At 47.7% G+C, this 57,671-nt stretch carries 44 protein-coding genes and 2 tRNA genes (2 of these 46 running past the window's edge); 39 read left to right on the plus strand and 7 right to left on the minus strand.

Features of this window, described 5'->3' with window-relative positions; genetic code table 11:
• Both G6R27_RS00595 and G6R27_RS00600 read left to right on the plus strand, forming a co-directional pair.
• On the plus strand, positions 1-539 hold the 3' portion of the coding sequence (locus tag G6R27_RS00595) for a fructosamine kinase family protein (RefSeq protein ID WP_213819152.1). Its footprint begins 325 nt before the window's first position; the window shows 539 of its 864 coding nt (coding positions 326-864); its start codon lies beyond the left edge, outside the window; its stop codon occupies positions 537-539.
• A gap of 88 nt (positions 540-627) precedes the next feature.
• Positions 628-1,227 (plus strand): ECF transporter S component, encoded by a 600-nt coding sequence (locus tag G6R27_RS00600; protein ID WP_213819153.1) that lies wholly within the window; start codon positions 628-630, stop codon positions 1,225-1,227.
• 83 nt (positions 1,228-1,310) lie between these two features.
• Here G6R27_RS00600 and G6R27_RS00605 read toward each other — a convergent pair.
• Positions 1,311-1,383 (minus strand) — tRNA-Arg (locus tag G6R27_RS00605).
• Positions 1,384-1,535: 152 nt separating this feature from the next.
• Here G6R27_RS00605 and upp point away from each other — a divergent pair.
• Both upp and G6R27_RS00615 read left to right on the plus strand, forming a co-directional pair.
• Positions 1,536-2,165, plus strand: a complete 630-nt coding sequence (gene upp, locus G6R27_RS00610) for a uracil phosphoribosyltransferase (RefSeq protein ID WP_213819154.1) — start codon at positions 1,536-1,538, stop codon at positions 2,163-2,165.
• Between the two features lie 23 nt (positions 2,166-2,188).
• Positions 2,189-3,616, plus strand: coding sequence for a D-alanyl-D-alanine carboxypeptidase family protein (locus G6R27_RS00615; protein WP_213819155.1), 1,428 nt, complete (start codon positions 2,189-2,191; stop codon positions 3,614-3,616).
• A gap of 98 nt (positions 3,617-3,714) precedes the next feature.
• On the opposite strand, the gene G6R27_RS00620 is transcribed toward G6R27_RS00615, so the two are convergent.
• Positions 3,715-4,041, minus strand: coding sequence for a hypothetical protein (locus tag G6R27_RS00620; RefSeq protein ID WP_213819156.1), 327 nt, complete (start codon positions 4,039-4,041; stop codon positions 3,715-3,717).
• Between the two features lie 165 nt (positions 4,042-4,206).
• Between G6R27_RS00620 and map the strand changes: the two genes are divergently transcribed.
• The 8 genes from map to G6R27_RS00660 all read left to right on the plus strand — a co-directional run bounded on the left by map (position 4,207) and on the right by G6R27_RS00660 (position 12,961).
• The gene (map, locus tag G6R27_RS00625; RefSeq protein WP_213819157.1) at positions 4,207-4,995 is read left to right on the plus strand and encodes a type I methionyl aminopeptidase; all 789 of its coding nucleotides are present in this window, start codon (positions 4,207-4,209) and stop codon (positions 4,993-4,995) included.
• 29 nt (positions 4,996-5,024) lie between these two features.
• Positions 5,025-6,386: an RsmF rRNA methyltransferase first C-terminal domain-containing protein gene (locus G6R27_RS00630; RefSeq protein ID WP_213819158.1), complete on the plus strand. Its 1,362-nt coding sequence runs from the start codon at positions 5,025-5,027 to the stop codon at positions 6,384-6,386.
• Positions 6,387-6,421: 35 nt separating this feature from the next.
• A complete protein-coding gene (locus G6R27_RS00635; RefSeq protein WP_213819159.1) occupies positions 6,422-6,760 on the plus strand; it encodes a cysteine desulfurase in 339 nt (112 codons plus the stop codon).
• Positions 6,757-7,413 (plus strand): histidine phosphatase family protein, encoded by a 657-nt coding sequence (locus G6R27_RS00640; protein WP_213819160.1) that lies wholly within the window; start codon positions 6,757-6,759, stop codon positions 7,411-7,413. The genes G6R27_RS00635 and G6R27_RS00640 overlap by 4 nt, the downstream gene beginning before the upstream one ends.
• 53 nt (positions 7,414-7,466) lie before the next feature.
• Entirely contained in the window at positions 7,467-9,983 is a 2,517-nt protein-coding gene (gene recD2 / locus G6R27_RS00645) for an SF1B family DNA helicase RecD2 (RefSeq protein WP_213819161.1), read from the plus strand.
• Between the two features lie 77 nt (positions 9,984-10,060).
• Positions 10,061-11,023, plus strand: a complete 963-nt coding sequence (locus G6R27_RS00650; RefSeq protein ID WP_213819162.1) for a ribose-phosphate diphosphokinase — start codon at positions 10,061-10,063, stop codon at positions 11,021-11,023.
• Positions 11,024-11,026: 3 nt separating this feature from the next.
• Positions 11,027-11,956 (plus strand): GDSL-type esterase/lipase family protein, encoded by a 930-nt coding sequence (locus tag G6R27_RS00655; RefSeq protein ID WP_213819163.1) that lies wholly within the window; start codon positions 11,027-11,029, stop codon positions 11,954-11,956.
• A 12-nt stretch (positions 11,957-11,968) separates the two neighbouring features.
• Positions 11,969-12,961 carry an aldo/keto reductase gene (locus tag G6R27_RS00660; RefSeq protein ID WP_213819164.1) on the plus strand — a complete coding sequence of 331 codons (993 nt, stop codon included), beginning with the start codon at positions 11,969-11,971 and terminating at the stop codon, positions 12,959-12,961.
• Between the two features lie 42 nt (positions 12,962-13,003).
• Here the strand turns inward: G6R27_RS00660 and G6R27_RS00665 are convergent, their stop codons facing one another.
• Positions 13,004-13,192 carry a hypothetical protein gene (locus tag G6R27_RS00665; RefSeq protein WP_213819165.1) on the minus strand — a complete coding sequence of 63 codons (189 nt, stop codon included), beginning with the start codon at positions 13,190-13,192 and terminating at the stop codon, positions 13,004-13,006.
• A gap of 385 nt (positions 13,193-13,577) precedes the next feature.
• Here G6R27_RS00665 and brnQ point away from each other — a divergent pair, with 385 nt between their 5' ends.
• Positions 13,578-14,963 carry a branched-chain amino acid transport system II carrier protein gene (brnQ, locus tag G6R27_RS00670; protein ID WP_213819166.1) on the plus strand — a complete coding sequence of 462 codons (1,386 nt, stop codon included), beginning with the start codon at positions 13,578-13,580 and terminating at the stop codon, positions 14,961-14,963.
• A gap of 54 nt (positions 14,964-15,017) precedes the next feature.
• Here the strand turns inward: brnQ and G6R27_RS00675 are convergent, their stop codons facing one another.
• The gene (locus G6R27_RS00675) at positions 15,018-15,968 is read right to left on the minus strand and encodes a sugar-binding transcriptional regulator (protein WP_213819167.1); all 951 of its coding nucleotides are present in this window, start codon (positions 15,966-15,968) and stop codon (positions 15,018-15,020) included.
• A 287-nt stretch (positions 15,969-16,255) separates the two neighbouring features.
• On the opposite strand from G6R27_RS00675, the gene G6R27_RS00680 reads away from it, so the two are divergent.
• From G6R27_RS00680 to G6R27_RS00755, 16 genes are all read left to right on the plus strand, one after another.
• Positions 16,256-17,410 carry an NAD(P)-dependent malic enzyme gene (locus G6R27_RS00680; RefSeq protein WP_213819168.1) on the plus strand — a complete coding sequence of 385 codons (1,155 nt, stop codon included), beginning with the start codon at positions 16,256-16,258 and terminating at the stop codon, positions 17,408-17,410.
• Complete coding sequence (gene citC / locus G6R27_RS00685; protein WP_213819169.1) at positions 17,407-18,471, plus strand: [citrate (pro-3S)-lyase] ligase; 1,065 nt, start codon at positions 17,407-17,409, stop codon at positions 18,469-18,471. The genes G6R27_RS00680 and citC overlap by 4 nt, the downstream gene beginning before the upstream one ends.
• Complete coding sequence (gene citD / locus G6R27_RS00690; protein WP_213819170.1) at positions 18,461-18,754, plus strand: citrate lyase acyl carrier protein; 294 nt, start codon at positions 18,461-18,463, stop codon at positions 18,752-18,754. The genes citC and citD overlap by 11 nt, the downstream gene beginning before the upstream one ends.
• On the plus strand, positions 18,754-19,665 hold the full coding sequence (citE, locus tag G6R27_RS00695; protein WP_213819171.1) for a citrate (pro-3S)-lyase subunit beta: 912 nt from the start codon (positions 18,754-18,756) through the stop codon (positions 19,663-19,665). Before citD ends, citE begins: the two co-directional genes overlap by 1 nt.
• On the plus strand, positions 19,655-21,193 hold the full coding sequence (gene citF, locus G6R27_RS00700) for a citrate lyase subunit alpha (RefSeq protein ID WP_213819172.1): 1,539 nt from the start codon (positions 19,655-19,657) through the stop codon (positions 21,191-21,193). The genes citE and citF overlap by 11 nt, the downstream gene beginning before the upstream one ends.
• A gap of 182 nt (positions 21,194-21,375) precedes the next feature.
• Positions 21,376-22,845, plus strand: coding sequence for a citrate lyase holo-[acyl-carrier protein] synthase (citX, locus tag G6R27_RS00705; RefSeq protein WP_213819173.1), 1,470 nt, complete (start codon positions 21,376-21,378; stop codon positions 22,843-22,845).
• Positions 22,846-22,922: 77 nt separating this feature from the next.
• On the plus strand, positions 22,923-23,720 hold the full coding sequence (locus G6R27_RS00710) for an alpha/beta fold hydrolase (protein WP_213819174.1): 798 nt from the start codon (positions 22,923-22,925) through the stop codon (positions 23,718-23,720).
• 52 nt (positions 23,721-23,772) lie between these two features.
• Positions 23,773-25,095: a 2-hydroxycarboxylate transporter family protein gene (locus G6R27_RS00715; RefSeq protein WP_230791116.1), complete on the plus strand. Its 1,323-nt coding sequence runs from the start codon at positions 23,773-23,775 to the stop codon at positions 25,093-25,095.
• 189 nt (positions 25,096-25,284) lie between these two features.
• Positions 25,285-26,592, plus strand: a complete 1,308-nt coding sequence (locus G6R27_RS00720; RefSeq protein WP_213819176.1) for a 2-hydroxycarboxylate transporter family protein — start codon at positions 25,285-25,287, stop codon at positions 26,590-26,592.
• Positions 26,593-26,816: 224 nt separating this feature from the next.
• A complete protein-coding gene (locus G6R27_RS00725) occupies positions 26,817-34,949 on the plus strand; it encodes a DUF1542 domain-containing protein (RefSeq protein WP_213819177.1) in 8,133 nt (2,710 codons plus the stop codon).
• A 190-nt stretch (positions 34,950-35,139) separates the two neighbouring features.
• Positions 35,140-36,615, plus strand: a complete 1,476-nt coding sequence (locus G6R27_RS00730) for an ABC transporter substrate-binding protein/permease (protein ID WP_213819178.1) — start codon at positions 35,140-35,142, stop codon at positions 36,613-36,615.
• 217 nt (positions 36,616-36,832) lie between these two features.
• The gene (locus G6R27_RS00735; RefSeq protein WP_213819179.1) at positions 36,833-37,255 is read left to right on the plus strand and encodes a hypothetical protein; all 423 of its coding nucleotides are present in this window, start codon (positions 36,833-36,835) and stop codon (positions 37,253-37,255) included.
• Between the two features lie 3 nt (positions 37,256-37,258).
• Positions 37,259-37,687, plus strand: coding sequence for a hypothetical protein (locus G6R27_RS00740; RefSeq protein WP_213819180.1), 429 nt, complete (start codon positions 37,259-37,261; stop codon positions 37,685-37,687).
• Complete coding sequence (locus tag G6R27_RS00745; protein WP_213819181.1) at positions 37,684-38,952, plus strand: lipase; 1,269 nt, start codon at positions 37,684-37,686, stop codon at positions 38,950-38,952. The genes G6R27_RS00740 and G6R27_RS00745 overlap by 4 nt, the downstream gene beginning before the upstream one ends.
• Before the next feature lie 9 nt (positions 38,953-38,961).
• On the plus strand, positions 38,962-39,267 hold the full coding sequence (locus G6R27_RS00750; protein WP_213819182.1) for a hypothetical protein: 306 nt from the start codon (positions 38,962-38,964) through the stop codon (positions 39,265-39,267).
• Between the two features lie 10 nt (positions 39,268-39,277).
• On the plus strand, positions 39,278-39,547 hold the full coding sequence (locus tag G6R27_RS00755) for a hypothetical protein (protein ID WP_213819183.1): 270 nt from the start codon (positions 39,278-39,280) through the stop codon (positions 39,545-39,547).
• Between the two features lie 126 nt (positions 39,548-39,673).
• Here the strand turns inward: G6R27_RS00755 and G6R27_RS00760 are convergent, their stop codons facing one another.
• Entirely contained in the window at positions 39,674-40,705 is a 1,032-nt protein-coding gene (locus G6R27_RS00760; RefSeq protein WP_213819184.1) for a lactonase family protein, read from the minus strand.
• Between the two features lie 128 nt (positions 40,706-40,833).
• On the opposite strand from G6R27_RS00760, the gene G6R27_RS00765 reads away from it, so the two are divergent.
• The 4 genes from G6R27_RS00765 (at position 40,834) to G6R27_RS00780 (ending at position 45,358) form a co-directional block, all read left to right on the plus strand.
• Positions 40,834-41,352 carry a tRNA (cytidine(34)-2'-O)-methyltransferase gene (locus G6R27_RS00765; protein WP_213819185.1) on the plus strand — a complete coding sequence of 173 codons (519 nt, stop codon included), beginning with the start codon at positions 40,834-40,836 and terminating at the stop codon, positions 41,350-41,352.
• Between the two features lie 97 nt (positions 41,353-41,449).
• A tRNA-Glu gene (locus G6R27_RS00770) sits at positions 41,450-41,521 on the plus strand.
• 114 nt (positions 41,522-41,635) lie between these two features.
• A complete protein-coding gene (locus tag G6R27_RS00775) occupies positions 41,636-44,032 on the plus strand; it encodes a DNA translocase FtsK (RefSeq protein ID WP_213819186.1) in 2,397 nt (798 codons plus the stop codon).
• Positions 44,033-44,350: 318 nt separating this feature from the next.
• Positions 44,351-45,358, plus strand: a complete 1,008-nt coding sequence (locus tag G6R27_RS00780) for a trypsin-like serine peptidase (protein WP_213819187.1) — start codon at positions 44,351-44,353, stop codon at positions 45,356-45,358.
• Positions 45,359-45,455: 97 nt separating this feature from the next.
• On the opposite strand, the gene G6R27_RS00785 is transcribed toward G6R27_RS00780, so the two are convergent.
• Both G6R27_RS00785 and ade read right to left on the minus strand, forming a co-directional pair.
• Positions 45,456-45,953: a hypothetical protein gene (locus tag G6R27_RS00785; RefSeq protein ID WP_213819188.1), complete on the minus strand. Its 498-nt coding sequence runs from the start codon at positions 45,951-45,953 to the stop codon at positions 45,456-45,458.
• A gap of 10 nt (positions 45,954-45,963) precedes the next feature.
• The gene (gene ade, locus G6R27_RS00790) at positions 45,964-47,622 is read right to left on the minus strand and encodes an adenine deaminase (RefSeq protein ID WP_213819189.1); all 1,659 of its coding nucleotides are present in this window, start codon (positions 47,620-47,622) and stop codon (positions 45,964-45,966) included.
• Positions 47,623-47,867: 245 nt separating this feature from the next.
• On the opposite strand from ade, the gene glmS reads away from it, so the two are divergent.
• The 6 genes from glmS to G6R27_RS00820 all read left to right on the plus strand — a co-directional run.
• A complete protein-coding gene (glmS, locus tag G6R27_RS00795; protein ID WP_213819190.1) occupies positions 47,868-49,670 on the plus strand; it encodes a glutamine--fructose-6-phosphate transaminase (isomerizing) in 1,803 nt (600 codons plus the stop codon).
• Positions 49,671-49,818: 148 nt separating this feature from the next.
• Complete coding sequence (locus G6R27_RS00800; protein WP_213819191.1) at positions 49,819-50,610, plus strand: isoprenyl transferase; 792 nt, start codon at positions 49,819-49,821, stop codon at positions 50,608-50,610.
• A gap of 20 nt (positions 50,611-50,630) precedes the next feature.
• On the plus strand, positions 50,631-51,434 hold the full coding sequence (locus G6R27_RS00805; RefSeq protein WP_213819192.1) for a phosphatidate cytidylyltransferase: 804 nt from the start codon (positions 50,631-50,633) through the stop codon (positions 51,432-51,434).
• Positions 51,435-51,515: 81 nt separating this feature from the next.
• Positions 51,516-52,772, plus strand: coding sequence for an RIP metalloprotease RseP (rseP, locus tag G6R27_RS00810; RefSeq protein WP_213819193.1), 1,257 nt, complete (start codon positions 51,516-51,518; stop codon positions 52,770-52,772).
• A 52-nt stretch (positions 52,773-52,824) separates the two neighbouring features.
• Positions 52,825-54,540 carry a proline--tRNA ligase gene (locus G6R27_RS00815; protein ID WP_213819194.1) on the plus strand — a complete coding sequence of 572 codons (1,716 nt, stop codon included), beginning with the start codon at positions 52,825-52,827 and terminating at the stop codon, positions 54,538-54,540.
• A gap of 53 nt (positions 54,541-54,593) precedes the next feature.
• Positions 54,594-57,671 carry the 5' portion of a PolC-type DNA polymerase III gene (locus G6R27_RS00820; protein ID WP_213819195.1) on the plus strand. Its footprint extends 1,236 nt past the window's final position, so the window shows 3,078 of its 4,314 coding nt (coding positions 1-3,078); its start codon is at positions 54,594-54,596; its stop codon lies off the right edge, out of view.

Consider the following 57,671-nt stretch of genomic DNA (forward strand, 5'->3'; position numbering starts at 1 on the left):
CCCTTGCTGTCCTGCATCAAACAAAGGGCAGCCAATTTGGCTTTAATCTGTCAAATGATTATGATTTTGTGCCAAAGGACAATACATGGTCAGATTCTTGGGGCGAATTCTTTGTTCATCAACGATTAGAACCTCTGATGAAACAAGCGATCAAGAAGGGCTTTTGGCTTTCGCAACGAGGGGATCACTTTGAACATTTGAAGCAGGCTATTTTGTCTGATGCGCACGTTCAAAACGTCAAGCCTTCCTTACTGCACGGTGATCTTTGGGCGGGCAACTTCATGTTTGACGAAAAGGGGCAACCGGTTTTTATTGATCCAAACGCTTTTTATGGAGATCGAGAATATGATTTAGCGGTTTCTGCTGTCTTTCCTGGTTTTAGCCAAGACTTTTATGAGGCTTATCAGAAAGCCTATCCATTGGATGAGGGCTACCAGGAACGATTCAAGTGGTACGAATTTTACTATATTTTGATGCATTTTGTACGCTTTGGGGACATCTATGCCCCTCGCTTAAACCGCTTACTTCTCCAATTCTAATGACGGCTGTCAACTTGTGTAAAGCGCTGGTTGACAGCTTTTTTGCTAACGACTATACTCGTAGCATTGACCTTAGGGAGAAGAAAGCATGAATAAGAAGCAAAAAAATCAACAATTTGTGTTAACCACCATGTTTGTCGCCATTATTTTGTTGCAGTCGATCGTGCCGTTTTTGGGCTATGTGCCACTTGGCGCAGTTGTTGTTGGGGCATCAGCAGTTATTCTGCCAGCTACAGTGGCTCTTTCAGCTGTGCTGTTGGGCGTGCGTTCAGGCTTTATTGTTGCTTTCTTCTGGGCCTTTTATTCCTGGATTCGGGCGCTATTGCATCCGGGTACCTTTGGTTCTGTTCTTTTTTCGAACCCGCTTGTGGCCTTTGTTCCTCGTTTGCTGGTGGGGCTTATGATTGGTTATTTGGCCAAACGCTTCTTTTCGGGCCGAAATAAGCCAACCTTGTTCTTGTTTTGTATGGGCGGCCTGTCTGCTTTCATTAACACAGCCATGGTTATTTTGTTGACCTTTTTGTCGCTTTCTTTTTTGCCCCTTTCCGGGTATGGCATTCCAAAAGAAAACCTGCTTTTTTGGTTGATCTCAGTCTTAGCTTTTAATTTTATCTTTGAGTTCTTCGTGAACGGTTTCTTAGTTGCTGCAATTGGCTCAGTATTGCAAAAGCACTTACCAAAATTTTAGTACTAAAAAAGTCGCCAGGTGGGCGACTTTTTTATTGACTGTATCATAATGCGTATAAACGTTGATATGCCAGTTTTGTTTCATGCACCCGCCCAGACTCGAACTGGGAGCAAAGACTTAGGAGGTCCCCGTTTTATCCCGTTAAACTACGGGTGCGAATTACTTCTTATTATAGCGGAGAAGTTAAAAGAAGACAATTCTCGATCAGTGGAAAGATTCAACGATTCTTAAGCCTTTTTTAAAGCAATTGACATCGTTTTATTAAAAATATCTGCTACACTAAATAAAAATGCGCGTTGGAGGCAAAAATGGCAGATGTAATTGAAGTAAAGCACCCACTCGTTCAACACAAGTTGACGATGATTCGAAATGAAGCGGTAGGTACGAAAGACTTTCGGGCCCTTGTTGACGAATTGGCCATGCTTTTGACCTATGAGTCGTCTGCCGATTTTTCACTTGAGACTGTTTCAGTGAAGACGCCTGTGGAAGAGACAAAAGCCCAGTCATTAGCTGGAAAGAAAGTGGCGGTTGTTCCAATTTTGCGTGCGGGACTCGGCATGGTGGATGGCATTTTGCAGCTAATCCCTGCGGCCAAAGTCGGCCACATTGGCATGTATCGAGACGAAGAGACGTTGGCACCAGTTGAATATTTTGTGAAGTTGCCAGAAGACATTGCACAGCGAGAAGTCCTTTTGGTTGACCCTATGCTTGCCACCGGTGGCTCTGCCAAAGATGCGATTCATGCTTTAAAGAGTCGTGGGGCCAAGCAGATTAAGCTGATTACGTTGGTTTCGGCACCAGAAGGAATTCAGGCGGTTCAAGAAGCTCATCCAGATGTGACCATTGTCACGGCTTCAATTGATCGTGGCTTAAACGCCGAAGGCTATATCGTTCCTGGCCTTGGGGATGCCGGTGACCGCCTCTTTGGAACGCATTAGACAAGATTAAGTTGGATCAGCACATGTATTTAAAAAATCCATTTCGACGAGAAAAGAAAATGGGGATGACTTTTCGCCCCGCTTATACCTCGCAAAAAGAAAAGAAGCCACTCCCACGCTTTTTAAAAATCGTGATCATTCTCTTTCTTTCCATCCTTATTCTTGGTAGTTTGGGGTATGTGGGCACGGCTTATGTTGAAAATCGTGATCAAATAAAAGCTTCGTCAAAAAAATTAGATGGCGAAGCCATGAAGCTCCATGTTAAAGCGCGCAACGCCTTTGTCATCGATGCCAATACTGGTCAGATTCTGGGACAAAAAAATCCAGATCAGGTCATCGGCATTGCCTCGCAAAGTAAAATGTTAACGGCCTATGCTGTTTTGCAAGCAATTGACGATGGGGATTACCAATGGGATACGCCGGTTAAGTTTACTAAGTCATCGGATTGGTCAGACAAAGATGCGGCCATGTATGCCCATTTGGATGTCAAAGAAGGGGAGACGTTGACAGTTAAGGAACTCTTTACGGCCATGTTTACGACATCGGCTAACGATGCTTCCTTAGCCTTGGCGGACTTTGCTAAAAAGAAGTCTGAAAGCCAGCAGGAATTTTTGGAGCGTTGGGCAAAAAAGCTCGGCCTAAAGGATACGGTCTGGTATAACGCAGCTGGTCAGGTTAATGACGATGCCTTTTCGTACAAGGTGAAGTCGGCGAAAAAGACGGCAGAAAACAAGGCGACGCCTCGTGATTTGGCTATGTTAGCTTATCAAATCGTTAAAGACTACCCAGATATCAAGGACTTCTACAAAAAGCGTGGTTTGGTTTATACGCCAAATGGAGAGGAAAGTAACTTAAAGATCAAACTGACTGAAGGTGGTAAGTTTGAACAAGAAATCGCAAGTCAGCTGAATAATCCTAAAAATCTGACAGTTGAAGGATTAAAGACTGGTTCGACGCCTGAAACTGGTGGCGCATTGACTGGTTTGATTAAAGACCAATCCGGGCATGAATTTATCACAGTGGTTTCTGGCGCTGGTCGCTATACTGACTCTAAGGAGCGTTATCAAGCAACCCTTGACGCCGTTTCAGAGGTGCTTGATCACTATCAGAATCAGTCGATTGATGCTGGTCAGTCCATTCCTGGTCAAAAGACGACTAAAAACGCCTGGGCCAAGGGTGGCCAAGTGCAACTGGTGACAAAAGAAAAGCGGACGTATTGGATAAAGAAATCGGAAACGGGAAAGCTTTCGTTTGCCAGAGTTAAACGTTACAATAGCCAATCTTTGAGTGATGACGACACGGTTTTGTCGGTTCCGGCTAATATTAAAGCTAGTTATTTGACAGGCGTGAGTGAAAACGAACGCAACCTGCCGCTAACGAATAAAGAAATGGTGGAACAGCTAGACGAAGGTGGCTATCGCAGCAACTGGTTGCGTTTCTACCAATCATAAGAAACAAAAGGCCTGACGAATCGAAGCGTCAGGCCTTTTTGATTTCGTGAAGTGAAAGAAAAAAAGCGAAACCATCGGGTTTCGCTTTTTTTGACTATTTATTTGTCCGAAACGCCAGCGCGTTCCTTCAATTGAGCCAATTGGTCATCCAATGATGCGCTCATGTCATCCTTCTTTGCTGCAGCTTGTCCCTTAACTTCATGGAACTTGTTCTTTGCTTGATTGGCCTTGTCCTTACCGGCATCAGTCAAATCAGCAGCTTTTTGCTTTCCGTAAGCAAGGGCTTCTTGGCCCTTTGCCTTACCAGTTTCGACAGCGTCTTGAGCCTTTTCTTTCCAGTCGACGACGCGGTCGTCATCCTTTAACAACATGTAGGCCAAGGCTGCGTTACCAAACAGTGATACACCAAGTAAAAAGTTCTTCATAGCAGAAACTCCTTTTCTCTTCTTTCCTTTATTATGGCGATCGGTTCTAAAAAAGTCAAATGTTACAAGAATGAAAAGACATGAAAAAAAGCGTTGATTGGTCCGTGTGATTAAAGGTGAAAATGTTATAATGAAAGTAATTTGGAAGATAGGAAAGGGACATTCATGATTAGTTTAAAATCACCACGTGAAATTGAAGCGATGCGCAAGTCTGGTGCGATTATTGCCGGCATGCACCACATGCTTCGCGATTTGATTAAGCCAGGACTCGATACTTGGGAAATTGAGACTAAGTGTAAGGCATACATCGAGGATCACGGTGGGGTTCCTTTGCAAATTGGGTTTGAAGGCTTCAAGTACGCCGTCACGGTTTCAGTGAATAGTGAAGTGGCCCACGGCTTGCCTCGCAAGGGGCTAAAGTTGAAGAACGGCGATTTGGTCAAAGTCGATACGGTTGTTGGCTTGGATGGGGCTGTTTCTGACTCTGCTTGGTCTTATGCCGTCGGTGAAGTGTCACCAGAAGTCAAGAAGTTGATGGAAGTGGCCAAGAAGTCGTTATATTTGGGAATCGATCAAGCCGTTGTCGGAAATCGTGTTGGGGATATTGGTGCCGCTATCCAACGGTACGCTGAAGACGAAATGGGCTATGGTGACGTGCGCCAATACATTGGTCACGGGGTTGGCCCAACGATGCACGAAGACCCACAGATTCCACACTTTGGAAAAGCCGGACACGGTCTTCGTTTGAAGGAAGGAATGACCATTACCATCGAGCCCATGATTAACATGGGCGGATGGGAAGTTGAAACCGACGAAACACCAGAAGATGGTTGGACGGTTCGGACCTTAGATGGATCGTGGTCTGCACAATATGAACACACTTTGGCGATCACAAAGGATGGCCCAAAGATCTTGACTTCACAGGATCCAGAAGAAGACGCCAAGTATTTGTAAGAGACTGAATGTTCAGTGACGAGGTTAGCATGGCATTACCAGACGCTTTCATCGCAAAATATCAAGACCTGCTCAAAGAACAAAGCGGGCCTTTTTTTGCGGCTTTAAGGGGACCAGTTGACAAGGGATTTCGTTTGAATCCCTTAAAAGCCAATCAAGTTCCCGTCGACCTTTCTTTAGGACAACCGGTGCCTTGGTCGAAAAACGGTTACTTTGGTCAAGTCGATGGCAAAGGCATTGACCACACAACTGGCTTGGTTTACTCACAGGAACCGTCGGCCCAGTTCGTGGCTGAAGTGGTCGACGCCCAGCCTGGCGAAAAAGTCTTAGATTTGGCAGCTGCACCCGGTGGAAAATCGACGCAGTTAGCCGGTCAGATGCAGGGTTCGGGATTGCTTTGGACGAACGAGATTTTCTTCTCTCGGGCCAAGATTTTGTCCGAAAACATTGAGCGCTTTGGGGTGTCAAATGCTATCGTGTCTTCTTCTGATTCCAAGGATCTAGCCAAGGCGTTGCCCGCATTCTTTGACCGTGTCTTACTGGACACGCCCTGCTCTGGTGAGGGGATGTTCCGTAAGGATCCAGACGCCATTTCTTACTGGTCGGAAGACTATCCGAAAGAATGTGCGGAGCGGTCGGAAGGAATTCTTTCCAACGCTGTGCAGATGGTCAAGCCAGGTGGTACTTTAGTTTACTCAACTTGTACTTTTGCACCGGAAGAAGACGAGCAGACGATTGCCTGGCTGCTTAAAAACTACCCGGAATTTTCGCTCGTTGATATCGACAAAGTGCCGGGCTCGGGCATTCAAGATGCCCGTCCGGACTGGGCGGATGGTAATCCGGATTTGAAAAAGGCCGCCCGCCTTTGGCCACAGGACCTGCCTGGCGAAGGGCACTTTGTCGCCAAGCTGGTGAAGGCAGCAGATGCTGAGCCGGTAAAAACGATTAAAACCCAGAAGGGCGATCGAATTTCTGCTGAAGAAGAAACCTTGCTGCAAAACTTTTTGAAGGAAACGGTGCCCGGCTTAGACGTCGACTTTTCGCGTCTGGTTCGCTTTGGCGACCGAGTCTTTATGATCCCTTCCGACTGCCCAGCCTTTCAAAAGATTAAGATCTTACGGGCCGGCCTTTGTCTTGGAACTTTTAAGAAGAAACGGTTTGAACCCGACCATGCTTTGGCGCTAGCCATTCAACCGGATCAGGCGGCTCAGGTCTTTGCCATCGATGATGCTGCCGCTTTTCAGGCCTACATTCACGGAGAAGCTCTGAACACCAAAGCTGATCTGCAGAAGGGCTTTGTTTTGATGACGGCCGGAGGAAACGGGGTCGGTTGGGCCAAGTTTGTGAACGGGCAACTCAAGAACTTTTATCCAAAGGGACTACGCCACTAAGAACGTGGTGGCAGCCAATGCAAAGGAGAAATGATATGGCTTTTCAAGAACAATTTTCAATCAACGATTTGGGCACTTTCAAGATTAGCCCATCGATTAAGAAATTCACGCTGATGGATCTTGGCTTTGTCGTCAACAACGCAGGTGCCTTCGTCATGAAACGGTCCTTGCAACCGGAAAAGCCGGTGGATCAGGCCATCAGCCTGAAGGTTGTGGTCAAAAAAGATTTGTCCTCCTTAAAGGTGGACGTTGTCGGTGCTGCTGGTGGATCAGTCGATATCAAAAAACGTGATGACAGAGCGGAAATGACCGAACTCGTTTCGTTCTTCTTGAAAGAACTCGTTGATCGCCAAGTTTTGGAGCAAGTAGCATGACAACTTTTTACTTTGTCCGTCATGGCCAAACAGAATGGAATTTGGAGAAGCGCTTTCAGGGGGCCCAGGGCGATTCGCCTTTGTTGGCTTCCTCCTATGAGGATATGGGAAAAGTCGGTACTTTCTTGAAAGATAAAGGCATTAGCCGTGCCTTTTCATCGCCTTTGCCCCGTGCAAACAAAACTGCCCAGACGATCGTTTCTCATTTGCCAAAGCAGCCGAAGTTGTCCTTGCACTCAAACATCGTCGAGGTTGGCCTTGGGGACTGGGAAGGGCAGAAAAAAGAAGATGTGGCGAAGAACTATCCGAAAGCCTATGACATTTACCAAAATCACTTAGAAGAATTTGAAGGGCAGGGCTTTCACGGCGAAGGGTACACTAAAGCCGTGCGACGCTTCCGACGTTTTATCGAGCAAGTCGCCAAGGATTATCCAGATGAATCCGTTTTGATCGTGGCCCACGGCCTGATTTTGACCTTTGGCATGACCAATCTTTTGGAAGTGCCACGAGAAGAAATTCGTTTTCGCCTGGGTGGTTTGTCCAACACATCGACAACGACCATCCAATCGACCGACGGGAAGCACTTCAAGCTCATTCAGTGGAACCAAACGGACTATCTGGGCAAGGAACAGGACGCGTCAACAACGATTTAAAGAACAAATGGTACTTTTTTGTACCGTACATAGCAAAAACAGAGTAGGACGAGATGGTAAGAACGATTTCTGAGGACAATCAAGTACAGGGCATTCTGCAAAACGTGATTTTTGCGGCCAATGATTCCTACTTTAAGATTCTCTCCATCCAGGTTGCAGACAACGATTTCGACTGGGGTGAAGACGAAATCATCGTGACCGGAACCTTTGCTTCGGTAAAACCTGGCTCGAGCTACGCCTTCTTTGGCCAGCTGACCAACCACCCACGATACGGCCAGCAGTTCCAGGCGGCTCGTTATGAAAACCAGGTAGCGACCGATGAAAAAGGGCTGATTGCTTTCTTTTCGTCTGGCGACTTTGCCGGAATCGGGAAGAAAACGGCCGAAAAGATCGTTGATGCTTTGGGCGAAGACGCCTTGGACAAGATTTTGGCAGACCCTTCGGTTTTGACCGGTTTGTTGAAGCCAAAGGTAGCTGACAACTTGGTCGAGACCTTAAAGAACAATATGGGATTGGAACGTCTCTTTGCATTCGGACACAAGGTTGGGCTGTCGGCGGATCTCGCTGGCCGGCTCTTCGATCAATATGGCGAAGAAGCTCAGAAAATCATTGCGGAGCAGCCTTACCAGTTGGTCTACGATGTCGATGGTCTGCCTTTCAAAAAAGTCGACGAAATCGCCCGTAAGGCCGGGTTCGACGAAATTAGCCCCGAGCGGTTGAAGGCCGGTGTCTTTTCGGCCATAAAAAACGCCTGTTTTTCAAACGGCCACACTTATTTGACCGTTGAGCAAAGTCGCCAAGCAGCTTGGACGATGTTGGGAAATGCCTTGGTCGACCCGGAAAGAAACATCGATGCCGCTTTGGGCGCCTTGGTGGCGGAACACCACTTGGCTTATTTCGAAGGGGCTTATCAACCGCGCGATTTAGCCGTGGCAGAAGAAACGGTCGCAGACAAAGTGATCGAATTGTCCGAGAAAAAATCAGCAATTTTGACAAATGAGGAAGTGGTTAACGCTGCTTTTGTCGTGCCAGACCAACTCCAGCTGGACGAGATTCAAGAAGAAGCAGTCAAAAAAGCCCTGGCCAGTCAACTTTTTGTCTTGACGGGTGGCCCTGGAACGGGAAAAACCACCGTTACTAAGACCCTGATCAAAACCTGGGAGGCCTTGGTTAAGAAGCAGGCGCGAGAAGAGAAAAAAGATCAGGACTGGCTGAAAGAGCAGCGCGTTCGGCTCGCGTCACCAACGGGCCGTGCTGCTAAGCGCATGACGGAAATTACGGGTTATGAGGCGACGACGATTCACCGATTACTTGGTATTTCGGATGGGGATGATGCTGAATTTGATGCGGATCATCCACTTTCCGGTGGCCTTTTGGTGATCGACGAGGCGTCGATGCTAGATAGTGATTTAGCGGCGGCCCTTTTTACGGCTATTCCAAAGACAATGCACGTCGTTTTGGTCGGCGATGCTGACCAATTACCATCGGTTGGGCCAGGAAACATACTGGCGGATTTGATTAAAAGCCCAATGGTCGATCACGTCGCTTTGCAGCGAATTTACCGTCAGGGGAAGGGCTCGTCCATTTCGGAACTGGCCGCGGCTATTAATGACGGAAAACTGCCCGCTGATTTTTTGGAAAAGAAAAAGGACCGGTCAACTTTTTTGACAAAAACGCCACAGGTTCCTTCAGCAGTTGGTCAGGTTTTGTCTTCTGCCATCAAAAAAGGCTTTTCGGCTGATCAAGTTCAAGTTTTGGCACCGATGTACAAAACGCAAGCCGGTGTAAATGCTTTAAATCAGCTTGCACAGGATCTTTTCAATCCGGTTGAGGCAGGCCAAAAGACCTTGCAGTATGGGGACACCTTTTTTCGCCTTGGCGACAAGGTGTTGCAGCTTGAAAACGATAGCGAACGTGACATTTACAATGGTGACATGGGAGAGGTTGTGGCGGTATATAACCAATCGGATAAGGGGGTTTCTTCCGATGCTTTGGTTGTTGATTTTGCCGGCCAAGAAGTCTGGTATACACCAAAAACATTGAACCAGTTAACATTGGCCTATGCAACGACGATTCATAAGGCCCAAGGAAACGAATTCAAACTGGTTCTTCTTGTTTTGAGTTCACAATTTAAAATCATGCTCAATCAAAATCTGGTGTATACGGCCATTACAAGAGCTAAAGAAGCGTTGGTCATGGTGGGGGACTATGATGCCTTTTTGTATGCGGCAGAACACGAAGTGCCCGCTCGGCAAACTAAGCTCGGCTTACTACTTTCAGGAAAGAGTAAACCTTCTGGTCAGGCAATCAAGAAAAGAAAAAAAGCGCTTAAGGAGACAAAGACGCAACAGTCCGAAAAAATGCCTCCCCTTCAATCGAACCAGTCGTCTCCTGACACTTTTAAGAGTCAGACAACAGCAAAAAAGGGGCAAAAAGAACCTGACACTGCTCAACCTGATTTGCTGCCAAACGCCCTGACGGCCAGTCATTTAGCAGCAAACATCGACCCCATGATCGGGATGGCTGACCTTTGTCCTGCTGATTTTATGCCCGAACAATCAGAAATTTAGTATAATGAAGAAAGTAAGCGCCCCCTTTGATGATTGTGGGCCGCACAAAAGTTTGAAAGAATCCATTTGGAGCCATTATGACTGTTAATCCAAAATTTCGCCTTTTTGATTTAGGCATTAACGAAGACTTTTCAAAAAAAGTTGCTGAAAAAATTGGCGTGCCCCTGTCGCCCGTTGACATTCGCACCTTTGCCGACCGTGAAATTTATGAACGCATTGTTGAGTCCGTTCGCGGGATTGACGTTTACGTCATTGCCCCAATCGCGGACCCAGTGAACGAGAACTTCATGAAGTTGATGATTTTTATCGATGCGGCCAAACGAACGTCGGCGAAATCCATTAATGTCATCATTCCCTATATGGGCTATGCCCGTTCTGATCGTAAGACTCGGTCCCGTGAACCGATCGCAGCCCGGTTGTTGGCTGATATGCTGCAGGATCAAGGAATTAAGCGTGTTATGACTATGGATTTGCACACGGCGCAACTCCAAGGCTTTTTCGATATACCGGTTGACCATTTGTTGGCTTTGCCAGCCCAAGTTGACTATTTGGAAAAGTCGGGGTTGACGGGGCAAGACGTGGTCTGCGTGGCTTCTGGTCCATCAACGTTGAAATTAGTACAACGGTTGGCCTCCGCAATCAATAGTCAGTGGGCCATCATCGATCAGGATCGTGATCCGAACCAAGAAGCCCGTGTAACAGGGCAAGTTGCTTTAAAGCATGCCATTATTGTGGCTGATATGGTGGATACGGGGCAGACGATGATGAAGGCTGCTTCTGCTTTGAAACAAGCTGGAGCGGCTGAAATCAATGGCTTGGCCACCCACGGCGTTTTCTCGGACCAGGCCTCTGAAAAATTGCAGGCGTCTGATTTGGATCGACTGATGGTTTCGGATACGGTGGCCATTCCAGCGCACAAACAGTTTGCCAAATTGGAAGTCATCTCAGTGGCTCACCTGTTTGCGGAAGCCTTGCAGCAGGTCATTGAGCAAAAGTCTTTGGCAAATGTGCTCTTGCCAGCAGACGAGCGGAAGGATTAATTCATGAAGCAAGTAGACTTAATTAAGTTAGCTTCGCCTGAATGGTCTCCCCTTCTTGAAGAAGCGGGCATTCGCTGCTCGCAGTACGGCGCTTATTTGGCCTTTTCAGCCGACGGAAAGGGGCAATTTTCGCTCTTTTTCGACGATGATTATCCAGTGATGACCTGGACATTGTCCGTTGATGGGCAAGATAAAGAAGATCTCGAAGTGACGGGTCGCGAATTAACTTTCTTTTTGGAAGCCGGCCGGCATGATTATCAATTGACCCTGAACCAATGGGCAACGGGCCAAGTCGCTTTTTGGCAGACGGGCTTGACCATCATGGAAGCGCGCTACATGGGGGAAGGAGACCTTACGGCTAGCCTGCCAAATGAAAAACAGCAGGCAGCCAACCCTTATTTGACTTTTGTTGGGGATTCGATTGTGGCTGGTGAAGCGATGGCGGGACTTAACCACGATCGCCACCGTCCCACGCAATCCTTTCCGGCATTGGTGGCAAGGGCGCGCAATAAGCCGTTGAATCGCATCGCCTATGGGGGAACCGGCCTGACAACATCAGCGCCGTTCCAAGAGCCAAAGGCCATTGATGCACTTTGGCGGGTAGGAGAAGATTTACCACGTCGTCGTGTCCAAAGTGATCAAGTCGTCGTGGCCTATGGGTTGAACGACGCCAACTATGGTGCTTCAGAAGACGACTTTGCCTTTGGCTTACGGGTTTATCTACTCGAGTTGGTGAAGCGTTTCCATCAGGCACACTTTTATGTGTTGACGCCATGGAATGGTAAGTTTTCAGCCATTTTTAAGAAAGAAGCCGCGCGTTTTGACTGCTTTACCATCGTTGATACGACGGATTGGGGCATTCAAACCCGGCCGCACCATCCAGGTATCGAAGATCACGAAAAGATCGCAAAGAAATTAATCAGTATTTTATAGGAGGAAGTAGAAATGGTTTACCAAGCAGCAGAAGATCGTTACGAGAAGTTGCCTTATCGGCGCGTGTCGGACTCCGGTTTGATTGTGCCGGCCGTTTCCTTTGGCCTTTGGCGGAACTTGGGGGACACGATGCCCCTTGAAAACTCGCGTAATGTCATCTTAAAGGCATTTGATTCCGGAATTTTCTCGTTTGATAATGCTTTTAATTACGGCCCAAACAATGGGACGGCCGAAGAAACCTTCGGACAGGTGTACAAGTCCGACTTGAAGCCTTACCGTAACGAATTGGTTATCACGACAAAGGCCGGCTACCACATGTGGCCCGGACCTTTGGGCGAGTTTTCTGGTCGAAAGACCTTGATCAATGCCCTGGACACATCTTTAACAAAGATGAACTTGGACTATGTCGACATTTTCTACGCCCACCGTTATGACCCGAACACGAATTTGGAGGAAACGGCTCGCGCCTTGGATCACTTGGTCAAGCAAGGAAAGGCGCTTTACGTCGGCGTTTCTAACTACACGGCCGAACAAACCAAGGCGATTGCCGAAATCTTCAAAGATTTGGGCACGCCCTTCATTGGCAACCAAGTGTCTTATAACATGTTAAACCAGCAGGAAAAGGAATCTGGTTTGCTCGACATTTTGGACGAGCACCACGCTGGACTCTTTGCCTACGGTCCTTTGGCGGAAGGACTCTTGACCGACCGTTACCTGAAGGGCATTCCGGACAACTTCCCAATCCACAAGACGAACGGTTTCCTCTTTGACGACGGTCGTGACGCTTTAGTAAGCAAGTTGAATGCTTTAAATGACATGGCTTCGAACCGAAATCAGACGCTTTCTCAGATGTCTTTGGCCTGGCTTTTGCAAGATCGGCGTGTGGCTTCCGTTGTTATCGGAACGTCCAACGCGGATCATCTGGCAGATAACCTGGCCTTTACCAAGAATCTCGACTTTACGGCAGATGAATTGGCGCAGATCGAAAAGATTATTAAGGGTTAAGCGACTTGCCAAATAAAAAACTGGCCATTTCGGCCAGCTTTTTTATTTGCTTAATGGCGCTAGATTACTGGAAGTGATCAGCGCGTTTGGCGATTCGCCTTTGTCTTGAGTCGGCAAGGGCTGACCAATCTGTTCTCGGGCACGCGCGATGACTGTCTCAGCCGCCTGCACCCCAGCTGTTACCCGATAAAAGTCGGCTAAAAAGCCGTGTTCAGATCGAAATTCTGACAAAGAACGTTCGATAACGCCTCGTTCAGCTGTGGCTTCGATGACCGAGAGGTCAGCAGCCGTTTCAGTTTCTGGTTCAGCAATAATTGCGACGTGAACGTCACTCGTTTTTTAAAGATTTGTGGTGCTTTTGTCGATTGCCTGCTCTAGATCTTTTTTGCGTGGCCGTACAAAGGCTAAATCGGCGGTTTTCAGATTTTTGGGAACGCGTGTTTTCTTCATGGTAGCTCCTTTGTATGAATAGGATAACAGAGGGGGACGTGACACCGTAACCTTTTTCTTGTGAGCTTTCCTACCGGAACGCATGGCGGGAAATCGGAAAAACGAGTACAATGAATATTTGTGAGAAAGAGTTGACGAAGGTTAACTTGAAATTGGAGTATCGTAAATGGAAAAGAAATTAACTTGGCGCCAGAATCTACTGATGGTGTCCTTGATTTTCGGCATGTTTTTTGGAGCGGGAAACTTAATCTTCCCGGTTCATTTGGGGCAGTTGGCCGGAGCCGCATGGGGGCAGGCCACCTTTGGCTTCATCCTGTCAGCGGTTTTGCTGCCATTGTTGGCCCTAGTGGCCTTGGGAGTAACCCGGTCGAGTTCAGTTTTTGATCTAATTAAGCCGCTTGGTCCAAAAGTTTCAATCATCTTCGTGGTGGTCTTGCATTTTTGCTTGGGACCGCTTGTGGTCGCGCCTCGAACGGCGACGGTGGCTTATTCCTTCTCGATCGAGAGTTGGTTGCCAGCCGCCTATCAAGAAATTGGCTTAGTCATCTTTTCATTGATTTATTTTTTCTTAGTTTACTGGGCCTGCCTACGTGCTGACTCGATTACGTCAGTGATTGGTAAATACCTCAACCCTGCTTTCTTAATTTTGCTTGGCGTGGTCTTCGTTTTGGCCCTCGTTTGGCCAATGGGCGATCTACACCAGCACGTGACCTCTGCGTATCAGTCCGCGCCCGTCTTGTCTGCTGCAATTGAGGGTTATAACACAGTCGATGCATTAGCATCGCTTGTTCTTGGTGTCGCCATCGTGCACGCCATTGAGGGGATGGGCTACCACAAGCCCGCCCACGTGGCTAAAATTATTGTTAAAACCGGAACCTGGGCGTTGATTGGTTTGTCTCTGGTTTACGTTGGCTTGATTCTGTTGGGTACGACCTCTCTTGGAAAAGAGAACGTTTCGGTCAACGGGGCGATTGCCTTAACGCAAATTATGACCAATTACTTCGGTTCCTTTGGCCAGGTTTTCTTGGCCGTCATGGGACCGGTTGCGGTCTTTACCACCGCAATGGGTGAATCATCATCCTTTGCTCATGACTTTCACCGGGCCTTTCCAAAGGTGTCTTACGAACGCTGGCTTGGTTTGGCCGTTGTGATTGCCTTCTTGGTGGCCTTGCTTGGTTTGGATAAGATCATCGAATGGGCGGTGCCGGTTCTTTTGATGATGTATCCCGTGGCCATCGTATTGGTCTTCTTGAACCTGGTTTCACCATGGTTGGGCCGCACCAAGGCGCTCTTCAATTGGTCGATTGGACTGACCTTGATTGGGTCGATCGGGGATGGCTTGACGCACGTCCCATTTGCCAAGGCGCTTGGTGGTTTTGTCAGCTATACGCAAAATGGTGTGGCGCACACCGGTTGGTACCAGGCGCATGTCTTTTTGGCTTCCGAAGGCTTCTCCTGGTTGCTCTTTTCTGCCGTTGGTCTGATTATCGGGCTTTTGGTGCAGTTCATGAGGCAATCGCCATCGGTTGATCAACCACCCTTTGCGGATTAATCAAAAAACAAAAAAGCGGTCCTTGTTTGAAACAAGGATCGCTTTTCGTATGGCTTATTTTTCTTCTGCTTCATTCAAAATCCGGTAGGCGAGTGATTCGGACATGATCAAGTCGGTTAGCATATGCCCACGTAATGCCCCGATGGCTGCCTTTGTTTTGGCCTTTGAACGGACAACACCGATACGCTTTTTCACGCTCATAATCGTGTTCAGTGCCAAGCCAACTGTCTTATCTGTGTCTTCGTTCAAGAAGTGCCCGTTGATATCGTATGGCCGGCCGTAAATCATTCCGGCCACTTCGCCCAAACGAACGTCTGGGAAGAGACGGTTGAGGTTTTGATTCCAAATGGCAATGGATTCCAAGGAAGCGATCGTGCCAAGACCGGTCAACACCGTGTCCATTTTCTTGGCAACATCCATCGTCCGCTTAATGGAGACCGCATCGTAAAGGCCGTTTCGCACCATGTTATCGGAAAGGTAGAGTGGGGCAGGCAAGGTCAGGAATTCGCCAGCAACCTTCTTGGCTGCATGTTCGACGATGCGAACACAACCGGCAGTCGAATTGTACTTCATGTTTTCGCCGATAAATTGAGTGAATTTGACTTGCTCGAGTGGGTTAGTGGTAATGGCGTCGATGACAGAATACATCGTTTCACCCCAGCTGACCCCGACGACATGTGGTCCCTTTTCCAAATGGCTAACCACAAAGTTAGCGGAATAATTGGAAAGCAGCTCTTCAGTTGCCGTTTCCGTGGCGTCATCCTGAATAATGTAGCAGGCGGTTTCTGGGAACTTTTCCTTGAAGATTTGTTCTAACTGCGAGTTGCGGGAAGCAGTGGTGGCCACTTCAATTTTCACAATTCCCGTCTTAACAGCTTCGTTCAAATATTTGTTAATCAGGTAACGGGAAATATGATATTTTTCAGAAATCTCTCCGAACGCTAACTTATTCAAGTAGTAATCTTCTGAAATCTGTGCGAGTAGACCTGGATCCGTTGTTGGCATACAAAAATTTCTCTTCTCTTTCAAATTTTAATCGGTTTCCCCTAAAATTTGGGTGAGGGACCGAAGCGGTTAAGCTTATTTTACACTATTATTCCTTATTTTTACAAAAAATGGCTATAATTTTACTTATTTGTGCTCTTTAAAAATATTGAACCATTTTAAAAATTGAAAATAAAATAAAAAATCGTGATATTTCAAAAAATATTAACAAATTTTCTTTACTTCGGCCAATCGGCGATTTAAAATGACTTTATAGAAGTCTACACCATCCACTTTGAGGGGGAAACATGGCGGATTTAAACGAAGTCAAAGCGTTACACGCAGCCCACACGGGCGTTTTAGAAGTCCAGGGGACCTTTTCCATTAAGGATCCAGCCGATCTGGCAAAGGCCTACACGCCAGGCGTTGCTGGGTTAGCCAAGGATATTGAAGCGAATCCGAAAGACCAGGGCAAATACACGGTGTCTGGAAAGTTGATCCCAGTGATTACCGATGGTTCAGCCGTTCTTGGGTTGGGCAACATTGGCCCTGGCGCCGGTTTGCCAATTGTTGAAGGCAAGGCCTTGATATATAAGTCATTTGCCGGTGTGGATGCCATTCCGATGGCCCTAAAGCAGGAGTCGATCGATGATATCGTGATGACGATTAAGACGATGGCGCCATCTTTTGCTGGTATCCATTTGGAAGATATCGCCGCACCGCGGGTTTTTGAGATTGAAAAGCGTCTATCGGACGAGTTGGACATTCCAGTTTATCATGACGACCAGACGGGAACCGCCATTGTTGTTTTGGCCGGCTTGATCAATGCAGCCAAGGTTGTCGGCAAGAAGTTGGTTGATTTGAAGGTCGTCGTTAACGGGATTGGCGCTTCAGGTTTGGCGACTGCCAAATTGCTCTTGCAAGCTGGCATTAAGCAACAAACTTTGGTTGATATTCACGGCGTTGTTCGAGTTGATGATGACCGTTACAACCATTTTCAAAGGGATCTGGCCGGTCAAGTTAATCAAGAAGAAGGCCAACAGTTAGACGATGTGATCGACGAGGCGGACGTTTTCATTGGCTTGTCTGACCAAAACGTCCTTTCACAAGAGCAAGTGGCGCGGATGGCCGATCAAGCGATCGTTTTTGCTTTGGCTAATCCGGTGCCAGAGATCAATCCCGCAGATGCCAAAGAAGCCGGCGCAGCCGTGATTGCGACCGGTTCTTCCCAGTGGGCCAACCAGGTGAATAACATCTTGGTTTTCCCTGGGTTATTCAAGGGCTTGCTAGTTTCTGGTTTGAAGCATGTTGACCTTTCTTTGCAAATCCAGGTGGCTCAAGGATTGGCGAACTTAGTCGATGATCTAAGAGCCGACAAGATCGTACCAGGTGTCTTTGATGATGGCGTGGTCGATGCAGTGGAAAAGGCTGTCGTCGATTATGCAACGAAAGGTCAAAAATGACCGATAAAGTGGCAGAACTTTACCTTTTTAATCCGCGGGTCAAAAAGACTTGGCAAACTTTTTTGACTAAGAAAGGCATTCCCGTTTTTTCCGATCAAGAAGTTGACCAGATTGACCAAACCATTGGCCTCTTTGATGAAAAAAATCGATTGGTCGGTACCGGCTCAATTGCAGGGGAAACGATCAAATATATCGCAGTCGAGGATGAACCCAACGGTCCGGCAGGCGCGCGTTTCAATCAACTTGTTTCTTCTTTAGAAGCTAGTCTGGCACAGTCTGGCCATTTTCACCTCTTTGTTTTTACCAAACCAACTTATGAGCATTCGTTTGCGCACGTTGGCTTCAACACCTTGGCCAAGACAAAGCAGGGGTTGATCTTAGAGAAGGGGACGCCAAACATTCAAAGCTTCCGCGAACAGTTACCCAAAAAACCAAATACGGCCAAGCGTGTCGCTGCGGTTGTCTTAAATGCCAATCCCTTTACTAAGGGACACCGGTATTTGGTCGAGCAGGCGGCAAAGGAAAATGATTGGGTCTATGTGTTTGTGGTTAACCAAGACGTGTCCCTTTTTACGACAAAGGAACGGCTGGCCTTGGTCGAAAGGGGACTTTCTGATGTAAAGAACGTTTGCGTGGCAAACGGCGGCGACTACATGGTTTCCTATCTGTCCTTTCCTGCTTATTTTATAAAGGATCACGATCGGGCCATTTCTTACCAAACGACCTTAGATGCTGAATTGTTCAAAGAACAGATTGCAGGGCCACTTGGTATTCAGGTGCGCTATGTCGGAACGGAGCCGGATTCGCCTACGACAAAGCGTTATAACGAGGCTTTGCAGGCAGTATTGCCAAAGGAGGTGCTGGTCAAAGAAGTGCCACGATTGACGCAGGCGGATGGTAAACAAGCCGTTTCGGCCTCAAGTGTCAGACAGGCAATTAAAGACAATCAATTTTCTTCTATCGTGGCATTAGTGCCGAAAACGACCGCGCATTTTATTAACGAACATTGGCAGACCCTTCGGGGCAAAATGATGAAAGGACAAAATCAGCATGCAGATTAAACAAACGGCCATGGCTGGTACTTTGGAATCGTCTGATATCCAAATTATGTTGAGCCAAGGAGAAAAGGGGATCACCTTTGATTTGACCTCCGACGTCAAAAAACAATTTGGCGATGCGATTAAAAAGACGATTCAAGACGTTTTGGCGAGTTATCAGATTGATGACGTCATGGTAAAAGTGGTGGATAAGGGCGCTTTGACACCCGTGATTAAGGCGCGGGCAATCACCGTTGTTCAGCGAGCTATGGATCAAAAAGATCAACCAAATTGGGAGGTGCTTTAATGGCTTCAGATGAACGGTTGCGGCGAACCATGATGTTTGTTCCTGGTAATAACCCTGGCTTGATTAAAGACGCTGGAATCTTTGGTGTCGATTCGATCATGTTTGACCTGGAAGATGCCGTCAATATGAATGAAAAGGATGCGGCCCGTTATTTGGTTTATGAGGCTTTGCAAACCTATGATTACAATGGTGCCGAGTTGGTCGTTCGAATCAACGGTTTGGACACGCCTTTTTATGAAAACGATATTAAGGCCATGGTTAAGGCCGGCATCGATGTGATTCGCTTACCTAAAACGGAATCAGCCGACATGATTCATGAATTGGAAAACTTGGTGGAAGAAGCTGAAAAGGAATTCGGCCGAAAGGTTGGTTCGACGCATTTGATGGCGGCCATTGAATCGGCAATGGGTGTGGTGAACGCTTATCAGATTGCCTCGGCGTCGGATCGCATGATCGGGATTGCTTTGTCAGCCGAAGACTACACGACCGACATGAAGACGCATCGGTATCCAGATGGACAAGAGCTGCTTTATGCCCGTAACGTGATTTTACATGCGGCACGTGCCGCAAAGATTGCCGCCTTTGATACGGTCTTTACCGACTTGGATGATGAAGAAGGCCTAGTTCGGGAAACGAAGCTGATCCACCAGCTTGGATTTGACGGTAAGTCGATCATCAACCCGCGCCAGGTTGCACCAGTGAACGCCGTCTTCACACCGACCGAAAAGGAGATCTTCAATGCGCAAAACGTCATGGCAGCCATCGAGGAGGCCAAGAGGAAAGGCTCTGGTGTGATTGCCATGAATGGGCAGATGGTCGACCGTCCCGTTGTGCTGCGAGCCGAGCGCGTGATGAAGTTAGCCAAGGCCAACAACCTTGTTGATGCGGAGGGGAACTACCTTGAAAAATAATGTGAACCGGGAAATTCCGGATAAGATTTTAAATGAGTACCATTACGAAGATTTTCAATCGACCGACTTTTTAAATCCAGTGATTCAGCGCGTTGCACCAAAAGTGACGGCACAAGCTGGGCCATCCAAAGTGGTGGATTCGATCAAACAAGTCGTTCATGATACGGTCAAAGACGGCATGACGATCTCTTTCCACCACCATTTCCGTGAGGGTGACGACGTCTTTAATCGGGTGATGCGAGAAATTATTGATGCCGGTTATCAGAACCTCACATTGGCGCCTTCTTCTTTGACCAACGTGATGAATGACATTGTGGTAGAAGCCATCCAAAAGAAAACGGTGACCAATATCACGTCATCGGGGATGCGCGGATCATTGGGGGATGCTGTCTCCCACGGCGCTTTAAAAAATCCGGTGATCTTCCGCTCCCACGGAAACCGCGCCCGAGCCATTGAAGCAGGCGATATTAAGATCGACGTTGCCTTTCTTGGTGTGCCAAATGCCGATGAGATGGGCAATGCGAACGGGATGAACGGGGCGGCTGCCTTTGGTTCTTTGGGCTATGCCCTAATGGATGCCCAATATGCCAACCAATTGGTTTTGATAACAGATGATCTGCGCCCCTATCCCAACACGCCTGCTTCGATCAAACAGACTCAAGTGGATTATGTCGTTAAGGTGGATAAGGTCGGGGATCCTGACAAGATTGGCTCCGGGGCCACTCGCTTTACCAAAGATCCAAAGGAATTAAAGATTGCCAAGATGGTTAACGATGTGATCACACATTCGGCTTACTTTAAAGATGGTTTCTCTTTCCAAACGGGGTCTGGTGGCGCCGCTTTGGCCGTTACGCGTTTCTTGCGGCAAGCGATGATTGACAATCAAGTGAAGGCATCCTTTGCCCTTGGTGGGATCACCAAGCCAACCGTTGATTTGTTAAATGAAGGACTGGTCGACAAGGTGATGGACGTCCAGGACTTTGACAAAGGCGCGGCCTCATCGATGAAAAGTTCGCCTAACCAGCAAGAAATCGATGCTTCCTGGTATGCCGATCCAGCCAACAAGGGGGCCATGGTCGATAAGTTGGACGTGGCAATTTTGTCTGCTTTAGAAATCGATACCGACTTTAACGTCAATGTTATGTCAGGCTCCGATGGCGTGATCCGAGGAGCGATCGGTGGTCACCAGGATGCGGCCATGGCTAATTTGACGATTATCTCGGCACCTTTGGTTCGTGGGCGGATTGCCACCATTGTGCCCAAGGTAACGACGGTGATCACACCCGGTGATTCGATTGATGTGGTCGTGACCGAACTTGGCATTGCCATCAATCCAAAGCGACAAGACTTAATCGGGCAGTTAGATAAGGTACCTGGCCTACCAGTCTTGACCATTGACGAATTGCAGCAGAAAGCCGAAAAGTTGGTAGGGACGCCAAAACCGCTTGAATTTACGGATCGTGTCGTGGCTTTGGCCGAATACCGGGACGGTACGTTGATTGATGTGATTAAAGAAGTAAAAGACTAATAAGTGTCAGATAGTCTAAAAGTCGGGCAAATGGCCCGGCTTTTTGATTAGAATAACGAACAAAAAATGCTTGATTGTTTAATAAAATGATCGTCGGTATACCGATTATTCAGGTTTCTATCGACCATTGGCTATTCTTTTGCTATATTAGAATATATCGAGCGAGACAGAGGGATAGGACAATGGAAATAGTTGATATTTTTGCAGAAGGTTGCCCGGTTCAACTTGAAGACGTGTTGAAAAACCGCGATTGGCGGGTGGCCGTGCAAGATCACTTGATGCAACATTTTTCCACTAGTACAGTGGTTGCCGTGAAATTAAATGTACCAGGCGAGGTGAAGAATAGTCCTTCAATCAAGCAGCTCTTCTTTGCCGGCTGGCGATTGTTGTTGTCGAAAATGTCTTCGATGGCGGTCCAAAAAGTAACGGTTGAAGCTGATCGATTGACGGGCCCTGAAGGCTTTTTTGTCATTAACCGCGAGCTAGAGGAGGTCAAAAAAGAGGCGATTCGCTTTGAAGAGCACTTTTTCTTGGGGCGGCTTTTTGACATCGACGTGATGACTTTGCATGCGCCTGCTTACCAATTATCACGGCAGGAACTTGGCTTTGCGCCACGAACTTGCCTAATTTGTTCGGAAAATGCCAAGGAATGTGCGCGTTCGGGCAAGCATGATATATCGGCATTACGGGATAATATTAACCAGATTTATACGGATTACTTTGTGATCGATCCGGTCATCCCTGCCTGGGATCAAGAAACGGTTGCAAAGGCTGCGACCTTTGCCTGCCTGGCCGAAGCCGTGACTTGGCCAAAGCCTGGTCTGGTCGATCCCGTTTCAAACGGGGCGCATCAGGATATGGACATTTATTCCTTTTTGGATTCCTCGCTCTCTTTAGAAAATTACTTCAAAAAGTGTTTCGAAGCGGGGCGCACGTTTCGGGGCGACCAATTGACCGCTTTGCTGTCGACCATTCGTCCTTCTGGTCGTTTTGCCGAAGGGCGGATGTTTCAGGTGACTGATGGGGTGAACACGCATAAAGGCACCATTTTTAGTTTGGGCATTCTGATTGCGGCCTATGGCTATGCTAGCCGTAACGAGCAAAGCCCGTCGCTTTCCTTTGTTCAAACGGTTGTGTCACGGATGGGCGCGCAGCTGGTCGAAAACGATTTGAAAGAAAAGTTTTCACCTTCTGGGTTAACCGATTCGAAAGGCGACGCTGATAAAAAAGTCTTTAAGGGCAATGCTAATCGGCCCTCAACTGCTGGTGAACAGCAGTATCAAGACTACCAACTGACTGGTGTTCGTGGCGAAATTGCGGGTGGCTTGCGCCCGCTTTCGACAGTGGGGTTGAAGACGTTGCGAGAAAGTCGTGGAACGACTCGCGTCCGTTTATTGAACACGTTGATGGCCCTTGCAACATCCATTACGGATTCAACCATGATCAAGCGTTACGGGGATCCTAAGATTAGTCAGCAGCTGAACCAGTGGGTTCAGGAATTTGAAGCAAGGGGCGGTGCTGAAAGTAAAGGTGGTCAAGATTACTTGGCTAGCCTGGACCAGGCGTTTATCGAAAAGAACCTATCGATGGGGGGCGCCGCAGATTATCTCATCTTGACGATTTTTATTGGTCGGTTAACTGGCTTGCTTTAACTAGTCAATTCGTTAGAATAAGGCAAAAGGTTTCCTTTTCGTGGAAGCCTTTTTGATTGTCCAAAAGGAGAACGTGAATGGCTTTTTTTAAGACGAGTGATGGGGTATCCATCAACTATCAAGTACATCAAGGAAATGATCAAGGAAAAACGGCCCTTTTGCTGGCTGGCTTTTCTGGTATTCAGGCCGAGTGGCAGTATCAGATTGAAACGCTAAAAGCGCAAGGGTTTTGTGTGGTCACAATGGATTGGCGGAGTCATGGCCGATCAGCACGTACAAGTAAAAACTTGCGTATTAGTCGCTTGGCCGCTGATTTGAAGGAGCTGATTGACCGATTGAATTTGTCCGATCTATTGGTTATCGGCCATTCGATGGGGGCAGCGGTGATTTGGGCTTATCTCTCACTTTTTGGCGAGGCGGCCTTTCGTCAGGCCGTCTTTATCGACCAATCGCCAAAGCTACTGAATGATGAGACCTGGACAGCTGGTCTTCTGGGATTAAATTGGACAAGTTTTCCCGTTTTGTCCGAAACTTTCTTCCATCAAAAAATGACGGTCGCACCAGTTAGTCAGGCCTTTAAAGACAAGTTAAAACAGGAAAAAATCGACTATCCTTTTGATTTTGACCTTGCTTTTCCACTATTGAAAGATCATTTACTGTCTGATTGGCGGGAGAATCTCTCGGCTTGCGGACTGGCCAAACTTTTTGTGGCGGGTGGTGCTTCCCCTTTGTGGAAACATCAGTATTACCATGATTTTTTGGACGATTTAAAAGGCGGACAAGAGCTGGTTGTGATTCCAGGAACTGGACACCTGCCACATTTGGAAAAACCAGAAAAATTTAGCACGATCCTTCATGATTTTGTGACCAAATGATTGCTATACTGAGCTTGTAATTATCGGTAACAAACAGAAGTGAGGAACGATGATGAGAAAAAAGACAGTTGTTGCGGCAGGGTTCTTTGAAAAGTGCAGGCAAAAGATCAACAAAATCCGGATTGACGGGATGGGGCTTTTTGCTTTGCTTTTCGTATTCTTGTTGATGGTGGGCCTTAATGTATCCAAACAGTTGCCAAAGAACATGGCGGGGGCCATTTTCTTGATGGTTAGTCTGGGTGCGGTTCTCTACGATTTAGGTCATCATCTGCCAATCGTCAAAAGTTATCTCGGTGGTGGTTCGGTCTTTACGACGATCGTTTCCGCCTTGATTGCTTGGGCAGGGTTTGTACCCCAGTCAGCCTTAGAGACGGTGAAGGGGTTCTTGTCGACCAGCAACTTCTTAGAATTCTATATTGTCTCACTCGTCGTGTCGGCCATTTTTAAGATGGACCGACAATTGATTTTAAAGGCGACGATCCGCTTTTTACCCGTCGCCTTCATGACGATGTTTAGTGTCTTTATACTTGTTGGCCTCATTGGCCAACTGCTTGGTCTAGGCTTCTGGCACACCACTTTTTTCATCACTTTTCCAATGATGGCTGGTGGGGTTGGGGCAGGAATCGTACCCCTGTCTACCATTTACGGTTCTGCTTTGGGATTACCTTCGGGGGACGTGCTTTCACAACTCTTTCCACCCCTGGTACTATCGAACCTACTTGCCATTATTCTAGCCGGTTTGCTTGTAAAAAATACAAAACATTCCGTATGGAACGGGCAGGGGCGGTTACTTCGTGAACGGTTTGGAACTAAACAGAACCTGAACATTCAGCCGACAATGCAGCCGCAGCAGCTCCTTTCGGGGATGATGGCAGCTTTAACTTTGTCGATGCTGGCTCGTTTATTACATGCGCTTTTTCCACTCGTCAACAGTTTTGCTTTTCTTATTTTGCTGTCGATTGTGTTGAAGGCATCAGGCCTGTTAAGCTCAGAATTTGAAGAATCGGCCGTTTTATTTGGCCAGCTGATTGTTAAAACCATGACGCATGCCGTTTTGGCTGGTGTGGGATTAACGATGCTTGATCTATCAGCCTTGATGACGGCTTTTTCATGGCAGTTGCTTCTATGCGTGGTCACCTCGATTCTCTTGATGGTTTTGATCGCCGGTTTTTTGGGTAAGATTTTTGGGCTTTATCCGATTGAAACAGCCATTACGGCAGGGCTTTGTAACCATTCCATGGGCGGTACTGGCAATGTAGCGGTGCTTTCTGCAGCCAACCGAATGAACTTGATTGCCTTTGCGCAGATGGGGAATCGAATCGGTGGCGCTTTAATTTTAGCGATTGCTGGATTGCTGATCACAATTTTTGGATGAGTTTTGTTCAGGTGACTGACTTTCCAAATAAAGTTGAAATATTCTCATTAAAAAGTAAATTTTGCTGCTCTCTTTTAGTTTTCACTTAATTTTTAGACATTTTTTATCATTTGTTCCTTAAAAAAAGCGGGCCCTGGTGGTATACTAGTCCAGTATTTAATACAAGAAATTGATATACAGGAGTGTATTATGTCTGAACAAACTTCAGAAAAAGGTCTTTTTGCTAAGATCGAAGAAAAAGTTCAAGTGACACACATCGGTGGGGTAGCGTTTGTTTTGATGCTGCTTCTCTTAGTTGCCGTCTTGGGCCTGAACGCCATGCCTAAAAACATGGGTGGGGCACTGTTTGCCCTGGTTATCCTTGGAGGAGTTTTCTTCTTCGTTGGAAACAACACACCAATCTTGAAGTCCTACTTGGGTGGTGGATCTGCGTTGGCCGTTGTTGCTGGATCAGCTTTCACTGCGATGGGACTTGTGCCTCACACGGCTGTTGCGAATATCAAGACGTTTATTTCCGATAACAACTTTTTGGAATTTTATATTGTTGCCTTGATTTGTTCTGCCATCTTGAAGATGGATCGCGATTTGTTGTTGAAGTCTGCTGTTCGTTTCTTGCCAGTTGCCTTTGGTGCGATGATCATTGCTTTCATCGTGACGTCATTGGTTGGTATGTCTTTGGGCTATGACTTTAAGCACGCCGCTTTGTACATTTCATTCCCTATGATGGCTGGTGGTATTGGTGCGGGAATCGTGCCATTATCTGCTTCTTACGCCGGTGCTTTGCACCAGTCTGCTGGTGATATTTTGAACCAGTTGTTCCCAGCCGTTGTGATCGCCAACTTGTTGGCCATCATTGGTTCATCACTTTTGGTTAAGTTCACGACGAAGTCAAAGATGAACGGTCAAGGTGAATTGTTGAAGGCAACGGGCGGTATGGAAGTCAAGAAGACAGAAATGCCTGCTATTAACAACCGTCAATTGATGAACGGTATGATGGTTGCCCTTTCCTTCTACATGATGGGAAATGTGCTTTATCACTTTGTTCCTAAGATTAACGCCTTTGCCTTCATGATCCTTTTGGTCATCTTGGCTAAGGGATTCAACCTGGTTCCAAAGTTCTACGAAGAATCAGCTGCCATGTTTGGTAACATGATTACTTATGCCACGACGCCTGCTTTGTTGGCTGGTATCGGTTTGGCTCTTGTTGATATGAACAAGTTGCTTCAAACGGTTACTTGGCAATTAGTATTGTGCTCATTTGTTTCTGTCATTACGATTGGAATTGCGGGTGGTTTCTTGGGTAAGCTCTTTGGCCTTTACCCAGTTGAATCAGCCATTGCCGGTGGTATGATTAACAACTCAATGGGTGGAACTGGTAACGTTGCTGTTTTGTCAGCATCAAACCGGATGGGCTTGATTGCCTTTGCCCAAATGGGTAACCGAATCGGTGGTGCTATCATCCTGATCTTGGGTGGTTTGCTCATTACGATTTTGTAAAAAGCTTGATAAAACGTCGACGTGTGATCACGTCGGCGTTTTTTGTTTATCGTCATTTTGCTAAGGAATTGAAGGCAATGGAAAAGGTTTAATTGCCGGCTTGCGTCTTTAGAATAAAAATTAGAATTATTCTATATTTATATTTGAAACCTTTGTCTTATTAGTGATATAACTAAGTTACAGCAGGTGTAGTAGGTATTGAAATAAACGATTGAAGACAGACGATGACAAAAGAACATAAGAAATTATATAAAGCTGGAAAAAGGTGGTTGGAAGCTGATCTGATGGGATTTGCACTGATCTCTGTTGGTGCTGCGGTAAATGCCATGATGGAAACGCCGATTTTCCCAGAATTAACCGAAAAAATCGCTTCTGCGGATAGTACCGAAGACGCGGATATTTCGCCACAGTACACAGGAACGATTTATGGCAGTTCAGTGACTTTTGATAGCATTGAAGATGCTTATGTTGGGAAGTATGTCGACTTGTCGCCACAAACGATTTTAACGTCTGGTAGTCAATCGCTGTCAATTGGCTTTACCCACGTTTACGTTCACTTAGGTGATAATGGTCAATTAATCGGTGACTTACAGCAGAATTCGACGGTTATTCAAATTAGCCAGACACGTATCAGTCAGGTTCTTTTCCATTGGAATCCTTACTCCGGCCCAAATAGTGGGGATCACTCATTTGGAATTAGTGATAAAAACCGTAATTGGCCGATTTATAATTCTTATTACCGTTATGCTAATTTTTCATTAAATTGGAATGGACAGAGTTATAGTTTCCCTTGGGCTCAGTTCCAAACTGTTGCGCAGATCAACAGTGATATCCCGGGATACAAATCGAAAACTAATGGCTCAAAGACGGCGAAGCAAAATCAACTGACGAATTTGCAAAACGCTGTTGCAACAGCCAAAGCAACCCTTTCGAACAATGGTGGGTTAACCAAAAAGCAAAAAAATGATTTAGATAATCAAATCGACGCGGCTTATAATGCCGGTATCAAAAAGATGGAAGGGGATTTTACCCAAGATAGCGTTAATGCCGATGGAAATGCGGCGAAGCAGACGATTATTAACCTGGGAAACACGCCTGGTGTTGATTTGAATAAGCTGAAGCAAGATACTAATGCCCAGCTGCAAGCCGAAGCCACAACGATCATCAACAAGATTCAAGCAGATAACAGTCTAACATCGGATCAAAAAGCAACCGAGGTAGGTAAGGTGAACCAAGATTTGGCCAACTACCAAAATAAGGTGAACGGCGAAGACGACATGGATTCGATTGCTGCTGATTTGACAAACGGGAAGGCTGCCATCGATGGCGACTATTCGACTGGTGATCTAGCGGGGTTGCGTGCACAGGCCAAGGCAAAGATTGATGCACAGGTTCAAACGATCATCAAAGACATTCAAAGTGATAACACCCTGACCTCTAGTCAAAAAAATGATCAAATCAAACAAGTGAACAGCGACAAGACCCGTTTGGATAACCAAATCGACCAAGATGAGACGGCCGATGGGGTTGTCGCTGACGGAAAGACTGACTTCTCAGGCGACCACAAGCCTGGTGCTTCTCTTGCCGAACAAAAGCAGCAGGCAAAGGACAAGGTTGCAGCCGAAGAAAAGAAACAAATTGAGGCAATTACGAACGATAACACGCTGACGGAAGCGACTCGTCAGAAGCAAATTGCAACGGAACAGACCAACGCCCAGACGGCTGAAGGCAATATTGACACAGCGGGCAATGCCGACGATATTCAAAGCGATTTGGATAGCGGATTGAAGACCTTGGCTGGCGTACACGTGCCTGGCACGCCTTTGGCAGATCAGAAAAAGACCGCAAAGGACGCCATCGACAAGGAGGCAGAAAAGATCATCGCTGAGATTAATGGTGATGACACGCTGACTAAAAATCAGAAAGACGCCCAGGTCAGCAAGGTGAACGCCGACCAATCGGCTGCCGATACGGCTATCGATCAATCGGAGGACGCTGATGCAGTCAATACGAACCGCGACAACGGTCTCAAGTCTGTCGACCAGGACCACGTGCCTGGCGATAGTTTGGACAAGCAAAAGGCTGCGGCCAAGCAGGCAGTCGACGACGAAGCAGCCAAGCTGATCCAGCAGATTAGCGCGGATAACACGCTGACCGCTGACCAGCAGGCGGCCCAAATCGCCCAAGTCAATCGCGACAAGTCACAGGCTGAACAAAACATTGATCAGGATGGAAACGCTGATGACATCAACACGGCCAAAGCCAACGGTATTAAGACTGTCGACGGCGACTACCACACGGCAACGTCGCTGGACGAACAAAAGAAGGCCGCTAAGCAGGCCGTTGATGACGCTGCAACAGCAGCTGAAGAGACCATCAACCAAGACAATACGTTGACCTTCGGTCAAAGGTCCGCTCAGGTCGCCCAAGTAAAGGCAGACCAGCAGAATGCTGATCAGAAGATTGACGGCGACCAAAAGGCCGACAATATCAACAGTGACCGTGACGCAGGTGTGCAAGCCATTCATGCTGTACACCAATCCGGAACGGATTTACCGGATCAGAAGCAATCAGCCACGCAGTCGCTGGAAGATGAGGCACGCAAGGTCATTGCTGCCATCAACTCCGATAACACGCTGACGTCAAAGGAGAAGTCTGCCCAAATTGAGCAGCTGAACAAAGATAAGACGACCGCTGAAACCAATATTACGAACGCGTCCGACGCCGATGGGGTGAACGCGGCCTTTAGCGACGGCCAAAAGACGATTGACGGCGACCAAAAGCCGGGCCTTTCATTAGATGAACAAAAAACGAACGCCAAGACGGCGGTCGACATGGAAGCCAAGAAGCTGATTGATACCATCAACGGTGATAACACCCTGTCGGATACCGATAAGCAAAAGCAAGTCGCGCAAGTCAACGCGGACAAGTCCACCGCTGACCAGAACATCGACCAGGCCAACAACGCCGACGGTGTTAACAGCGCCTGGGACACGGGTATTCAAAACATCGATCAGGACCATGTCCCTGGTCAGTCCTTAGATGACCAAAAGAAGGACGCCAAGGACACGGTCGACAAGGAAGCAGAAAAGATCATCGCTGCTATCAACGGTGATAATTCGCTTTCAACCGACGCTAAGAACCAACAAATCAAGCAGGTCCAAGCCGACCAAGGGCAAGCCGACCAAAACATCGACCAAGCAAAGGATCACGACAGCATTCAGTCGGCCATGCAAAATGGCGTCCAAACGATTGATGGTGATCACAAGCCGGGCGAATCGCTCGATAAGCAGAAGCAAGACGCTAAGTCGAAGTTGGAAGCCGAAGCCAACAAGATCATTGCGGCTATTGAAGGCGACAAGACCTTGGACGAAACCGACAAGAAGAAGCAGATGGGCTGGGTCAATCATGACCTCCAGTCTGCTGAAAACAACATCGATAACGACGGCTCGACGGACGCCATTCAAAAGGACCTGAACAATGGCATGCAGAGCATCGACGGGGACCACGTCCCCGGTGCTTCAATTGACGACCAGAAGAAGGCCGCCAAGAAAGCCATTGACGACGCTGCCAAACAAGCTTTGGATGGGGATGCCAAGAAGGCCATTGCCGGTATCAAGAACGACCCAACGATTCCAGCTGAAGAGAAGCAAAAGCAGATCGACAAGGTCAACAATGACAAGCAAAAGGCCATCGACAACATCAACAACTCGACCGATGCCGATGACATCAACAACGCCATCGACAAAGGAAAGGCCGCCATCGCAGGCGACTACGTCCCAGGAGAAAGTCTAGATAATCAGAAGAAAGCCGCTAAGGCCAATGTCGACGCCGAAGCCGAGAAGGTCATCGACGCGATTAATCACGATGATTCTTTGACCGCTGCTGCCAAAAAGGCCCAAGTCGCATCCGTTAACCAAGACAAGAGCAATGCGGACACGGCCATCGACCAAGCCAGCGATGCCGACGGCATCACGACGGCCGAAAACAATGGTATCAAAGCTATCGACAACGACCACGTGCCGGCTGCTTCTCTAGCCGACCAGAAGAAGGCTGCTAAGCAGAAGCTCGAGGCCGAAGCCAAGAAAATCATTAACGAGATTCAAAACGATCAGAGCTTAACCAACGCCGAGAAGTCGCAGCAGATTGGCAAGGTCAACGACGATAAATCAACGGCCGAACAGGCCATCGATCAAGACACGTCGGCCGATGCCGTTAATACCGACTTCGATAGTGGAAAGCAAAACATCGATAGCGAATATAAACCTGGACAGCCTTTAGCCGACCAGAAGCAAACCGCGAAGGACAACCTGGATAAGGAAGCACAGAAGGTCATCGGACAGATTAACGGTGACAACACGCTGTCATCGAGCGCTAAGCAGGCTCAGATCAATCAGGTTCAGTCAGACGAAAAGTCAGCTGACCAGTCGATTGACGAAGCCAGCGATGCCGATGACATCAACGCGGCCTTCACTAACGGTAAGGCTGCCATCGATAGCGACTACCAGCCAGGCAAGGCTTTGCCTGATCAGAAGAAAGATCAGAAGAGTAAGCTGGACGCGGAAGCCGAGCGCATTATCGACGCCATTAACCAAGACAACACGTTAACTGGCCAAGCGAAAAAGAGCCAGGTCGATAAAGTCAACGCTGATTTGACGGCTGGCGACAACGCCATCGACCAGGCCAACTCGCAAGACGAAGTGAACAGCGCCTTCCAGTCCGGTAAGGACACAATTGATGCCGATCACAAGCCAGGTGAAGCGCTTTCTAAGCAAAAGCAAAACGCTAAAGACACGGTCGATGCCGAAGCCAAAAAGCAAATCGACGCCATCAACCAAGACAAGACTTTGTCGACAAGCGATAAGAACAACCAAGTTAACCAGGTCAAAAACGACCAAAGCATCGCCGATAGCGATATTGACGCTGCCACCGACGCCGATGGCGTCAACCAGCAGCGCGATCAGGGTATCCAAACGATCGACAAGGACCACGTCCCTGGCGAGTCGCTGGATAGCCAAAAGCAAAAGGCGAAGGGAAATGTCGATGCCAAGGCCAAGGACTTGCTCCAGACGATTGAAAACGATAAAACGCTGACCCAAGCAGAAAAAGATAGCCAAAGTCAGCAGGTCAAAGCTGATCAGCAAACTGCCGACCAGGCCATCGACCAAGCTAACGATGCCGACGGTGTTAATTCCGCCCGTGATCAAGGCATCCAAAAGATGACCGCTGATTACCAGACGGGTACGGCTTTGTCGACGCAGAAGCAAAATGCGAAGACTGCCGTCGATCAAGAAGCCCAGAAGGTCATCAACCAAATCAAGGGCGACAACACGCTGACTGCCAAAGAGAAGGCCGCCCAAATCCAGTCCATCCAACAGGCCGAACAGGACGCGGACAACGCCATTGATCAATCGACTAATGCCGACGGCATCAACAGTGCCCGCGACAAGGGCATCCAGAAGATTGACGGCATCTATCAAACTGGTAAGCCGCTCGACCAACAGAAGTCTGCTGCCAAGGGGAACGTCGATGCCGAAGCCGCCAAGGTGATTGCCGCCATCAACGACGACAATACCTTGACCTCAGCCGAAAAAACAGCCCAGGTCAACCAGGTCAAGAAGGACCAGAGTTCAGCGGATACGGCCATCGACCAAGCGACAACCGCAGATGACGTTAACAGCGCCCAGAACAACGGTATCCAGCAGATCGATGCCGATCACAAGACTGGTCGTCCACTTAATGATGGCAAGGCTGCCGACAAAAGCAACCTGAAGGATGAGGCCGACAAGGTCATCAATGCTATCAACGCGGACCCAACGCTGAGTTCACAGGACAAGACCGATCAGATTAACAAGGTCAAAGCTGATTTGGCTACAGCCGATGACAACATCGACCGGGCCCAAAACGAGGATGCTTTGGACCAGGCATTTGATAATGGTAAGCAGACGATTGACCAAGACCACGTCCCAGGACAGAGCCTAAACGACCAAAAGTCCCGTGCCAAGGCCTCCGTCGATGCCGAAGCCCAAAAGATTAAAGACGCCATCAACGAAGATAAGACGCTGACGGCTCAAGAAAAGCAAGATCAGACTAAGCAGGTTGAACAAGACCGCACGGACGCTGATAACAACATCGACAACGCCATTAACGCGGACAACATCAACACTTTGCATGACCGTGGTATTCAAAAGATCGATAGTGACCACGTCGCTGGTACCAACCTCGATCAGCAAAAGAAGGACGCTAAGGCGGCCATCGATGCTGAAGCTCAAAAGATCATGAACAAAATCAATGGGGACAACGGTCTGACCCAGGATCAGAAGAATGATCAGATTGCTGCGGTCAACCAAGATAAGCAAAACATCGACGCCGCGATTGATCAGTCGACGTCAGCTGGCCAGATTAACCAGAATAAGCAGACCGGAATTTCGGTCATCGACAACGATTACACCCCAGGAACGCCTCTAGACGATCAGAAGCAGAACGCCAAAGACAACCTGGATCAGGAAGCCAACAAGGTCATCAACCAAATCAAAGGCGACGACAGCCTGACCTCCGCTGAAAAGCAGAATCAGATTGATGCCGTCAACCGCGACAAGGAGGCCGGTGATCAGGCCATCGATCAGGCCGGCAACGCCGACGTCTTGAACTCGGCCTTTGCCAGTGCTAAGACAAAGATCGATAACGATTATCAGCCAGGTACGCCCGTTGCGGATCAGAAGCAGCAGGCAAAGGAGAAGGTCGACGCGGAAGCCAAGAAGGTCATCTCGGATATTCAAAACGATAATTCCTTGAGTGGTGCCCAAAAGCAAGCCCAGATCGACGCGGTCAATCACGATGAGGCCAGCGCTGATGACACTATCGATCAGGCCAACAATGCCGACGATATCAATACGGCCTACGCTGGCGGTATCAAGGCCATCGACGCCGATCACAAGTCTGGAAAGAGCCTGCCTGAGCAAAAAAAGGACGCTAAGGGTAACTTGGACCAAGAGGCCCAGAAGGTCATTTTTGAAATCAATGGCGATAACACGCTGACTGCTGCTGACAAGGACAAGCAGATTGCCCAGGTCAAAGCCGATTTGCAACATGCTGACAACGCCATCGACCAGGCAAATGATGGGGATGGCGTGACCGCGGCCATGTCTGCTGGAAAGACCAAGCTGGATGGCGATTACCACCCAGGTCAGGCACTCGACAAGCAGAAGCAAAAGGCCAAGGCCGATGTCGACGCGGAAGCAAGCAAGATCATCAACGAGATCAATCACGATCAACGTTTGACCGCTGCTGAGCGGAAGAGTCAAATTGACAACGTCAACCGGGACAAAGACCAAGCCGATAACGCCATCGACCAGGCCAACAATGCCGACGATATCGAAAATGATCAGAAGCAAGGTATCCAAAAGATCGATGCTGACTACGTCCCAGGCGAAGACAAGGACACGCAGAGGCAAAAGGCTAAGGACAAGGTCGACGCGGAAGCCAAGAAGGTCATCGCTCAGATTAACGGGGATGACAGTTTGAGCGAAGCTGACAAGACCAAGCAGATTGATGCCGTCAACCGCGATAAGGACAAGGCGGACTCTGATATTGATCAGGCCGACAGTGCCGATGCCATTAACTCCGCTTACGACAGTGGAATCAAGGCAATCGACGGTGACTATCACTCAGGTGAGTCGATTGACCAGCAGAAGCAGAACGCCAAGAATAAGCTGGATCAAGAAGCTCAGAAGGTGATTGCTGAAATCAACGGGGATGACAGTTTGAGCGGTTCGGATAAGCAAAAGCAGATCGCTGCGGTCAACCGTGACAAAGAAACGGGCGACCAAGCCATCGACAACGTGGCGCAAACGACTAAGGACGCAATCGATTCGAATGCGAACTTGGACGAAGCCACGAAGAATGACCGAAAGCAAGCTGTCGACAACGCTGTCGCTGAAGCGAAGTCCGAAGTGAACCAGGCGATGAACGAAACTGGTATTAACGACGCGATGAGCCGTGCTCGTCAGACGTTGGATGCCCTCGTTTCAATGCCGGAAGCCCGGATTTTGCCAACGACAGGCGAGACCACGGAGATTGTTCTGCCTAACACAACAAATGGTGAAACAATTTCAGATACTCCTGTCGCGCAAACGTCGAACAACGAAGCCGGAATGGCAACGATTGAAGACACGACAACAGTTGAAACGACTACAGATGACCAGTCGGAGATGACTACTAAGAAGTCGTCAAAGACATTGCCTGCTGAAAAGAAGGCGAATAAGACACTTTGGGAAGCACTGGGAACTGCCGGCATCGCAGCCGCCAGCTTCTTCCTCTTTATCATTGGTCGCAAAAAAGATGACGAAGAAGATTAATTTCTCTTCGACATGCGTTTCTAAGCAAATACTTGAACGGGACTAACCGGAAGGTTAGTCCTTTTTTGTATCATAAAATCGCTTGCAAAGGCGCATTAGCCTTTGTAAATTGGTGGACTAGGGCAGACAAATACAGGTAAATTTTGTATAATAGAAAGGTTAAAAAGCAAACCCAATAAAGGATATGCGCATGAAAAAACCTCAATATAAAAAAGGGCTGAGTCTCCTGGCCGTGCTGGCATTTTTGTTCAGCATCTTCTTAGCGCCAGTCGTTTCTAGCCAGGCTCAGGCAGCCAATACAGATCCAACGCTCGAAAAGATTCAAAAGCGTGGTAAATTGGTCGTCGGGCTCTCAGCCGATTACGCACCATACGAATTCCACACCCAGGAAAATGGCAAAGACGAGATTGTCGGCTTTGACGTTTCGTTGGCCAAAGCCATCGCCAAGAAGCTTGATGTGAAGCTTGAAATCAAGGATATGGGGATGGACGCTTTACTTGGTGCGATGAAGACGGGCAAGATCGATATGATCGTTTCCGGCTACTCCGCCACAGAAGACCGAAAGAGCCAAGTCGACTTCTCCAATGTTTACCTGAAGGCGCCACAGACGATGTTGGTCCTGAAGAAGAACGCGGATAAGTACAAGGACTTGTCCGCCTTCTCTGGCCAAAAGGTCGGGGCCCAGACGCAGACGATTCAAGAAGACGAAGCCAAGAAGATCGACGGCGCTTCCGTTGTTTCTTTGCAGAAGTATCCCAACTTGATCTCGCAGCTGTCACAGGGCGTGATTGCCGGTGTGGTTGCCGAAAAGCCAATCGCTGAAGCCTACGCCGAGCAGAACAAGGCCTTGGCCGTTGTGAACCCTGGTTTCTCTGCTGATGCCACCGGTGCTTCCGCTGTTGCTTTGCCAAAGAACTCGCCAGCGCTTTTGTCAAAGGTCAACGCCGTTGTGGACAAGGTGACGTCTGACGGCACTTTCTCCAAGTGGCAAAAGGAAGCCAACAAGACCATGTTCTCCGGTGAGAACAAGTCCTATTGGGATAAGTACGGCCACTACTTCGTTTCCGGAACGCTGATCACTTTGGCATTGGCCGTGGTCGCTGTCTTGATTGGAACGACTTTGGGGACGGTCTTCGCTCTGCTCAAGTTGTCTTCCGTCTTCGTCTTGCGGGCGATTGGAAATATCTACGTCGAGTATGTCCGCGGCACGCCTTTGCTGGTGCAGGCCTTCATGGTCTTCTTCGGCGCTCAGGTGCTCGGCTTGAACTTGTCAGCCTTTGCCTCCGGCGCTCTGGCCATGGGCCTGAACTCGGCGGCCTACGTTGCTGAAATCATCCGTTCCGGAATCGAGTCCGTTCCCAACGGGCAAATGGAAGCCGCGCGTTCGCTTGGCTTCACTAAGAACAAGACGATGCGTCTGGTCATCTTGCCACAAGCGGTCAAGACGATTTTGCCAGCCCTTGGTAACGAGTTTGTCTCCGTCATCAAGGAAGGTTCCGTCATCTCCGTTATTGGTGTTGGCGAACTGATGTACCAGACGTCGGTTGTGCAAGGGGCTTCGTTCGAACCCTTCGTACCGTTGATCATCACGTCAATGATCTACTTCGTTTTGACCTTCTCAATTTCTCGGGCTCTCGGCTTTGCGGAAAAGCGGTTAAACCGATAATGACATAGTAAATGAAAAGGCAAGCCCTGTTCTGGGGCTTGCTTTTTTTTGTGTGGAAGCTGTTCTGAAAAGGGCAGCTTTTTTGTTTTGGGGGACGTTTTTATACAGTTTAAAACTTTGTGTATAATACCACAAATTGTCAATAATTTTAATAAAAATGATGCTATAATCAAGGCGAATAAAGCCTTTCATATCAAGGGTTGGAGGCCTTTTACTTATGATAACGAAAATCGAAAAAGTGTTTACTAAAAAGTGGGTACGATGGTCGTTGATTATAGCAGTGATACTGATGGTGTCCGTTTATAGGGGAGGAAAGTATATGGCGGTGAAAGCTGAAGAACAGCAAGTGGAAAATTTGAAATTTGAGCATAAATCAATTCTTCCTATGAAAAAGACGTTCTCGGGTATTAAAGAATTAAACATAAAGTCGAGTTCGTATGACCAGATGACTGGATTTTATTCGTTTGTGGTTGTGATGATTAATCAAAATTCGCAATCGGTGAAATTTGATTATTCTTACTCAGAAAACGATTCAACTATTGGATATTACTCAATAAATAACGAAGAAGTGCAAAAAGAAGGGGTCACAACATCGAAGGTGATGGTCACATATTCGGATGGTGAGAAGGAGGTCATTTAACCCGTGATAGCAAAAATCAAAAAATTGTTCAGAAAAAATTGGTTACTATTGTTGATCATGATCGCAGTGGTAATGGCTATAACTTTTTATAGAGGTGGTGTATATATGAAAGCGAAAGCAGAAGAACAAAGGGTAGAAAATTTAAAGGCGGAAAAAGTTTCAGCTAGAAAAGCCAAAAATACCTTTGAAAATATAAAAGCAATTCATATCCAGAGTAGTACTCTCGATAGAATGACGGGTTATATCAATATGGGTATGGAAATCGTTTTCCAAGATAACTTTTCCGTTACTTTTGGTTATAGCTATAGTGATAATGATGAATTTGATGTGCTGACAACATATACACTTGAAGATCCGAATCGACAAAAAAGGGGAGTGACTGCATCCAACTTGCAGGTTACGTATTCTAATGGCGAAAAGGAGACAATATGATTTCTGACGTATCATACAATAAATTAGCAACCCAATCATATTTTCTGGATCCGGGACACTCAGAAAATGACCTGCGTCCTATTGAAGGGAAAACAAAAACATTCGGCAACGCCGACTTCCGCATCCTCCGCACCATCAATCACCGCAGCGGCATGCAGGCCATGGCCGTTGCGCCCATTGTCGATGGGCAAGTTGATACTAGTGAGGTGGTGATTGCATACGCAGGTACTAACATAAAGGATTTGAAGGACTCGGAGACCGACGTGCGAACAGTCGGGGGTGCCTTGACACCGCATTCACTCGTCATGGAAATTAAGCCGGAGACACGTGTGTTTGGGAAAGCCTTGCGCTCGGTGCGAAAGTCGGGACAGTTGCACGCTGCCGATGCCTTTGCCAGTCGGATTGAAACGGAATATCCTAATGCCAAAATCACGACGACCGGTCATTCCTTGGGCGAATACACCGGGCTGTACGTGGCCGCAGAACACCATTTTGAAAACGTTGGCTTTAACGGGCCAGACCCATTTCACGTGCTTTCGCCTGAGGCTAAAAAGTGGGCGAAGAACCATCCCGAACGCTTGATGAACTATCGAAATCGTGGCGATTTTATTGGTAATTTGCGCGGAAATCGAACGGGTGCCGGTCTGTTGATTGATATGGGGAAACACCTTCGCAACTTTTTGGGATATCACGACTTGGCCGCCTGGGATTTTTCCTCCGATGGCAACCTCCTTATTCCCGAAACGGAAGAGAATTTGTTTGCCAGAATGAAGCAGCGGAATCACGATAACTTTATCTTTTTCAAAGACAAATTAAAGTTTTTCAGCCTTGCCGAAAGCCGGTTGAAAGCGAGTAATGGCGGCAGCTTATCGAGTAACGCACAGATTTATTTGGATGATTCGAAAGTCTTGGCTGTGGTGGAACGAGCGCAAAGTGATTTTGTGCAAATGACAAGTCAGATGATTCAGCTCTATCGCGTGGCCATGCAAGAAGCCAGAATGATCTGGGACGAAACCTTTATTCAGGCCCGTTCAGCGACCACGGAACTTTCGGATGGGGAGATTCGTGAGTGGCTAGGTCACACCGGCTTTACTTATCGCTCTGTCGTCACGGATCCCTGTAACGAATATAGTGCTAACATTCGCGAGCTGGAAACTTTTTCTGAGCGCTTCTTGGACTTGCTCAACCAAATCCGTCAAAAAATCACCGGACTGGTCCAGCAAGATGCTGAGTTGGCACAGCAGATTCAGGGGTTGATGGGATAGGAGAATATCGTGGAATTAGATGATTACCGAAATGAATTTAATAGACAGCAAGCAAAACTTGATGACCAGAGAGATGAACTGCTGAAGATGACCAAAAAAGCAGACGACATCATCTGGGATGCGACTTCCCAAGTCCAATGGATTACTCGGGAGAGCGATGTCGACTATGACGAATTTCAAGAGGTAATGCGAAAAATACGTCTTATCGAAGATGATTTCGTGGAGGCGGTCGAGCAAGAAAGACAAGCGTTACGGCGAGCGTCTGAACGTTTAGAAGATGAATATGAAAGACAAATTCGTTACTTAAAGGATTAGAGGTGAAAACATGCTAGATCCATATACCACACTCCGTCGACTAAAACGTGATTTGGACCACTGTGTCGTGATTGCGGTCGGATTTGGCGGACAAAAGAAAAAGGCAGTCAGAAGACAAGTCATGCGTAACCAACGGATACAGCTTGCCACTGAAATCAACCGAATGATTAGCTCGTCAAATGATGAGATGAGCCACGATTTAAAAGGAGAATTTGCCTTTAAAGTGTCTCGTATCTTACACGATCAAGCCCAGCATGTGAACCGATTAGGGTACAAATGATGACATAATGTTCTAATCAATAAGCAAGCTTTTCATCTTGTTCGGATGAGCAGTTTGCTTATTGATTGGCACACCAAAAAAGCCGGCCCACAGCAACCTGCAGAACGGCTTTTTCCTTATTAATTCTTAGTTCTCGAAGAGCACGCGGACACCTTCTGGCAAGGCAAAGTCCTTTTGGACTAATTCGAGTTCGCCTTCTTCGGCATCGCGAGAGAAGACGGTCACGTTGTCGGTTTCTTGGTTAGGAACAACCAGGAACTTCTCTTCAGGATCGAAGGTCATGTCGCGTGGGAAAGAACCCTCAACCGAAATGGTTTGGATGAGTTCGATTTCAGCGCCCATGTTGGAGACACGGAAGACAGAAATCGAATCGTGTCCTCGGTTAGACGTGTAGATGAAGCGACCGTCTGCTGACACACGGATTGCTGCGGTACCGTTGTGCTCATCCCAATCACTTGGGATGGTAGAAGCGGTCATCAAATGTTCGAAGGAACCATCTTCTTCATTGTACTTGAGCACGGAGAGCAATGATGATAACTCACCGAGCAAGTAGGCGTATTCGCCATCCTTAGAGAAACGAATGTGCCGTGGGCCGAAACCAGTGATCGTTTCAAAACGAGCCACTTCGGTCATTTGGCCATCATCTGTTAAATCAAAGGTGATCACTTCGTCTGTTCCAAGATCCACAGCGACTAAACGCTTATCTGGTGTCAGGTTGGCAAAGTGAATGTGAGAAGAGGCTTGCTCGGGACGAGGGCCGGAGCCTTCGTTTTGGAAAGTATCTTTTAGCTCTAAGGAGCCATCTGCTTGAATCTTGTAAGATTCAACCGTTCCGCGGTGGTAGTAGCCTGCAAAGACAAGCTGCCGTTCTTCGTCGACGCCGATGTAAGCAGGCGTTGAACCTTCTGACATGTTGGCGCCGATTTCTTGCATTGGTCGGACGCTGTTGTCAGCTGTGGCCACACCACCCATTTCGCCGCGCTTATCCACAATGTAGGCCTTGTTATTCTTAGACAAAGCCAAGTAGGTGGGGTTCGTTGCTTCGTAGACCAGTTTCAGATCGCTCAACTGGCCGCTTTCGCTGTCAAAAGCTGCCTCGTAGACACCTTTTGACGTTTTCTTCGTGTAAGTACCAAAAAGTACATGGTGAACAGTCATGTTCAGAAAAACTCCTTTTTTATCTTGTATCTCAGTTATTATAACACGGAAAAGTTGGCTAAGTCTGCTGGCCTAAGTCATCCTGTGCTAAAATAGGGGGTATTCAATAGGTGATAAAGGACAAAATTATGACGAACCATATTGTATTATTCGAGCCGGTGATGCCCGCTAACACTGGTAATATTGCGCGTACGGCAGCGGGAACCAATGCCGTTTTGCACTTAATTGAGCCACTTGGCTTTGACATTTCGGATAAAGCCGTCAAACGAGCCGGTCTGGATTACTGGGAACACGTGGACTTGGTGACTCACCCCTCTTTGCCCGACTTTTTGGAGACGTTAAAAGAGGACGATTCGCTCTATCTTGTCTCGAAATTTGCCAATCAGGACTATACGGATCCGGATTATAATAAAAAGGAAGGTAAAGGCGACAATTACTTCCTCTTCGGTAAGGAGACGACTGGCTTACCCGAAGTTTTTATGCGCCAGAATCCCGAAAAGGCCATCCGCATTCCGCAAAACGACACGCACATTCGTTCGTTGAATCTGTCAAATACGGTTGCCATTGTGCTTTTTGAGGCCCTTCGACAACAGGACTTTGCTGACTTGGACAAGATTCATACTTATGAACAAGATAAGTTGAAATAAAAAATCAATTTTTTTATAGAAAAGGGTTGCGTAGGGTGGTTATCCTTGCTATACTAACATAGTTGTTTGATAGCGATATGAAACAACAACTGACCATGGCCCGTTGGTCAAGTGGCTAAGACGCTGCCCTTTCACGGCGGAATCGAGAGTTCGATTCTCTCACGGGCTACTAAAGAGGTTTCACATCATTTATTGGTGTGAAGCCTTTTTTGTTTATGCTAAGATAGATAGCGTAAGTATTGTCACTTTGCAGGCGGTTCGCCTGCTTTTTAGGGAGTTCATGATGGCTAAGCAGAGTAAAAAACGTAGCCAAAAGAAGAATCAGAAAATGACGCGTTCTGGCGCAGCTAGCCAGGTCATCGCCTTGGTTACCATTATTGTTTTATCGATTTTTGCTATTTTTCAGATCGGCCTATTTGGTGTTTATTTGGCAGATGTTGTTCGTTTCTTTATCGGAAATCTCTATCAGGTGAGTTTGATAGCCGTGATTTTCTTGACTGGTTATGCCTTGATTATGGATCAAAGGTTTAAGATGAAAGGACGTGTGCTGACTGGTATAATGATGCTTTATTTCGCCACGATGCTTTTATCGGCTTTGCTTTTTTTCACGCAAGCAGAACTGCCGGATGGCTCCCCAATGGCTCAAATATTACGCATTATTGGACAAGATTTGAGTAACCAAACGGCGAATACACCGGTTGGTTCCGGTATGGTCGGGGCGGTTTTCTATCAATTAACACATGCTTTCTTATCGAATGTGGGCACGGTCATTATTATCACGGTACTCTACATTGCTGGTCTGATTGTGACCTTTAAGTTGCCTGCTCGTGATATGGCACAAAAATCGGTTCAAAAAGCCCAAGAGAAGGCGGTTGAAATGAAGGCGCGTCAAGCTGAACGACGCGATCAACGCGCTCTTTTAGCTAAAAAGGACCGCCAAGATTTGACGGACTTTGGTGACGATCCGTTTGGTTCATCGAAGACGGAGCCAACAGGCAATGTAGATGATCCTTTTGTTATGAACCAGGCAGAAAGAACCAGCCCGGATGATGCACTGAAGACAGAAGCCCGTGAGCCACAGATCAACTGGCAAAAGCCTGCCGTACCAGAAGAGGAGCCAATCATTGACGGTACGAAGGGCACCGAACACGTGATGCCTGATACTTCCGCACCGACTGGTAAAACGCCAGTTTCCGATGACTTTGACATGGGCGGTCATGCTGTCTCAGATGATGATTACCAGTTGCCCAAGACGACGTTGCTGACGAAGACAAAAGCGACAGATCAATCACAAGAAGCAAAGAGCTTAAACGGCAAGTCGCGCCTAGTGCATGACACGCTAAAGTCTTTTGGTGTTGATGCGACGGTCTCTTCTGTCTCGCTCGGGCCAACGGTTACACAATATGAATTAAAGCCGGGGCAGGGTGTCAAGGTGAATCGAATTGCCAATTTGGCTGACGATTTGGCTTTGGCCTTGGCTGCCAAGTCGATTCGAATCGAAGCGCCAATTCCGGGTAAGCCCTATGTCGGCATTGAGGTGCCAAATGACACTCAGGCCGTGGTTGGTTTCCGCGATATGATCGAGCAGTCAAAAACCCTGCAGGATGGTTTATTGACGGTGCCGCTTGGTCGTGATGTTTCTGGACAAATTGTTTCGGTTGATTTGGCTGCCATGCCGCACTTATTGATCGCTGGATCAACTGGTTCTGGTAAGTCGGTTGGATTAAATGGGATTATTGTTTCGCTTCTGTTGAAGGCCAAGCCTTCTGAAGTTAAGTTGATGATGGTCGATCCCAAGGTGGTCGAATTGTCGATCTATAATGGGATCCCGCACTTGCTAACGCCCGTTGTTTCCGATCCTAAGAAAGCGGCTAAGTCGTTGAACAAGCTGGTCGAAGAGATGGAAAACCGCTACGACCTCTTGGCCCAATTTGGCAAGCGCAACATTGGGGAATACAACGCCGCCGTTGATGAAAACAATCAGCATGCCAAAGAGACAGGCAATGCTTTGATGAACAAGTTGCCTTACATTGTGGCGGTTGTTGATGAGTTTGCTGACTTGATGGCAACGGTTGGCTCAGAGATCGAAGTATCCATCGCCCGGCTTGGGGCCAAGGCCCGTGCTGCTGGGATTCATATGATTCTGGCCACCCAGCGTCCGGACGTTAAAGTCATTAACGGAACGATCAAATCCAACATTCCTGGACGAATCGCATTCCGAACGGCATCTGGGATCGATTCCCGGACGATTTTGGATACGAACGGGGCTGAGAAGCTGCTTGGCCGAGGCGACATGATTTTTGCGCCGCCGGGCAAGGCCCACAAGCGGTTGCAAGGGGCTTTCATTTCAAACGATGACGTGACGGCCGTTGTTGATTTTGTTAAGGATGAGCAATCGGCTTCTTATGATGATAAGATGACGGTCACGGATGAAGAAATTGCCCAAGATGATGCTGGGGTTGGCGGTGATTCGGATGATGAACTCTTTGATGAAGCGCTTGAATTTATCATCGACCAGCAAAAGGCGTCGACATCGCTTTTGCAGCGACGCTTTCGCATTGGCTATAATCGGGCAGCACGTTTAATCGATGACTTGGAAAATGCCGGTTATATTGGCCCTGCTGATGGCGCGCGTCCTCGCCAGGTTAATGTGACAAAGAAAAAGGATCATGATGAGTAAAAAAGAAGAGAAGTTGCTTTTATAGACAGCTTCTCTTCTTTTTGTTTTGTATCTATTTTTCTGGTCCAGACCTCTAGACCAGGCTTTTGCAGGATGTGAACCCTTGTGCTAAATTGAGCTCTGAAAGGGGGTGGGTGGATGAGTAAGATGAATCGCATTCATTTTAATCAAAAATGGTTACCAGGGGAACGCCAATTATCAACTTGGTCACCTGGAAGAGATCCTTTGCGCTGGTAGTTTTTTCTTTTTTTAGTTCTGACATTGTTTTTTGGGGGAGGATGAATGAAAAAAAGAAAAAAGTTTCAGTATACGAGGAAAATGACACTAACCGCAGCGACTATTCTGTCGCTTGGCTGGACGATGGATCTGTCAACTAAAGCCTATGTCTTTGATTCGGCTAAGTTTCAGAAAGGAAGGGTTCCAGACACTAGGCAAGCGCCGTTTTCTTCGGTTGTGTTGATTGTTAATCAAGCAACGGGGGATTCTGGTTCCGGTGTTTTGATTGGACCAGACACGGTTTTGACCGCTGCACATGTGGCGATGAGTGAACAAGCAGGGGCTAGCCAAGATGATTGGCCGACCCGCGTAACCAATCCAAGCGATTTGATTATTGAGCCAGCCTATGGTGGGCAGACTGGCTCAGACGGGGAACGCTATCCATTTGGTCAGCACTACCAAGGCGCAGCGATTTCGGTACCGCCACGATATTTACAGGATGCGTTAAATCCTTACGCACCTGAGGCAGATCCCGGCGATCACGATGTGGCGTTGATTCATCTCAGCCGGCCAATTCCAAATGCTGAGGTGTTACCGCTTGGGGAATTACGTGCGCAAGATATTGATCAGGAATTGATTTCGGCTGTTGGTTTTCCGGCGACACTTGGTCCAGGCAGCCTAACCGAGCCTGAAAATCAAAATGATAGTATGTATGTGGACTCAGGTTATGCTGAAAGTATCTCCACCAATCAGCTCACCACTAGACAGGTTAACTGGTCTCATGGAAGTTCTGGAGGGCCGATCCTTAACCGCTTCAATCAGGTGGTGGGAATTGTGAGCTCGTCGAATTCAAATGGGAACTACGCGACACGAATAACACCGGAACTAAACTGTTGGATTCAAGAGGCGATGGTGGATGTGACCAATATGTTGACCTCTGAAAACGTTGCGAATCGCTGGGTTTCTTTCGGGCGTGAACGAGTATTCTTTGATGATCAAAGCACAGCTCGTCAGATGGTTTCGGATGAGCCGACCAATTTAGGTGTGCTTGATTTATCGATTCCTGGGACGTCTGGAAACGTGACCTTTGGACATCATGATGAATTGTAATGAAAGCAAGATGATGGAAAGGAGATGAAAAATCCCCCGAATTTTTTCGGGGGATTTCTTTTATGAACACTTTATTTGTCCAAAAGAGCGCCTTTTTCTAGGAGGAAAAAATTGGCTTCAAGTTCTTCTTGAATTCGCCGTCTGGATCGTTGATAAACTTGGCGTAAGTTGCCCAGTAAGCATCCTCGATCAAGAGTGGTTTGACCAATTCGGCTGGCACGGCATCTTGTGGGACCCGGCCGTTGATTAGCTCTCCGTCGTAGTGCTTTAAAAAGTCGTTGAAGCGCTTTTCCAAAACGATGGCTTCCGGACCAAACCAGTTGTGGGGTTCGACCGTCAAGAAACGTTCGTCGAACTGGTAGGGCTGCCAGTCGGGCTGATCAACAGAAACCCGAAGGGGATGGACGAGCTTTTGTAGTTGGACTTGGCCGATGGCAATGTCTGCAATCGCAGCTGCCATGGCAGATGGTAGACCTTTTTCGGTGTTTTCCTTTGCGACCAGTAAGAAGCTACCGCGGATGGTTGGATCCACCTGAACTTCCTGGCCGCAAAGGACTTTGACGAGTTCATTTGCTGGAATATTGATTGCTTTCATGGCTATTATTCTAATCTTGAATGTTGATAAATTCAAACTTTTCAACGTCAAAGAGGCCCTGGTCAGTGATTTTTAGACTCGAAATTACCGGCAAAGCCATGAAGGATAGGGTCAGGAAAGGATCGAATGGTAAGTCTGAAATTTCAGCAAAGGCTTGATTCAAGCGGTCTTGTTCATCGATTAATGCTTCGTATCGTTTATCTGACATGAGTCCCCCAACTGGCAAGGGTAAGGTGGTGACTTGGCCTTGATTGACCACGACTTGACCGCCGCCGATTTCTTTTAGTGTTTGAACAGCCAGTAGCATGTCAGCATCGTTTTGACCGGCCACAATCACATTATGGGAATCGTGGGCGATGGTTGAAGCGATAGCGCCTTGACGGATATGCAACCCTCGAATGATGCCAAGGCCATGTCCAAGATCATGATAGCGTTCGATGACGGCGACTTTGGCAAAGGTTTCATCAGCACAGAACTGACCATCAGTGTTGACGGGGACTTTTTCAATGGTGTGTTTAGTCGTGATATGGTGCGGTTCGATTTCGATCACGTGAGCTGGCTTTGTTGCCTCCAATGGCAAAGTTAGATTTTCTTTTTTAAAGGTAAAATTGATCTGCTGGCCGGGCAACCAGAGAACGGGTTCTTTCTGGTCTTCAAAGATTTGGCCGGATACGATTGTTTTTTGAACGCTTACCTTTTTCAGGTCAGACAAAATCAAGAGGTCGGCTTCAAATCCAGGAGCGATGGCGCCGACGTTTTCTAAGTGATGGGCCTTGGCAGCATTGAGCGAAGCTAGCGTAAAGGCCTGTTCGGCTAAGAGACCATGTTGAATAGCAAGTGCCACGTTAAAGTTGATCGACCCTTCTTGTTGAATGTCTTTGGCAGACTTGTCATCAGTGGCAAAGGAGAAGTGGGACTGGTTTTTAGCGTTTACGGCTGGCAGCAAAGCTAATTCGTCTCGTTCAACTGTTCCCTCGCGAATGAAGATGTTCATTCCAGAAGAGATACGGTCAAGTGCTTCTTTAACCGATGTAGCTTCGTGGTCGGTATCGATGCCAAAATTCCGGTAGATGGCCAGTTGGCTTAGGTCGAGGCCGGCACCGTGACCATCGACATGTTTTCCTGCCTCTTGCGCATCCTTGATTTTTTGAACCATCTCTTTATCTTCGTTTAAAACAGCGGGATAGTCCATGACTTCGGCTAATCCGGCCACCTCTTTGTGCTGGTAAAATGGCTTCAAGGCATCGGCATCCAAAGTGGCTCCGGCATGCTCGAAGTTCGTGGCGGGCACGGAAGAGGGGAGCATGTAGTGGATGTGCAGTGGCGTTTTTTTAGCGGAGTCGAGCATGTATTGAATACCGGAAACACCAGCAACGGAGGCGATTTCGTGTGGGTCAGCGAAGATCCGTGTGACGCCTTGTTTTAAGGATAAGCGACCGAATTCAGAAGGGGTTAATAAGGAGGATTCGATGTGCAAATGGGCGTCGATTAAGCCAGGAACGATGTATTTTCCAGAACAATCCATTCTTTTTTGGGCCTGGTAAGCGTCTGTATGGCCAACAAAAACGATACGGTTTCCCTTAATCCAAACGGACTGTTCTTGAAACTCTTGTGTGAAGACGTTTAAGACTTGTCCGGAATGTAGCTCGTAGTCGACGGGAATTGGCATAAAAAGCTCCTTTAATTTCGTAAATTTTATTTATTTTAGCATATATAAGGCGAAAATGTTCGGGAAATGTCGGATAGAAACCGAACGTTTCGCAAGTAACGTTAAGAAAATGTAAGAAATCGGGATTATTTGTCTATACCAATCATGAAATTGGTCTTTAATAACCTTTACTATCCTGATAAAATAGCCTTATTAGATAATTAATTTTAATAAACCAATTTTATGTATGAAAGTGAGATTCAACCATGTGCGGAATTGTTGGTGTAACTGGTGTAGGGGATGCACTACCCTATTTATTGCAAGGCTTACAAAAGCTCGAATACCGCGGCTATGATTCAGCCGGGGTTTATTTGACGGATGCCTCTGGCAAGAACGCTTTGATCAAAGAAAAGGGCCGTGTTGCCAAACTAGCTGAGAAGGCCAAGGCTAACGGTTTTGCTGGAACAGCTGGAATTGCCCACACGCGTTGGGCGACCCATGGAAACGTGACGGTCGAAAATGCCCACCCACAAAAGTCTTCAGACGACCGCTTTTTCTTGGTCCACAACGGGGTGATCGAAAACTATCAGGAATTGACGGAAACGTATTTACAAAGGGTTCACTTGGTTTCTGAAACGGACACGGAAGTGGCTGTTCAGTTGGTCGACAAGTTCTCAAAGGAGGGCATGGCAACCGCTGACGCTTTCCGCAAGATGATTTCTTTGCTCGATGGCAACTCAGCCTACGGCTTTTTGCTGGTCGACCACGAAGACCCAGAAACGCTCTACGTAGCCAAGAAGAAGTCACCACTTTTGGTCGGCGTATCCGATCACGGGAACGCGGTCACTTCTGACGCGGCTGCCATGATTGATTTAACCAAGGACTTCATCGAATTGCGCGATGGCGACATGGCGATCGTCAAGCCATCATCTGTGACGATCTACGACGCGGCAGGTGAACAAGTCAACCGCGAACCATTCACTTTGGAAATCGATCCCGAAGACACGGACAAGGGGGCATACCCTTACTACATGTTGAAGGAAATCGACGAACAAGCCGTTGTGGCTCGTAACATCGCCGGTCACTACTACGACGAAGACGGTAACTTGCAGGGAATTCCATGCGCTGTCACGGACGCCATCGAGGAAGCCGACCGCCTTTACATCGTTGCGGCTGGTACGTCATACCACGCCGGACTGGTTGGTAAGCGTTACTTCGAACAGTGGGCAAAGATTCCAACCGAAGTCCACATCGCTTCGGAATTTGCCTACGACCAACCAATGTTATCCGAAAAGCCATTCTTCATCTTCTTGTCACAGTCTGGTGAAACGGCCGACTCACGCGAAGTCTTGGACAACGTGAAGAAGCAAGGCTTCCCAGCCCTGACTTTGGCTAACGTGATGAACTCAACCTTGACTCGTGAAGCGGACTTCGCTTTGCCTGTCTTGGCTGGCCCTGAAATCGCCGTTGCCTCAACCAAGGCCTACACGGCTCAAGTGTTGGTCCAAGCTATCTTGGCTGCCGCGCTTGGTAACCCTGGCTTTGATTTGAAGGCGGAATTGGCTAAGGTCGCTGTTGAGATTCAAGCCATTACGGACGAAAAAGAAACGTTTAAGAAGATTGCCGAAGACGCTTTGGTGGGTCAGCACTCAGCCTTTTATATCGGTCGTGGCTTGGATGCCGCGGTTGCTTTGGAAGCGGCTTTGAAGTTGAAGGAAATTTCCTATATTCAAACCGAAGGCTTTGCGGCCGGGGAGTTGAAGCACGGCACGATTTCTCTGATCGAAGACAAGACGCCGGTCTTTGCTTTGCTCACGCAATCAAAGACGGCTGGCTTGCTCCGCGGCGAAGTAGCGCAAGTCGCTGCTCGTGGTGCTAACACGATTGTCTTTGCTTCTGAAAACTTGGCAAAAGAAGGCGATGCCTTCGTTTTGCCACAAGTGAACGAATTGCTCATGCCGCTTTTGGCCGTTATTCCGGCTCAATTGATCGCTTATTACGCGACATTGGCCCGTGGTTTGGATGTGGATCGGCCTCGCAACTTGGCCAAGTCCGTCACGGTTCAATAAGCGACGCTGAAGCGTCTTTGTTGACCATTTTGACAGTCTTAAAAGACGGTTTGAAAACTGGTGATTTTTCACCAGTTTTTTTGTTTGTGTCTTGAAATTCTGGTAAACTAATGAAGAGTATTTTTCAATTTTTTTAGGGGTAGTTACCATGTCCATTTTTTCTCGAATTTTTCATTCGAAAGAGTCCGCCAGCCAAACGTTCGAAGAAGCTTTGGCCAATGGGCAATTGAAGGTTCCAAAGCACTTAGCTGTCATCATGGATGGAAACGGCCGCTGGGCAAAAAAACGCCATTTACCTCGTGTTTCCGGGCATAAAGAGGGGATGGAAACGGTCAAGCGGGTCACCAAGTTAGCGAATAATACGGGGATCAATGTTTTGACGGTTTATGCCTTTTCAACAGAGAATTGGTCGCGACCAAAAGATGAAGTCTCTTTCTTAATGAAGTTGCCCGTAACTTTTTTCGATACTTTTGTTCCTGAATTAGTTCAGCAAAATGTTCGTGTCGAGACGATCGGAAACATTGATCAACTCCCTGAAATCACGAAAAAAGCTGTCTTAGATGCCAAGGAAAAGACGAAGCATAACACTGGTTTAATTCTGAATTTTGCCTTAAATTACGGTGGTCAACAAGAAATTATTGATGCCGCAAGAATTTTGGCTGAGGAAGTGGCTGCTGGTGATCGATCGGCTGATCAAATTGATCAGACGATCTTTGAAGGAAAGTTGACGACTGGCTTTTTGGGTCAGTATGCCAATCCAGATTTGATTATTCGAACGTCTGGCGAAGAACGCTTATCCAATTTCTTACCGTATCAGGCCGCTTATTCCGAGTTTTACTTTACCGATGTCTTCTGGCCTGACTTTGGAAAAGAAGACTTCGAGGCAGCCTTAAAGGCCTATACCAAGCGTGATCGTCGCTTTGGTAACGTGAAAGCTTAATTTGAAAGTGAGAATTTAAGATGCAAACCCGCATTATTACGGCTATCGTAGCCCTCTTGGTATTTGTTCCGCTCGTGATTATCGGGCATTTGCCCCTTTTGTTATTGACGATTGTTCTTGGCTGGGTAGCCATGGGCGAGATGCTTCGGATGACCAAGACGCTTTTGGTTTCCTTTGAAGCCATTATCTCTTTAATTGGAGTGGTTGCCCTGATTTTACCGAACCATTTCTGGCTTTGGGTATCTGAAAACTGGCCAATGACTGTCGCCTCGGATACGGTCGTATACAGCATTGCCTTTTTGTTCTTGTTACGGACGGTTTTGTCAAAGAAATCCTTTAACATCAACGATGCTGGTGTGCTTTTCTTGTCAATGGTTTACATCGGAACCGGCTTTCACTACTTCTATATGGCCGATCAGAAGGGGCTTGCGGTCTTATTCTTTGGGATGTTGACGGTTTGGATTACGGATTCCTTTGCTTACTTCTGTGGAAAAGCTTTTGGCAAGCACAAGTTAGCCCCAAGTATCTCACCAAATAAAACCTGGGAAGGGTCACTTGGTGGTTCGGCCATTGCCATTGTTGTGATCTCGTCGATTTATGCTTGGACCGGCTGGCTTGACCGTCCGGTCATTGAAATTGTACTGGCCGTGGCGTTTTTGTCGTTAGGTGGCCAATTGGGGGATTTGATCGAATCTTCTTTCAAGCGCTACTTTGGTTTTAAGGATTCTGGTAACATCTTGCCGGGTCATGGTGGTATTTTGGATCGCTTTGATTCGATGCTTGTCGTGATGCCACTTTTGTCCATTCTTGGCTTTTTGCGCTAAGCAAATGAAAGGCCTGGGCCAGTTGTGTGGATAACACGCTTTCTCAGGTTGCTTTATCACCCGTTTTGAAAGGAGAATGCCATGTCCATTACTGCCATTATCGCCTTTTTAATTGTTTTTGGCCTTTTAGTCAGCTTCCATGAATTCGGCCACTTCATCGTTGCCAAGATGAGCGGGGTGCTGGTTCGCGAGTTCGCTATTGGCATGGGACCCAAGGTCTTTTCCTGGTATAAGAATAATACGGCCTACACGATTCGCTTGCTACCGGTTGGTGGCTATGTTCGAATGGCTTCAGAAGAAGATCATGACAAGTTAGATGCAGGGCAACGCCTTTTTTTGGAAGAAAACGCCGATGGGTTCGTGACCAAGCTTGATTTAAGAGCAGATCAAGAAGGAGCCGGCTTTCTTGTGCAAGTGGACGAAGCGGATTTGGTGGATGATTTGACGATTTCGGCTTACCGCGCTGGTCAAGAAAATGTGGAGACCTTTCATTTGGCAAAAGATGCCATTTTAGTTGATGAGGACGGGCAGCTGACTCGCCTAGCACCGCGTTCTTCTTGGGTGGAGTCAGCACCGGCCATCAAACGGGTGGCCATTAACTTGGCTGGGCCTTTGATGAACTTTGTTTTGGCCTTGCTGGCCGCTTTTGCTTTGGCCTTTTCTTTGAGTCAGGTGTCCTTGAACGAACCGGTTTTGGGGCAGGTCGCAAAGAGTCAGCCGGCTGCCAAAGCCGGTTTGCAGTCCGGTGACCGAATTGAGAAGGTGAACGGCCAAAGAGTTGAGCACTTTACCGACTTTGCCGCCTTAGTTTCGGAACAAAAGGACAAGGAAATGTCTTTGACCTATGTTCGTAACGGCAAGGAGGCTGAGACCCAGGTGCAGGCCGAAAAGACGACGGTATCTGGCCAAACCGTCTACCGAATTGGTGTGATGGCAAAGGGGGAGACCGGCTTTTTGAATCGGTTGAAATACGGTGGCATGATGTGTGCTTCTTGGTTCCATCAGGTTTTTGATGGCATCGTGAACCTCTTTAGCACCACCTTTTCGCTAAATAAATTAGGTGGACCGGTCATGTTAGCCAAGGCCACGTCAACGGCCACTAACCAAGGCTTCTTGACTGTTTTGGCCCTGCTTGGCATGTTGTCAGTCAACCTCGGCTTGATTAATTTGCTGCCCATCCCCCCTTTGGATGGTGGTAAGGTCTTCTTGGATCTCTATGAAAGTATTTTCAAAAAGCCTTTCCCGAAGAAGGTAACGGGATTATTACTCACGGCTGGTACGGTGGCACTGATCATTTTGATGATCTTAGTGACTGCCAACGACTTGCTTCATTTTTAATTCATGGGGATGTTCCCCGTACATATCACTTGTAAGATGAAAGAAGGATATTATGAAACAGACAAAGCTTTTGATGCCTACTTTGCGTGAAGTCCCTGCTGACGCGGAAGTGAAGTCCCACCAATACCTCTTAAAAGCTGGTTACATTCGTCCCGTTTCGGCCGGTGCTTTTGCTTATTTGCCATTAGCAAAACGTGTCTTAAACAAGGTTGAAGCCATTGTTCGCGAGGAAATGGAAGCGATCAATGCCAACGAGATGTTGGTGCCTGAAATCTTGCCTGCCGAACTTTGGCAGCGTTCTGGACGTTATCAGACCTATGGACAGGATCTGTATAAGTTTAAAAACCGGCAAGATCGTGATTTCATTTTGGGACCTACGCACGAAGAAACCTTTACGGAATTGATCGGTGGCGATATCAAGTCTTACAAGAAGTTGCCTTTGCTGGTTTATCAAATTCAATCCAAGTTCCGCGATGAAGGACGACCACGTTTCGGTTTGTTGCGGACACGCGAGTTCTTAATGAAGGACGCTTATTCCTTTACAGCTGATCAAGAAGGCTTGGACAGCATCTTTGATCAAATGGAAGACGCCTATCGTCGCATTTTTGATCGCATTGGTTTGGATTACCGCGTCATTGTCGGGGATGCCGGTGCCATGGGTGGTTCGGATTCTAAGGAATTCTCTGCACCCGCAGCTGCTGGAGAAGACACGATTGTCTACTCAGAAGGATCAGACTACGCAGCTAACCTGGAAATGGCCCAGGACTTCTACGAACGAGTGGATCGTTCTAGCGAAGCCCAAGAAGCGATGACGACCATCGATACGCCAAATGTTAAGACGATTGAAGCATTGTCTGCTTTGCTCGATCGTCCGGCTTCAGAATTAGTCAAGACGATTGTCTTGGCTGGACCAGAAGGGCAATTGATTGCAGTTGTCACGACTGGTGACTTTGACGTGAACACGGTCAAAGTTCAAAACTTCCTTGGTTTGTCAGAAGTTGATTTGGCAGATGAGACGGTTGTGAAAGAGAAGTTGGGCGCATCATTTGGCTCACTTGGACCGGTTGCTTTGCCTGAAGACATTCAACTTTTGGTAGACGAACGAGCCGCTGACTTGGTCAACTTTGCTGCAGGCGCCAACGAAGATGGCAAGCATCATCTAAACGTTAACTGGGGCCGCGATGTGGCTTTGGAAGAGGACCAAGTTGGCGACTTTCGTACCGTTAAAGAAGGGGAAATGGCCGTTGATGGTAAGGGCAAGTTGGCCTTTACCAAGGGGATCGAAATCGGTCACATCTTCAAGCTGGGAACGAAGTATTCCGCAGCCTTGGGTGCCCAAGTGCTTGACCAAAACGGCCGTGCCGTTGACATGATCATGGGCTGCTACGGCATTGGTCTTTCCCGCTTGCTGGCCGCTGTTTCGGAACAAAAAGCCGATGAGAAGGGCTTGGTCTGGCCTGCAGCGATTGCCCCATATGATGTGCACATCGTTCCAATTAATTTGAAGGATGACGACCAGGCAGCCGTTGTCGCTGACTTGGAAAAGGCTGTGGCTGAAGCTCACTTTGATAGCCTGGTCGACGACCGTAAGGAGCGGGCCGGCGTGAAGTTTGCGGATGCCGATTTGATTGGTCTACCAATTCGAATCACGGTGGGCAAAAAGGCCGGTGAGGGAATTGTCGAAGTGGTCTTGCGTGAAAGTGGCGAAAGCTTTGAAATGCAGGCATCTGAAGTGGTTGATCACTTGGCCGACTGGTTGCAAAAGTAAGAAATGAAAGTCGACAGTTTGTCGACTTTTTGCCGTTTAATTAGGAAGGGTTCATGGCGCTTAGTCGAAGAGAACAATTAGAAAAGTTAATGACTCAAGCCGAGCTTCCAGACGATCTGAAAGCAGTTCTGGCTGATGCCTCCTTGGCTGGTGTTAAAGTCAACCCCGAACAAAAGACCTGGCGTTTTATTGTGGCGACCAAGCGGGTACTGACTTTTGCAGCCTATTTGGCTTTTTACCAAGGACTGGCTAGTAATTTTCAACAGGTTAAAGGCATTGCCCTGACAATCGAACCGGAAGAGCCGGGCTTTGGTGAAGAGGAGGTGCAAGCTTACTTCCATTTTGCCTTGAACCAAACGAGCTTGAGCTACGCCTTAGTGCAGCAGTTGGCATCGGCTTCTTCCGTTCACTTGGAAGGAAACGGGCACGTTCGAATTGCAACGGCCGCTCCTTCTTTAGCGGCCGCTTTGACCGATCGAGTCCAACAAGAGCTGGTGCAAGTTTATTCGAATTTTGGAATGACAAAGCTGACCTTTACTGCCGAAATTGATGAAGGACAGCAACAGCGTCTCCAGGAGAATTACCACTCCCATCAGCAGCAAGTGCGACAAAACATTGATCAGGCGATCAAACGGGCGGCTAAGGCCGCTCCAAAGAAATCTTCTGATGGGGTTGCCTTGCGATTGGGGCGGGCGATTAACCCCGATGCTGAGATCACGCGTTTGTCAGAAATTGACGGCGAAGAATCGCGAATTGTTGTTGAAGGCTATGTTTTCGCTGACGAGGTTCGTGTTTTACGTTCCAAACGGCAACTGTTGACTTTGAAGCTGACCGATTACTCATCATCTATTTCAGCAAAAAAATTCTCCAACAATGAGCAAGACGAGGCGGTTTTTGAACAGTTAAAGGCGGGTTGCTGGATAAAGGTCCGGGGAAATGTTCAAGAAGATACCTATGCTCGTGAGCTAGTTTTGAACATTTACGATCTGCAGGTCGTTGACCACCAGGACCGTCAAGAAGAGTACCAAGGCGAGGAGCAGCGCATTGAGCTGCACACTCACACCAACATGACGGGGATGGATGCGGTCACGGACTTTGGCAAAGTCGCTAAGCTCGCGAAAAATTGGGGTCAAGAGGCCCTGACGGTAATGGATACGGCTAATGTCCAAGGTTATCCACAGGCCATTGATGCGGCTAAGAAAAATGATTTGAAGATGATTTATGGGATGGAAGCCAACGTCGTTGAAGACGGGGACCCCATTGCTTACAACATTACCGATCAGGATTTGGCGGATAAAGAACTGACCTATGTTGCTTTCGATTTGGAGACGACAGGGCTTTCTGCCGTGTCTGATCGAATCATCGAATTGTCCGCTGTTAAAATGCAGATGGGCAATGTGATTGACAAGTATTCTGAATACATCAATCCGGGCTTTCCGCTGTCCGAATTCACCATTAATTTGACTTCCATCACGGATGCCATGGTGGCCAACGCCAAACCTGAGCAGGCCGTCATTGATAATTTTCGAAAATGGATCAAAGGATCGGTTCTGATCGGGCACAACGTGACCTTCGATGTGGACTTCATGAATGCCACCTACGCGCGCTATCAGGAAGGGCCAATTGAAGAACCGGTCATCGATACGTTGCCATTTACCCGTTGGTTATACCCGGACTATAAGTCTTATCGTCTGGGAACGTTGGCCAAGAAGTTTGGCATCGAATTGGAACAGGCCCACCGGGCCATCTACGATGCGGAGACGACCGGTCATTTGGGCTGGAAGCTGATCAAAGAGGCTTTTAAACGCTATGATGTCACCAACCTGAACCAGCTAAACGACCACATGTTAGACGGGGGCGCTTGGCGTCATGGACGCCCATTTCACGCCTCGCTTTTGATTCAAAACCCAACCGGTCTGAAAAATATGTACCGACTCGTTTCCGAGTCGAACGTCTCGTATTTCAACAAGGTACCGCGGATTCCGCGCTCGGTCTTGAACAAGTACCGCGACGGTCTGATTGTTGGTTCCGGTGACACCTCCGGCGACTTGATCGTGACCCTGATTGAAAAGGGCTATGCTCAGGCTAAAAAGAAGGCCGACTTCTACGATTACATCGAAATCCAGCCACTGCCAAACTATCAACCGATGTTGGATTCGGAGTTAATTGCTGGACCAAATAAGCTTAAAAGTATTTTAACCGACATGGTTAAAATTGCTGATGAGCTAGGCAAGCCCGTTGTGGTCACCGGAGATGTCAAATACACCAATCCAGAAGATCACATTTACCGTGATATTCTGATTGGGTCACAACCCGGTAATCCATTGAATCGACAGGCTCTGCCCCACGTCCACTTCCGGACGACCCAGGATTTGCTAGAACAATTTGCTTTCTTGGGCGAGGAAAAAGCCAAGCAGGTCGTCATCGACAACACCCATGTTGTCGCCGATCTTTTGGAAGATATCAAGCCTTTGAAGGAAGGGTCCTTCCCACCACAAATTCCAGAAGCGGGTGATGAGCTACGAGAAAAGACGCTAGCAGCTGCTAAAAAAGCCTATGGTGATCCGATTCCAGAAGTTATCCAGGAGCGAATCGACAAGGAGCTGAAAGCGATCATTGGAAACGGCTTTGCGCCGCACTACATGATTTCTCAGCGACTGGTTGCTAAGTCCAATAAGGACGGCTACCTGGTTGGTTCCCGTGGATCGGTTGGTTCTTCCTTTGTAGCCACGATGTCTGGAATTACTGAAGTTAATCCGCTGCCGCCACACTACCGGTCTGCGCATGGCGATTATTTCGAATTAGCTGATCCGAAGAAATACGGGTCTGGCTATGATTTGCCGGACAAAGAAGATCCCAACCATCCTGGCGAACTGCTGATCGGCGATGGGCACAACATTCCGTTTGAAACCTTCATGGGCTTCTCTGGAACCAAGGTGCCCGATATCGATTTGAACTTCTCCGGTGACTATCAACCCATTGCTCACGACTACATGAAGGTCATGTTCGGGGTGAAGAAGGTTTTCCGTGCCGGCACGATTGCTACGGTCGCCGAAAAGACGGCCTTTGGTTACGTGAAGGCCTATGAGCGTGACCACGACAAGCAGTACCGCGGCGCTGAAGTGGAGCGT

This window comes from Fructobacillus papyriferae, assembly GCF_018437225.1.
GTDB lineage: Bacteria > Bacillota > Bacilli > Lactobacillales > Lactobacillaceae > Fructobacillus > Fructobacillus papyriferae.

What these genes read in the sequence shown, in the direction of transcription:
- G6R27_RS00600 (WP_213819153.1), top strand. Translation starts at nt 628, where the DNA reads ATGAATAAGAAGCAAAAAAATCAACAATTTGTGTTAACCACCATGTTT.
- upp (WP_213819154.1), top strand. Translation starts at nt 1,536, where the DNA reads ATGGCAGATGTAATTGAAGTAAAGCACCCACTCGTTCAACACAAGTTG.
- G6R27_RS00615 (WP_213819155.1), top strand. Translation starts at nt 2,189, where the DNA reads ATGTATTTAAAAAATCCATTTCGACGAGAAAAGAAAATGGGGATGACT.
- G6R27_RS00620 (WP_213819156.1), bottom strand. Translation starts at nt 4,041, where the DNA reads ATGAAGAACTTTTTACTTGGTGTATCACTGTTTGGTAACGCAGCCTTG.
- map (WP_213819157.1), top strand. Translation starts at nt 4,207, where the DNA reads ATGATTAGTTTAAAATCACCACGTGAAATTGAAGCGATGCGCAAGTCT.
- G6R27_RS00630 (WP_213819158.1), top strand. Translation starts at nt 5,025, where the DNA reads ATGGCATTACCAGACGCTTTCATCGCAAAATATCAAGACCTGCTCAAA.
- G6R27_RS00635 (WP_213819159.1), top strand. Translation starts at nt 6,422, where the DNA reads ATGGCTTTTCAAGAACAATTTTCAATCAACGATTTGGGCACTTTCAAG.
- G6R27_RS00640 (WP_213819160.1), top strand. Translation starts at nt 6,757, where the DNA reads ATGACAACTTTTTACTTTGTCCGTCATGGCCAAACAGAATGGAATTTG.
- recD2 (WP_213819161.1), top strand. Translation starts at nt 7,467, where the DNA reads ATGGTAAGAACGATTTCTGAGGACAATCAAGTACAGGGCATTCTGCAA.
- G6R27_RS00650 (WP_213819162.1), top strand. Translation starts at nt 10,061, where the DNA reads ATGACTGTTAATCCAAAATTTCGCCTTTTTGATTTAGGCATTAACGAA.
- G6R27_RS00655 (WP_213819163.1), top strand. Translation starts at nt 11,027, where the DNA reads ATGAAGCAAGTAGACTTAATTAAGTTAGCTTCGCCTGAATGGTCTCCC.
- G6R27_RS00660 (WP_213819164.1), top strand. Translation starts at nt 11,969, where the DNA reads ATGGTTTACCAAGCAGCAGAAGATCGTTACGAGAAGTTGCCTTATCGG.
- brnQ (WP_213819166.1), top strand. Translation starts at nt 13,578, where the DNA reads ATGGAAAAGAAATTAACTTGGCGCCAGAATCTACTGATGGTGTCCTTG.
- G6R27_RS00675 (WP_213819167.1), bottom strand. Translation starts at nt 15,968, where the DNA reads ATGCCAACAACGGATCCAGGTCTACTCGCACAGATTTCAGAAGATTAC.
- G6R27_RS00680 (WP_213819168.1), top strand. Translation starts at nt 16,256, where the DNA reads ATGGCGGATTTAAACGAAGTCAAAGCGTTACACGCAGCCCACACGGGC.
- citC (WP_213819169.1), top strand. Translation starts at nt 17,407, where the DNA reads ATGACCGATAAAGTGGCAGAACTTTACCTTTTTAATCCGCGGGTCAAA.
- citD (WP_213819170.1), top strand. Translation starts at nt 18,461, where the DNA reads ATGCAGATTAAACAAACGGCCATGGCTGGTACTTTGGAATCGTCTGAT.
- citE (WP_213819171.1), top strand. Translation starts at nt 18,754, where the DNA reads ATGGCTTCAGATGAACGGTTGCGGCGAACCATGATGTTTGTTCCTGGT.
- citX (WP_213819173.1), top strand. Translation starts at nt 21,376, where the DNA reads ATGGAAATAGTTGATATTTTTGCAGAAGGTTGCCCGGTTCAACTTGAA.
- G6R27_RS00710 (WP_213819174.1), top strand. Translation starts at nt 22,923, where the DNA reads ATGGCTTTTTTTAAGACGAGTGATGGGGTATCCATCAACTATCAAGTA.
- G6R27_RS00715 (WP_230791116.1), top strand. Translation starts at nt 23,773, where the DNA reads ATGAGAAAAAAGACAGTTGTTGCGGCAGGGTTCTTTGAAAAGTGCAGG.
- G6R27_RS00720 (WP_213819176.1), top strand. Translation starts at nt 25,285, where the DNA reads ATGTCTGAACAAACTTCAGAAAAAGGTCTTTTTGCTAAGATCGAAGAA.
- G6R27_RS00725 (WP_213819177.1), top strand. Translation starts at nt 26,817, where the DNA reads ATGACAAAAGAACATAAGAAATTATATAAAGCTGGAAAAAGGTGGTTG.
- G6R27_RS00730 (WP_213819178.1), top strand. Translation starts at nt 35,140, where the DNA reads ATGAAAAAACCTCAATATAAAAAAGGGCTGAGTCTCCTGGCCGTGCTG.
- G6R27_RS00735 (WP_213819179.1), top strand. Translation starts at nt 36,833, where the DNA reads ATGATAACGAAAATCGAAAAAGTGTTTACTAAAAAGTGGGTACGATGG.
- G6R27_RS00745 (WP_213819181.1), top strand. Translation starts at nt 37,684, where the DNA reads ATGATTTCTGACGTATCATACAATAAATTAGCAACCCAATCATATTTT.
- G6R27_RS00755 (WP_213819183.1), top strand. Translation starts at nt 39,278, where the DNA reads ATGCTAGATCCATATACCACACTCCGTCGACTAAAACGTGATTTGGAC.
- G6R27_RS00760 (WP_213819184.1), bottom strand. Translation starts at nt 40,705, where the DNA reads ATGACTGTTCACCATGTACTTTTTGGTACTTACACGAAGAAAACGTCA.
- G6R27_RS00765 (WP_213819185.1), top strand. Translation starts at nt 40,834, where the DNA reads ATGACGAACCATATTGTATTATTCGAGCCGGTGATGCCCGCTAACACT.
- G6R27_RS00775 (WP_213819186.1), top strand. Translation starts at nt 41,636, where the DNA reads ATGGCTAAGCAGAGTAAAAAACGTAGCCAAAAGAAGAATCAGAAAATG.
- G6R27_RS00780 (WP_213819187.1), top strand. Translation starts at nt 44,351, where the DNA reads ATGACACTAACCGCAGCGACTATTCTGTCGCTTGGCTGGACGATGGAT.
- G6R27_RS00785 (WP_213819188.1), bottom strand. Translation starts at nt 45,953, where the DNA reads ATGAAAGCAATCAATATTCCAGCAAATGAACTCGTCAAAGTCCTTTGC.
- ade (WP_213819189.1), bottom strand. Translation starts at nt 47,622, where the DNA reads ATGCCAATTCCCGTCGACTACGAGCTACATTCCGGACAAGTCTTAAAC.
- glmS (WP_213819190.1), top strand. Translation starts at nt 47,868, where the DNA reads ATGTGCGGAATTGTTGGTGTAACTGGTGTAGGGGATGCACTACCCTAT.
- G6R27_RS00800 (WP_213819191.1), top strand. Translation starts at nt 49,819, where the DNA reads ATGTCCATTTTTTCTCGAATTTTTCATTCGAAAGAGTCCGCCAGCCAA.
- G6R27_RS00805 (WP_213819192.1), top strand. Translation starts at nt 50,631, where the DNA reads ATGCAAACCCGCATTATTACGGCTATCGTAGCCCTCTTGGTATTTGTT.
- rseP (WP_213819193.1), top strand. Translation starts at nt 51,516, where the DNA reads ATGTCCATTACTGCCATTATCGCCTTTTTAATTGTTTTTGGCCTTTTA.
- G6R27_RS00815 (WP_213819194.1), top strand. Translation starts at nt 52,825, where the DNA reads ATGAAACAGACAAAGCTTTTGATGCCTACTTTGCGTGAAGTCCCTGCT.